The 55,646-nt window shown below is 61.4% G+C and carries 45 protein-coding genes and 1 pseudogene; 22 read left to right on the forward strand and 24 right to left on the reverse strand.

All coding sequences use genetic code 11. The features are described from left to right. Positions 1-331 precede the first annotated feature (331 nt). From HW554_RS14895 to HW554_RS14925, 7 genes are all read left to right on the forward strand, one after another. On the forward strand, positions 332-1,669 hold the full coding sequence (locus tag HW554_RS14895; protein ID WP_176909370.1) for a TolC family protein: 1,338 nt from the start codon (positions 332-334) through the stop codon (positions 1,667-1,669). Positions 1,670-1,887: 218 nt separating this feature from the next. After that, complete coding sequence (locus tag HW554_RS14900; protein ID WP_176909371.1) at positions 1,888-3,063, forward strand: efflux RND transporter periplasmic adaptor subunit; 1,176 nt, start codon at positions 1,888-1,890, stop codon at positions 3,061-3,063. Between the two features lie 168 nt (positions 3,064-3,231). Next, the gene (locus tag HW554_RS14905) at positions 3,232-6,336 is read left to right on the forward strand and encodes an efflux RND transporter permease subunit (RefSeq protein ID WP_176909372.1); all 3,105 of its coding nucleotides are present in this window, start codon (positions 3,232-3,234) and stop codon (positions 6,334-6,336) included. A gap of 295 nt (positions 6,337-6,631) precedes the next feature. Further along, the gene (locus HW554_RS14910) at positions 6,632-7,225 is read left to right on the forward strand and encodes an RNA polymerase sigma factor (protein WP_176909373.1); all 594 of its coding nucleotides are present in this window, start codon (positions 6,632-6,634) and stop codon (positions 7,223-7,225) included. Continuing rightward, a complete protein-coding gene (locus HW554_RS14915) occupies positions 7,206-8,075 on the forward strand; it encodes a hypothetical protein (protein WP_176909374.1) in 870 nt (289 codons plus the stop codon). The genes HW554_RS14910 and HW554_RS14915 overlap by 20 nt, the downstream gene beginning before the upstream one ends. A gap of 107 nt (positions 8,076-8,182) precedes the next feature. Further along, positions 8,183-9,340, forward strand: a complete 1,158-nt coding sequence (locus HW554_RS14920) for an outer membrane beta-barrel protein (protein ID WP_176909375.1) — start codon at positions 8,183-8,185, stop codon at positions 9,338-9,340. Positions 9,341-9,528: 188 nt separating this feature from the next. Beyond that, positions 9,529-10,404, forward strand: coding sequence for a WG repeat-containing protein (locus tag HW554_RS14925; protein WP_176909376.1), 876 nt, complete (start codon positions 9,529-9,531; stop codon positions 10,402-10,404). Between the two features lie 73 nt (positions 10,405-10,477). On the opposite strand, the gene HW554_RS14930 is transcribed toward HW554_RS14925, so the two are convergent. Beyond that, the gene (locus tag HW554_RS14930; RefSeq protein ID WP_176909377.1) at positions 10,478-11,224 is read right to left on the reverse strand and encodes a TrmH family RNA methyltransferase; all 747 of its coding nucleotides are present in this window, start codon (positions 11,222-11,224) and stop codon (positions 10,478-10,480) included. A gap of 20 nt (positions 11,225-11,244) precedes the next feature. Between HW554_RS14930 and tamL the strand changes: the two genes are divergently transcribed. Further along, positions 11,245-13,860: a translocation and assembly module lipoprotein TamL gene (gene tamL, locus HW554_RS14935; protein WP_176909378.1), complete on the forward strand. Its 2,616-nt coding sequence runs from the start codon at positions 11,245-11,247 to the stop codon at positions 13,858-13,860. 369 nt (positions 13,861-14,229) lie between these two features. Further along, complete coding sequence (locus tag HW554_RS14940) at positions 14,230-17,550, forward strand: T9SS type A sorting domain-containing protein (RefSeq protein ID WP_176909379.1); 3,321 nt, start codon at positions 14,230-14,232, stop codon at positions 17,548-17,550. A 142-nt stretch (positions 17,551-17,692) separates the two neighbouring features. Here the strand turns inward: HW554_RS14940 and HW554_RS14945 are convergent, their stop codons facing one another. Next, positions 17,693-19,870 carry an alpha-ketoacid dehydrogenase subunit alpha/beta gene (locus HW554_RS14945; protein WP_176909380.1) on the reverse strand — a complete coding sequence of 726 codons (2,178 nt, stop codon included), beginning with the start codon at positions 19,868-19,870 and terminating at the stop codon, positions 17,693-17,695. Between the two features lie 178 nt (positions 19,871-20,048). Here HW554_RS14945 and HW554_RS14950 point away from each other — a divergent pair, with 178 nt between their 5' ends. Then, complete coding sequence (locus tag HW554_RS14950) at positions 20,049-20,573, forward strand: GNAT family N-acetyltransferase (RefSeq protein ID WP_176909381.1); 525 nt, start codon at positions 20,049-20,051, stop codon at positions 20,571-20,573. 49 nt (positions 20,574-20,622) lie between these two features. On the opposite strand, the gene HW554_RS14955 is transcribed toward HW554_RS14950, so the two are convergent. The 3 genes from HW554_RS14955 to HW554_RS14965 all read right to left on the reverse strand — a co-directional run bounded on the left by HW554_RS14955 (position 20,623) and on the right by HW554_RS14965 (position 23,204). Beyond that, positions 20,623-21,219 carry a hypothetical protein gene (locus tag HW554_RS14955; RefSeq protein WP_176909382.1) on the reverse strand — a complete coding sequence of 199 codons (597 nt, stop codon included), beginning with the start codon at positions 21,217-21,219 and terminating at the stop codon, positions 20,623-20,625. Between the two features lie 91 nt (positions 21,220-21,310). Continuing rightward, positions 21,311-22,435 (reverse strand): MBL fold metallo-hydrolase, encoded by a 1,125-nt coding sequence (locus HW554_RS14960; RefSeq protein WP_218134737.1) that lies wholly within the window; start codon positions 22,433-22,435, stop codon positions 21,311-21,313. A 247-nt stretch (positions 22,436-22,682) separates the two neighbouring features. Further along, positions 22,683-23,204: a CIA30 family protein gene (locus tag HW554_RS14965; RefSeq protein ID WP_176909383.1), complete on the reverse strand. Its 522-nt coding sequence runs from the start codon at positions 23,202-23,204 to the stop codon at positions 22,683-22,685. A 784-nt stretch (positions 23,205-23,988) separates the two neighbouring features. Here HW554_RS14965 and katG point away from each other — a divergent pair. Next, entirely contained in the window at positions 23,989-26,289 is a 2,301-nt protein-coding gene (katG, locus tag HW554_RS14970) for a catalase/peroxidase HPI (protein WP_176909384.1), read from the forward strand. Positions 26,290-26,559: 270 nt separating this feature from the next. Here katG and HW554_RS14975 read toward each other — a convergent pair whose 3' ends face one another. Further along, positions 26,560-26,703, reverse strand: coding sequence for a hypothetical protein (locus HW554_RS14975; protein ID WP_176909385.1), 144 nt, complete (start codon positions 26,701-26,703; stop codon positions 26,560-26,562). Positions 26,704-26,736: 33 nt separating this feature from the next. Beyond that, positions 26,737-27,219 carry a class I SAM-dependent methyltransferase gene (locus HW554_RS14980; RefSeq protein WP_176909386.1) on the reverse strand — a complete coding sequence of 161 codons (483 nt, stop codon included), beginning with the start codon at positions 27,217-27,219 and terminating at the stop codon, positions 26,737-26,739. Positions 27,220-27,426: 207 nt separating this feature from the next. Here HW554_RS14980 and hemF point away from each other — a divergent pair, with 207 nt between their 5' ends. Then, positions 27,427-28,440 (forward strand): oxygen-dependent coproporphyrinogen oxidase, encoded by a 1,014-nt coding sequence (hemF, locus tag HW554_RS14985; protein ID WP_176909387.1) that lies wholly within the window; start codon positions 27,427-27,429, stop codon positions 28,438-28,440. Next, positions 28,434-29,024, forward strand: coding sequence for a phosphatase PAP2 family protein (locus HW554_RS14990; RefSeq protein ID WP_176909388.1), 591 nt, complete (start codon positions 28,434-28,436; stop codon positions 29,022-29,024). The genes hemF and HW554_RS14990 overlap by 7 nt, the downstream gene beginning before the upstream one ends. Before the next feature lie 165 nt (positions 29,025-29,189). On the opposite strand, the gene HW554_RS14995 is transcribed toward HW554_RS14990, so the two are convergent. Further along, positions 29,190-29,909, reverse strand: coding sequence for a hypothetical protein (locus HW554_RS14995; protein ID WP_176909389.1), 720 nt, complete (start codon positions 29,907-29,909; stop codon positions 29,190-29,192). Positions 29,910-29,949: 40 nt separating this feature from the next. On the opposite strand from HW554_RS14995, the gene HW554_RS15000 reads away from it, so the two are divergent. Further along, the gene (locus tag HW554_RS15000; RefSeq protein WP_176909390.1) at positions 29,950-30,513 is read left to right on the forward strand and encodes a flavodoxin family protein; all 564 of its coding nucleotides are present in this window, start codon (positions 29,950-29,952) and stop codon (positions 30,511-30,513) included. A 10-nt stretch (positions 30,514-30,523) separates the two neighbouring features. Here HW554_RS15000 and HW554_RS15005 read toward each other — a convergent pair whose 3' ends face one another. The 4 genes and pseudogenes from HW554_RS15005 to HW554_RS15020 all read right to left on the reverse strand — a co-directional run bounded on the left by HW554_RS15005 (position 30,524) and on the right by HW554_RS15020 (position 34,303). After that, positions 30,524-31,579, reverse strand: coding sequence for a serine hydrolase domain-containing protein (locus HW554_RS15005; protein WP_176909391.1), 1,056 nt, complete (start codon positions 31,577-31,579; stop codon positions 30,524-30,526). An 84-nt stretch (positions 31,580-31,663) separates the two neighbouring features. Further along, complete coding sequence (locus tag HW554_RS15010) at positions 31,664-32,254, reverse strand: riboflavin synthase (RefSeq protein WP_176909392.1); 591 nt, start codon at positions 32,252-32,254, stop codon at positions 31,664-31,666. Positions 32,255-32,364: 110 nt separating this feature from the next. Then, a pseudogene (locus tag HW554_RS15015) lies at positions 32,365-32,751 on the reverse strand (GxxExxY protein). A gap of 118 nt (positions 32,752-32,869) precedes the next feature. Next, positions 32,870-34,303, reverse strand: coding sequence for a sugar transferase (locus tag HW554_RS15020; RefSeq protein ID WP_246285303.1), 1,434 nt, complete (start codon positions 34,301-34,303; stop codon positions 32,870-32,872). Between the two features lie 187 nt (positions 34,304-34,490). Between HW554_RS15020 and HW554_RS15025 the strand changes: the two genes are divergently transcribed. The 3 genes from HW554_RS15025 (at position 34,491) to HW554_RS15035 (ending at position 37,154) form a co-directional block, all read left to right on the forward strand. Then, positions 34,491-35,147, forward strand: coding sequence for a protein-L-isoaspartate(D-aspartate) O-methyltransferase (locus HW554_RS15025; protein WP_176909393.1), 657 nt, complete (start codon positions 34,491-34,493; stop codon positions 35,145-35,147). 383 nt (positions 35,148-35,530) lie between these two features. Continuing rightward, entirely contained in the window at positions 35,531-36,082 is a 552-nt protein-coding gene (locus HW554_RS15030; protein ID WP_176909394.1) for an acyl-CoA thioesterase, read from the forward strand. 268 nt (positions 36,083-36,350) lie between these two features. Next, entirely contained in the window at positions 36,351-37,154 is an 804-nt protein-coding gene (locus HW554_RS15035) for a hypothetical protein (protein ID WP_176909395.1), read from the forward strand. A gap of 221 nt (positions 37,155-37,375) precedes the next feature. Here the strand turns inward: HW554_RS15035 and HW554_RS15040 are convergent, their stop codons facing one another. The 5 genes from HW554_RS15040 to alaS form a co-directional block, all read right to left on the reverse strand. Next, complete coding sequence (locus HW554_RS15040) at positions 37,376-38,530, reverse strand: TlpA disulfide reductase family protein (RefSeq protein ID WP_176909396.1); 1,155 nt, start codon at positions 38,528-38,530, stop codon at positions 37,376-37,378. 192 nt (positions 38,531-38,722) lie between these two features. Beyond that, positions 38,723-39,223: a peroxiredoxin family protein gene (locus tag HW554_RS15045; RefSeq protein WP_176909397.1), complete on the reverse strand. Its 501-nt coding sequence runs from the start codon at positions 39,221-39,223 to the stop codon at positions 38,723-38,725. Between the two features lie 201 nt (positions 39,224-39,424). Beyond that, on the reverse strand, positions 39,425-40,885 hold the full coding sequence (gene gatB, locus HW554_RS15050; protein ID WP_176909398.1) for an Asp-tRNA(Asn)/Glu-tRNA(Gln) amidotransferase subunit GatB: 1,461 nt from the start codon (positions 40,883-40,885) through the stop codon (positions 39,425-39,427). Between the two features lie 116 nt (positions 40,886-41,001). Next, positions 41,002-41,790: an energy transducer TonB gene (locus HW554_RS15055; RefSeq protein WP_176909399.1), complete on the reverse strand. Its 789-nt coding sequence runs from the start codon at positions 41,788-41,790 to the stop codon at positions 41,002-41,004. 233 nt (positions 41,791-42,023) lie between these two features. After that, a complete protein-coding gene (alaS, locus tag HW554_RS15060; protein ID WP_176909400.1) occupies positions 42,024-44,708 on the reverse strand; it encodes an alanine--tRNA ligase in 2,685 nt (894 codons plus the stop codon). 271 nt (positions 44,709-44,979) lie between these two features. Here alaS and HW554_RS15065 point away from each other — a divergent pair, with 271 nt between their 5' ends. From HW554_RS15065 to HW554_RS15075, 3 genes are all read left to right on the forward strand, one after another. Beyond that, positions 44,980-45,342 (forward strand): MerR family transcriptional regulator, encoded by a 363-nt coding sequence (locus HW554_RS15065; RefSeq protein WP_176909401.1) that lies wholly within the window; start codon positions 44,980-44,982, stop codon positions 45,340-45,342. Between the two features lie 379 nt (positions 45,343-45,721). Beyond that, positions 45,722-46,855 (forward strand): DNA-processing protein DprA, encoded by a 1,134-nt coding sequence (gene dprA / locus HW554_RS15070; RefSeq protein WP_176909402.1) that lies wholly within the window; start codon positions 45,722-45,724, stop codon positions 46,853-46,855. 54 nt (positions 46,856-46,909) lie between these two features. Then, the gene (locus HW554_RS15075; RefSeq protein WP_176909403.1) at positions 46,910-47,749 is read left to right on the forward strand and encodes an aminotransferase class IV; all 840 of its coding nucleotides are present in this window, start codon (positions 46,910-46,912) and stop codon (positions 47,747-47,749) included. 44 nt (positions 47,750-47,793) lie between these two features. Here HW554_RS15075 and HW554_RS15080 read toward each other — a convergent pair whose 3' ends face one another. From HW554_RS15080 to HW554_RS15110, 7 genes are all read right to left on the reverse strand, one after another. Then, positions 47,794-48,006, reverse strand: a complete 213-nt coding sequence (locus HW554_RS15080; protein ID WP_176909404.1) for a hypothetical protein — start codon at positions 48,004-48,006, stop codon at positions 47,794-47,796. Positions 48,007-48,071: 65 nt separating this feature from the next. Beyond that, positions 48,072-48,866, reverse strand: a complete 795-nt coding sequence (locus HW554_RS15085; protein ID WP_176909405.1) for a thymidylate synthase — start codon at positions 48,864-48,866, stop codon at positions 48,072-48,074. Positions 48,867-48,982: 116 nt separating this feature from the next. Then, positions 48,983-50,161, reverse strand: a complete 1,179-nt coding sequence (locus HW554_RS15090) for an FAD-binding domain-containing protein (RefSeq protein WP_176909406.1) — start codon at positions 50,159-50,161, stop codon at positions 48,983-48,985. A 26-nt stretch (positions 50,162-50,187) separates the two neighbouring features. Further along, on the reverse strand, positions 50,188-50,481 hold the full coding sequence (locus tag HW554_RS15095) for a TIGR03643 family protein (RefSeq protein ID WP_176909407.1): 294 nt from the start codon (positions 50,479-50,481) through the stop codon (positions 50,188-50,190). Between the two features lie 102 nt (positions 50,482-50,583). Continuing rightward, positions 50,584-51,069, reverse strand: coding sequence for an SRPBCC family protein (locus tag HW554_RS15100; RefSeq protein WP_176909408.1), 486 nt, complete (start codon positions 51,067-51,069; stop codon positions 50,584-50,586). Positions 51,070-51,071: 2 nt separating this feature from the next. Beyond that, positions 51,072-51,614 (reverse strand): energy transducer TonB, encoded by a 543-nt coding sequence (locus tag HW554_RS15105; RefSeq protein WP_176909409.1) that lies wholly within the window; start codon positions 51,612-51,614, stop codon positions 51,072-51,074. 72 nt (positions 51,615-51,686) lie between these two features. Continuing rightward, positions 51,687-51,911 (reverse strand): hypothetical protein, encoded by a 225-nt coding sequence (locus tag HW554_RS15110; protein WP_176909410.1) that lies wholly within the window; start codon positions 51,909-51,911, stop codon positions 51,687-51,689. Positions 51,912-52,118: 207 nt separating this feature from the next. On the opposite strand from HW554_RS15110, the gene HW554_RS15115 reads away from it, so the two are divergent. Further along, complete coding sequence (locus tag HW554_RS15115; protein WP_176909412.1) at positions 52,119-54,413, forward strand: efflux RND transporter permease subunit; 2,295 nt, start codon at positions 52,119-52,121, stop codon at positions 54,411-54,413. A 224-nt stretch (positions 54,414-54,637) separates the two neighbouring features. Next, positions 54,638-54,931 carry a NifU family protein gene (locus HW554_RS15120; protein WP_176909413.1) on the forward strand — a complete coding sequence of 98 codons (294 nt, stop codon included), beginning with the start codon at positions 54,638-54,640 and terminating at the stop codon, positions 54,929-54,931. The last annotated feature ends 715 nt before the right edge of the window (positions 54,932-55,646 follow it).

Genomic DNA, 55,646 nt, shown 5'->3' on the forward strand with positions numbered 1-55,646 from the left:
AAGCTGCTTGGACTAGGCAGGAACGATGTAGGGGCGGGGCTTGCCCCCGCCCGCCGTTAGCACGACGCATTGAACGGCTGTCTGAGGCCCCACAAAGCCCGTTGCAACGGCGGGCGGGGAAAAGCCCCGCCCCTACACCGTTCTCCGCGACTTGGGCAACTACAGTATAACTTCAGAATTGGGCCGGAGCTTTGGCGGATGACACCCGCCAGTCAGGGGCCGCAGTGGCTCCCAGTAGCGCGGGTGGCTCCCGCTTCCTTAATGTGGCAGCGCACCGTTAGCGCCGTTGCTGTGCCTTATTTGCCCTACTGTGCCGGAAACTCCCGTCTGTTTGCTTACTTCTTTGCTCCGCGCCCGGCGGGCCGTTGTGTGGCTGCTGGCTTTGCCGCTGCTGCTTGCCGGCTGCGTGAGCACCCAATCAACCTACACCCGCGAGCAGGTAAGCCAGCGCCTGCGGGCCCGCAGCGGCTACGAGTTGAGCGCCGCCCGCACCGCCAGCGCCCCGGCCCCCGCGCTGCCCAACCTGCAGGACGGCCTGAGCGAGGATGAAACCGTGACCCTGGCCCTCACCCGCAACCCCGCCTTCCAGGCCGACCTGAGCACCCTCGCCCTGGCCCAGGCCGATTTGCAGGACGCCGGCCTGCTCGCCAACCCCGTCCTCTCCGGCGTGACGGCCTTCGGTACTTCGCCGGTTTCTCTGGCCCTCAGCTTCGCATCCGACCTGCTCTGGCAGCGCCCCGGCCGGGTGGGCGCCGCCCAGCTCGAAACCCAGCGCGTGGCCGAAAGCCTGGTGAGCCGCGGCCTGCTGGTGAGCCGCGACGCCCAGGTTTCCTACACCGATATAGTTCTGGCCGATGAGCGGCTGCGCATCGCCCGCGAAGGCATCACGATGCGGGCCGAAGTGGCGCGCATCGTGCGGGCCCGCTACCGGGTAGGTGAAGCCAGCGAACTGGAAACCGTGGCCCCCAGCGCCGACTCGCTCCGCGCCGTCGACGACTTCTACCGCGCCCGCCGCGACGCCCAGGTGGCCCGCCTGCGCCTGCTGGCCACCCTGGGCCTGGACTCGGTGAATGCCGATTCGCTACGCTTTACGGCCCCGCCCGCTGCGGCTACGGCCGTACCACCGCTGCGCACACTGCTTGATTCGGCCTACGCCGCCCGGCCCGATTTGTGGGCCGCCCGCATCGGGATTGAGGGCATCGGCAAGCGGCTGAAGTGGGAACGGAGCCGGGTATTTTCGTTTGTGCTTTCGCTGAATGCCCGCCTCAACGACCCCAAGCCGGTGAGCCTGGCCCCCGGCGCGGCCATCGGGCTGCCCATCTTCAACCGCAACCAGGGCCGCATCTCGCGGGTGAAAGCCGAGCTGGAACAGGCCTCGTGGCAATACCTGGCGTTGCGCCAAACCGTGAACCTCGACGTGCGCGAAGCCTACGCCCAGTTCGAGCAGGCTACCCAGAGCGTGGCGCTGTGGGAAAACAGCTACCTGCCCACCCTCACCGACGCCCTGCGCCGCTCCACCAACGCCTTCATCAACGGCGACTTCCCCTACGTGCAAGTGGCCGAAACCACCCGCCAACTCCTCGACGCCCAACAGCGCGCCGCCGACGCCCGCGCCGACCAGCGCCGCGCCGTGGCCCGGCTGCGCTACGCCGTGGGCGGCCGCTTCTAATTGAAGACTTAACAATCCAGCACAAAACAGCCCGTCATGCTGAGCGAAGGCGCAGCCGCAGTCGAAGCATCTCTACCGCTTCGGCTGGCACCCCTCTCTTTTGGAGAGGGGTCGGGGGTGAGGCGCTCACGGCCCCAACGAAGCGGTAGAGATGCTTCGGCAAGCTCAGCATGACAGTCTAATACTTCGCAACTATGTCCATTCCTAGTCTCATACCATTGTCTCGCCTCCTCCCGCTGGTCGGCATACTCAGTTTGGCCGCCTGCGGCAAAGACGAGAAGCCCAAGGCCATCGTCGCTTCCGAAGTGGCCAACCCGGTTAAGGAATCGGAGTTGACCACCGTGACCATCACCGCCGACGCGGAAAAGCGCCTGGGCATTAAAACCGTGGCCATCAAAACCGACAACGTGCAGGCCACGCGGGAAGTGGGCGGCGAGATTCAGGCCGTGCCGGGCCGGGCCGTGACCGTTGTGGCACCCGTGCAGGGCACCTTACGCGGCGGGGCCAGCATCACGGCCGGCCAGCGCGTGCGCGAGGGCCAGACGCTGTATAGCCTCGTGCCGCTGCCCGCCGAGCGCGACCTGCTCACCCTCAACCAGGGCACGGCCCAGGCCCGCACCCAGCTCCAGGTAGCCCAGGCCCGCCTGAGCCGCGCCGAGGAGCTGCTGGCTGACCGCGCCGGCAGCGTGCGGGCCCGCGACGACGCCCGCGCCGACGTGGCCCTGGCCCAACGCGGCTTGGCCGACGCCCGCGCCCGCCAAGCCTCGGCCAACGGCAACGCCGGCGTGGGGCAGGCCCTGCCCATCAAGGCTCCCCTCAGCGGTGTAGTGCAACGCGTCACCGTCACCGATGGCTCGGTGGTGACGCCCAACATGGTGCTGGTGGAGCTGGCCGCGCTCAACAAAGTGTGGGTGCGGGTGCCCCTGTTCGTGGGCGATTTGCGCCGCTTGGGCAAGGGCCAGACGGTAACCGTGCGCCCCCTCGATGGCGGGGCCCCGCGCCAGGGACGGCCAGTGGAAGCGCCCCTGCTCGGGGCCACCGCCGGCACGGGCACGGCCGATGTGTTCTACGAAATTGATAACGCCGACGAAGCTTTCCGCCCCGGCGAGCGGGTGGCCGTGGACGTGACGCTGGGCGGCAACAACCTGGCAACCGCCGGCGCCGCCACAACGGAAGCCCTCACCATTCCGGCCGCCGCGTTGCTCTACGACGCCACGGGCGGGCAGTGGGTGTACGTGCGCACCGCACCCCGGCAATACACCCGCCAGCGCGTGGAAGTGCAGCGGGCCGTGGGCGACCAAATCGTCATCTCGCGGGGCGTAAAAGCCGGCGCGGAAGTCGTGACTGACGGTGCGGCGGAGCTATTCGGCACCGAGTTCGGCGGCAGCCATTAAAGGAGAGTAGACACTCAAAAACCAGAAAAGAACGTCATGCTGAGCTTGTCTAAGCATCTCTACCGCTTCGTTGCAATCAACAGAATTTACCACTGCGGTAGAGATGCTTCGGCTGCGCCTCCGCTCAGCATGACGTGCTACTAGAAACTAGACTTTAAACACTATCGAATGAAGTGGATAATTGAATCAGCATTGCGGCTGCGGCTGGTGGTCGTCATCCTGTTTGGGGTGATGCTGGTAGCGGGCCTGCAGGTGGTGCGCAACACGCCCCTCGACGTATTTCCGGAGTTTGCGCCGCCTTACGTGGAGGTGCAGACCGAAGCGCCCGGCCTGAGCACGGCCGAGGTGGAAGCCCTTATCAGCGTGCCCCTGGAAAACGCGCTGAACGGCACACCCGACGTGAAGAAAATCCGTTCCAAATCGGTGCTGGGCCTCTCGTCGGTGGTGCTGTACTTTCCGCAGGGCATTGACATTAATAACGCCCGGCAGGCGGTGCAGGAGCGGCTGGCGCGGGTGGCGCCCACGCTGCCCGGCGTGGCCCGGCCGCCAGTGATGCTCTCGCCGCTGTCCTCCACGAGCCGGGTGCTGAAAATCGGCATCACCTCCGATAGCCTCACGCAGGTGGAAATGACCACGCTGGCCCGCTGGAGCATCCGGCCGCGCCTGATGGCCGTGCCCGGCGTGGCCAACGTGGCCATCTGGGGCCAGCGCGACCGGCAGCTGCAGGTGCTGGTGAATCCCGAGCAGCTGCGCACGCTGGGCCTCACGCTGGCCGAGGTGGAAAAGGCCGCGGCCGACGCCACCACGCTGGCCGGCGGCGGCTTCATCGACTCGCCCAACCAGCGCCTGGCCGTGTCGCAGAGCGCCGCCATCCAAAGTGCCGCCGATTTGGCGCAGATGCCCGTGACCTTCCGCAACGGCGTGAGCCTGAAGCTGGGCGAGGTGGCGCAGGTGGTGGAGGGCTTCCCCGCCCCCATCGGCGACGCCGTTATCAACGACGTGCCCGGCCTGCTGCTCATCGTGGAAAAGCAGCCGGGCGCCAACACCCTGGAGGTAACCCGCCAAGTAGAAGCGGCCCTGGAGGCCATGCGGCCGGGTTTGAAAGGGCTGGAAATCGACTCGACCATCTTCCGCCCCGCGACGTTTATTGAAATGTCGCTGAGCAACCTGAACAAGTCGCTGCTCATTGGCTGTGTGCTGGTGGTGCTGGTGCTGCTATTCTTTATGTATGAGTGGCGCACGGCCCTCATTAGTGCCCTGGCGCTGCCCACGTCGCTGATTGCGGCGGCGCTGGCGCTGCGCTACTCCGGCAAAACCATTGATACGATGGTGCTGGCCGGCCTCATTATCGCGCTGGGCGAAGTGGTGGACGACGCCATTATCGACGTGGAAAACATCATGCGGCGGCTGCGGCTGAACAAGGTCGCGGGCTCGCCCAAAACGGCGTTTGCGGTGGTGTACGAGGCTAGCATGGAGGTGCGCTCGGCCGTGATTTACGGCTCGGTTATCGTGGCGCTGGTGCTGCTACCCATCTTTTTGCTGCCGGGCTTGTCGGGGGCTTTTTTCCAGCCGCTGGCCTTTGCCTACGTGCTGGCCATTCTGGCCTCGCTGTTTGTGGCCCTTACCCTTACGCCCGCACTGGCTTTGATTCTGCTGCCTAAAGCGGCTGAAAAGGAATTCAAAGACGCGCCGGTAGTGGCCTGGCTGAAGCGGCACTACGCCCGCCTGCTGCCCAGCCTGCTGGCCCGCCCCAAGCGCGTGGCCTGGTCGCTGACCGGCATAGCGGTGGTTTCCATGCTCACGCTGCCATTTTTTGGCCAGGAATTCCTGCCCAACTTCAAGGAATACGACTTTCTGATGCACTGGGTGGAGAAGCCCGGCACATCCTTGCAGGCCATGTCGCGCATCACCATCCGGGCCAGCAAGGAGCTGCGCGCCATTCCGGGCGTGCGCAACTTCGGGGCGCACATTGGCCGGGCCGAGGTGGCCGACGAAGTGGTGGGCCCGAACTTCACGGAGCTTTGGATTTCTGTGGACCCCAAAGTGGATTACGAGGCCACAGTAGCCAAAATCCAGACCGTGGTGGACGGCTACCCCGGCCTCTACCGCGACCTGCTGACCTACCTGCGCGAGCGAATCAAGGAGGTGCTCACCGGCACCTCGGCCACTATCGTGGTGCGCATTTTCGGCCCCGACCTTGACCAGCTTTACACCAAAGCCAAGGAAGTGGGCAGTAAGCTGGAAGGCGTGGAGGGCGTGGTGGACCTGAAAGTGCAGCAGCAAACCCTGGTGCCCCAGATTCAGGTGAAGATTAAGCCCGAGGCAGCGGCGCGTTTCGGCCTGAGTCCGGGCACCGTGCTGCAGGCCATCAGCACGCTGGTGAAGGGCCGCAAGGTGGGCGAAATCTACCAGGAGCAGAAGATTTTCGACGTGGCCGTATGGGGCCAGCCGGCCGTACGCTCCGACTTTGGGGCCGTACGCGAGCTGCTCATCGGCCTGCCCGGCGGCGGGGCCGTGCCGCTCAAGGAAGTGGCCGACGTGCGCATTGTGCCCACGCCCAACGAAATCACCCGCGAAGCCTCCTCCCGCCGCATCGACGTGACGCTGAACGTGCGCGGCCGCGACCTGGGCTCGGTGGCCCGCGACGTGCAGGCGCAGGTCGACGGCGTGGCTTTTAGTGCCGGCTACCACCCCGAAATTCTGGGCGAGTACGCCGAGCGGCAGGCTTCGCAGAACCGCATGGCGCTGCTGGTGCTGCTCTCGCTGGTGGGTATCTTTCTGGTGCTCTACACCGATTTCGGCACCGTGCGGCTGGCCACGCTGGGCATCCTGAGCTTGTTTTTTGCCGTGTCGGGCTGTTTGCTGGCGGCGTTTCTCACGGGCGGGGTGCTGTCGCTGGGCTCCATCGTGGGCTTTATTACGGTGCTGGGCGTGGCGGCCCGCAACAGCATCATGCTGGTTAGCCACTACCAGCACCTGGAGCGCGAGGAGGGCATGCCCTTCAGCAAGGAACTCATCATTCGCGGCTCGCTGGAGCGGGTTTCACCCATCATTATGACGGCCCTGACCTCGGTGCTGGCGCTGCTGCCCATCATCCTGGCTGGCAACGAGCCGGGCTCGGAAATCGAGCACCCCATGTCGGTGGTGATTCTGGGCGGCGTGGTCACGTCCACGGTGCTCAACCTGCTGGGTATGCCGGCGTTGTACTGGGCTTTTGGGCGCAGGAAGGGTGCTGAGGCCGATTCGGTGAACCTATCGGAAAGCGTGGCCTAACGCCGGATATACTCGGGAGAAGAAAGGTGAAGCCGTTGAACGGGCCCGGTGCCGATGTTCAGCGGCTTTTGCTTTTAGAACAGCCGTAGCGTAAAGCTCCAGCTTCGCGTGTCGTTGCTGACTGTCGTAATACACGGTTTCGTTCAGCGGTACGCGAAGCTGGAGCCTCGCGCTACGGCCGTTCTGCAGCTTTAATTTTTTACTTCCCGTCAGGCAACCCTTGCGTGCTACCTTGCATCTGCCGCTCCAAACGAACTGCTTCTGACCTGAAATTTACGCCGCTGCCGCTGTCATCATGACGGAAACCGAACTCATTACCGCCTGCCGCCAAGGCAGTAGCCGGGCTCAGAAACAGCTCTACGAGCAGTTTTCGGGCCTGATGCTGTCGGTGTGCCTGCGTTACCTGCGCAGGCGCGAGGATGCCGAGGAGGCCCTGATTGTGGGGTTTACCAAGGTGTTCCGGGCTCTCGACCAGTACCGGCACGAGGGCTCGTTCGAGGGCTGGATTCGGCGCATCGTCGTCAACGAGGCCCTCGGGATGCTGCGCCGCAAGGAGCCGCTGCACATGGCTATCGACGATCTGACCTACGACGTGCCAGCCGTGGCCGCCACGGCCGAAAGCCAGCTCAGCGCCGACGACATGCTGGCGCTGCTGGCGGGGTTGCCGGCCGGCTACCGCACCGTTTTCAACCTGTATGCCCTGGAGGGCTACTCCCACCCCGAAATCGGCGAGCTGCTCGGTATTTCGGAAGGCACCAGCAAGTCGCAGCTCAGTAAGGCCCGGGGTATGCTTCAGCGCCGCCTCGCGGTGGCCAACATGCAGGCCCGCCCCGCCGCCCCTACTACCACCTCCTCACCGAAAGAACTGTATGCAACCGGAAGATATTGATAAGCTGTTTCGCGAGCGGCTGGCGGGCCACACTCCCACCCCGCCCGCCTTCGTATGGACCAAAATTGAGGCCGAAATTCAGCCCGCCAAGCGCCGCCGCCCCGCCATGTGGCTGGCGGCGGCTTCGGTGGCGTTGCTTATGTTGCTGGGCGCTGCCGGCTGGCTGCTCACTGGTGGCTCGGGCCCCGCAGCCCGGCCCGAGCTGGCTGCTACCACGCCCGCCCGCGTACAGGCCGCCAGCACAGATGCCGCTGCAGGCCCTGGCGCGAAAAATAATTCGGCTGACGAACAGGCACTTCTGGCTGCCGCTGAAATAAATAATGCGGCCCGGGCAACGGCTGAAGCCACGTCCCCATCTGGCCCCTCAGAAGCAACCGCCACCGTTATGGTCTCCGGGCCGGCCGCCTTAGTGGCCACTACGGTTCGCGCTGCGGCAAGCCGGCCCGGGGGTGTACAACCCGGCCTGGCCGCCGACCGCCGGCCCCCGACCAGTTCGGCGACGGTTGCTTCGGGACTGCCGGCAAACGAGCCGGCCCCGGCAACGGCCCTGGCCGCCACCGCGCCCAACCTGCCCGAACCTACGTTGGCCCCGGCGCTGAAACGGCCCGCCGCCCTATCCACTGCCACGGTAGCCCTCACCGTCCCGATTGAAGTGGAAGTCCGGCCCGCTTATGAAGCTCCGGAGCCACCGCAACCCGCCCGCCGCCGTGGCGTGCTGGCCGTGCTCCGGCAGGTGCGCAACGTGGTGAAAGGGGAACCGGTGAGCCTGACCGCCGCCGGCCTGCCCGAAACAGTAACCGTGCAGGCCCGCCTGGGCAGCCGCACCCTTACTAAAACCATTCAATTGTAGTGCTTAGAGCTTAGTCGGCAGTGCTTAGAGGACGTCGTCCCAAGCGTTCCGACAACCAATAACTAAGCACTACCGACTAAGCTCCAAGCTCTAAAATCAACTCTCTCATGAAACGCCTCTTCCTGCTTCCGCTCCTGACGATGTTGCTGGCCCTGGTTTCGACCACCGGTACGGCCCGCGCCCTGCCTGCTTTGAACGACGACACCATTGTGGTGCGCCTGCCCAACCAGGCCACGATGACACTGTACGTAAAAGACCGGGCCCAGCTGCGCGAGTTGCGCAACTACAAGCTCGATTCGTTGATGCTGCTGCTCGATACTTACATTGCCCAAGCCGAGAAGGCCAGCAAAAGCGCTACCTCCGAGCAGGTGACAATGGAGTTCTACCCCGCCAAAGACCAGCCTGGCAAGCGGGTGCCCGAACAGATCCGCATCACGATGCACAACGACCAAAACCCTGGCCAGCCTGCCAGAAAGGGCGAGCGGGTAGACGTGAGCGTGGGCCGGGTGTTCGGCGTGACGGTGGAGGAAAACAGCGCCGGCGGCGACGACCGGGTATCGGTACGGGTAGGCTCGTCGGCCAAATCCGACTCGATCCGGACGGCCGAGCGCAAGGCCAAGGCCGAGGAACGGGCCAACCGCGCCGTGAGCTCCAGCTTCACTATCGACCTGGGCCTGAATGCACTGACAGACAAGCAGCAGGATATGAGCGGCACCTCCCTGGACCTGCGTCCCTGGGGCTCGCGCTACATCAGCTTCAACTGGCTCTACGATATTAGAATAGGTGCCAAGGGCTCGCCGCTGTACCTGCGCACCGGCCCCGAGCTGGCTTTCAACAACTACATGCTCGATAACAACCGGCGTTTTGTAAACCAGAACGGCGCAACGACCCTGGAGCTGCCCACCGAAGCCGGGCGCAACTATGAGAAGAGCAAGCTGGCCGTTTCCACCATCAATCTGCCACTGATGGTAGCCCTTAGCTTCCGCGACGACAAGGGCCGCGACTCATTCCGCATGGGAGCCGGCGGTTTCGTGGGCTACCGCCTGGGCTCGCACACCAAGCTCAAGTACGAGGAAGACGGCAACACCAAAAAGGATAAGGACCGCGGCAGCTACAACCTCGAAGACTTCCAGTATGGTCTGCAGGGCACTATCGGCGTCCGCGGTATCGACTTGTTCGCCAAATATAACCTCAACAACCTCTTCCAGAACAACCGCGGCCCCCAGGCCCAGACGATCAGCTTCGGATTTACGCTGTTGAACTAACTGTTTACAACACAGATACGCTAACTAGAACAAGTAGCCCGGCGGCAGAGAAGCTGAAATGCTCTTTTGCCGCCGGGCTACTTGTTTCGCTGAACTGTCGTGTGGAAAACCCGCGGGCTTGACTCTGACTTTCCCATCAACTTGCGCGGGCGATGCGTTTTGAAAACACTTTATACCGATGCAAAATCATGAAATACAGCCTCGTTATTTTTCTCGTATTCCTCACCGCTGTCGGCGGCTACGCTCAGCGCCTAGTACCTTTTAAGAGCGACTCAACCTGGGGGTACAAGGATGAGGCGGACACCATACGGATTGCGCCTCAGTTTCAATACGCCGCACGATTCATTGGCGGTAGCGCGGTAGTGGCCAAAGGCGGGAAACTAGGTGCTATAGGCACAGATGGCCGCCTGCTTGTACCTTGTAAATATGAGTATTTACAGCCCTTGGACACCACGGAATACCTATTTGGTTTCAGAGCCAAATACTACGGCGAACACTTTATGGGAGTGTTATCTAACGCCAATAATATTAAAATACCTGCTGAGTATAACGGCATAAATAAACAGAACAATTCTTACATAGTGTCAATAAATAAAGATAGCATCATTGGCGAATCATCAATTGGTGATATTCGCTCAATGAAGAGTCTCTACGGACTGTTTAATATAAACGGAAAATTATTATTGCCCTGTAAATATAACTACATCCGGTGGCATAATGACAGTTTACTGGTGTTAACTAAGGGTGATAAAAATGCTCTTTTCGATAAGAACGGAGAACAGTTATCGGGTTTTGACTATATGGTATTCGGTAACTTTATTGAGGGAGTAGCAAAAGCCAGAATTGGCAATAAATATGGCTTCATCTACCCAAACGGTAAGCTGGTTGTTCCGGTTATCTTTGATTCCTGCGCAAACTTTGCTAACGGCTATGCCCTAGTTGGAAATAATAAAAAATGGGGAGCAATCAACAAGCAAGGCAGTATTGTAGTCAAGCTCCAGTATACCTATGAAATGGCAAATGCCAAAGTGAAAAAGCTACCAAAAGTCAGGCAGCTCAAGTAACTATATCAGGCTTTTGCACCTCAAATATGTTTATCAAGATGCAAAAGAGCACACCGTTCACGAAACTCCTGCACTAAGCATTCCGGTAAAAATTATCCAGCAGTATAGCGGCTGATACGGCCACGTTGAGGCTTTCGGCCTGGCCACGGCCGGGGATGTGCAGGCGCTGGGTGAGGCAGGCTTCAACGGGCGGTGTGAGGCCGTGGCTTTCGGAGCCCATGATGAGCACGCCGCTGGGTTGCAGCGTAAGGCGGTGGACGTTGTCGCCGTGCAGGTCGGCGCCATACACGGGCAGGCCGGCGGGCAGCGTGGCCAGCCAGGTGGGCAGGTCGCGCTGCCAGATGGGCACGCGGGCGAACGAGCCCATGGTGGCGACTACCGTTTTAGGAGCCCAGGGGTCGGCGCAGGTTTCGGAGCACACTACCCCGGCCAGCCCGTACCAGTCGGCCAGCCGGATGAGCGTGCCCACGTTGCCGGGGTCGCGCACGTCGTCGAGGGCCAGCAGCAGCTGGTTGGGGGCCGGCTGCAGGGGTGTTTCGGCGGGCAGGCGGGCCACTGCCAGGGCCGTGTTGTTGGTGCTCAGGGAGCTAAGGCGGGTCAGCTCGTCGGCCGAAACCAGGTCGAGCGGAACCCCGGCGGGTAGCTCGGCAGCAATTTTATCAGCAAATTCGGGCGTCGTTATCAGCCGTTCGATCAGAATCCCGGAACTTAGCAGCTCGCGCACGCTCTTGCCGCCTTCTACCAGGAAAGCATCGTGGCGGGTGCGGTACTTCTTCAGGTGCAGCGCGTGCACGTATTTCGCTACTGCTTTTGAAACCATTGGCACTTTCTGAGGCCCTGTTGGGGCGAAATTTAAAACGATTTGAACTGCCCCGGCTGCGGCGGCTGGCCCTAGCGGGCCTGCTGCTGGCTGGCGGCGGGCTGGTGGGCTGTTCGCCGCTGCGGCTGCTGGAGCCCGGCCAGCGGCTGCTGAGCGACGTCAACATCCGGGGGACCGATAAGGCCGACGCCGAACGGCTGGCGGCCCTGGTGCAGCAGCAGCCCAACAGCAGCTTTCCGCTGCCAAAGGTAACCATCTACCAGTTTGGCCGCTCGTTTTATAACCCCGAGCGCATTGCCGGGAAGCTGGCCGATACCCGGGCCGACTACGCCCGCCAGATTGCTGAAGCTGCCACCGACTCGGCCCAGGTGGGCAAGCTGCTGCGCCGGCGCGAGCAGAAGGAGCGCCGCTACCGGCTGGCCCTCGACAAGGGCAACGCCGTTATGCGCCTGGGCGAGCCGCCGGTAGTTTACGATTCGTCGCTCACGGCGGCCTCGGTGCAGCAGCTGGGCATCTACCTGAAGTCGAAAGGCTTTTTCCGCAGCTCCGTTACGGTTTCCGACACCGTGCCCTCGCGCCGGTTTACGCCGCTGCGGCTGCTGGCGCTGCAGCCGCCCTACTCCACCGACTCGCAGCGCGTAACGGTTACCTACACCATTAACGAAGGGCCCGTTTTTCATTATTCGCGGCTCGATGATGAGGTGGCCGACTCGGCCGTGGCCCAGCGGGTGCGCACGGCCCGGCCCCAGAGCCTGCTACGCGAGGGCGACCAGTACGACGAGGAGGTGATTGGGGCTGAGCGCGCCCGGCTGGAAACGCTGCTCAAAAACCAGGGCTACTACGATTTCCGGCAGCAGTACATCACCTTCGAGGCCGACACCAGCTTCCGGCCTACCACCGTGCGCCTGCGCACGCTCGTAGATGCCCCACCCCGCGGGCAGCATCGGCGCTACACGCTGCGCCACGTCGATTTCATCAGCGACGCGGGTCTCGTGCGCTTTGGCCAGAACCGCGATACGCTCGTGCGCGACTCGGTTAACTACCTGGCCTATCGCCACCGCATCAGTCCGCGGGCCCTCGACCGTAAGCTGGCGCTGCGGCCCAACGAGCCGTACAGCCTTACCAAAACCCAGCGTACCCAGCGTCAGCTTGGCAGCCTGGATATGTTCCGCTTCACGACCATTACCTACCGGCGAGTGCGAGGTGCGGAAGCTCCGGCCGACTCGACCCAAGGCCTGCTCGATGCCACCATTAGTGCAGCGCCGGCCAAGCGTTTTCAGGAAACCGTGGAGTTTGGCGGCACCTACGTGGCCCGGGAAGTGGGGCCATTCGGTAATGTGCGCCTGAAAATCCGTAATGTATTTGGCGGGGCCGAAATCCTGGAATTCGGGGTGCGGGCCGGCTTCGAAGGGCAGTACGACATAACAGGCACCCAAAGCAGCGACACTCAGGAAAAGCTGCGCTCCGAGCTGACGACCCAGCTGGGGGGCAACGTGAACCTGGTGCTGCCGCGGTTTCTGGTGCCCTGGCGGGTGGGGCCGCGGCTGGGCGAGTTCAACCCGCGCACCCGCATCAATGCCTCCTATACCTACGTCGACCGGCCCGACTACACGCGCACCAATGCCGAGGCAACCTTCGACTACATCTGGCAGCGCTCGGCCTTCCACCAATACGTGCTCACGCCCATCGACCTGAGCATTATCCGCACGGCCAGCATCAGCGACACGTTCCAGACGACTTTGCAGAACCTGCTTATCCGGCAGGGCTCCCCCCTGTTCCGCAGTTTCGATAACCTGCTCATTCCCAGCCTCAACGTTACCTCCCTCTACAACTCCAACGATTTCAACGAGACCCGCGACGCGCGCTACCTGCGCCTGTTTGCCGAGGTAGGCGGCCTCGGGCGGGGGTTGTTTCAGCAGCAGCCGCTGCTTACCGATACGCGCAACCTGCGCCAGAGCGACCTCAAAATCTACGATTTCACCAAGTTTACGGCCGACTACCGCCGCTACTACAAGCTCACCTCCGACTCGTATCTGGTGTACCGGCTGGCCGGTGGAGCGGTGGCAGCCCTGAGCAAGACTCAGCTGACGACTATTGACCGCGACGGCAGCCAGAATACCAGCACCTCGTTTCTGATACCCTACGACAAGTACCTGTTTGCGGGCGGCAGCTCCAGTGTGCGGGCCTGGAAGCCGCGCCGGTTGGGCGCGGGCTCGTTCACGCAATATAAGTTCGACCCTGATGACCCGACCCAACCGCTGATTGTGGATGGCCAGCGGGTGCGCGACTTCAACCTAGAGCAACCCGGCGAGTTGCTGCTCGAAGGCAATATTGAGTACCGCTTTCCGCTCTATAACTTCATAAAAGGCGCCGTATTTACCGATTTTGGCAACGTCTGGACCCTGCGCCCCGACCCGAGGCCGGGGGCGCAGTTCCGCTTCAACAAGTTCTATCAGCAGTTCGCAGTGGGCTCGGGCTTCGGTTTCCGCTTCGATCTGAGCTTCCTGATTATGCGCCTCGACATTGCCACCAAGGTGTACGACCCCAGTGCCCCCGGTAATAAGTGGGCTATCCGCAACTTCAGCTTCCGCGAAGACCAGACCGCCTTCAACCTGGGCATCGGGTATCCATTTTAATTTTCTGCCCCATCTGACATCCGCTTTGCAGAAAAGCCCCGCTTGGCGGGGCTTTTTCTATTTATATTATTTTTTTAATACTTATTAAATACAAAAATATTTATAATTCAGTCTGTTTTCCCAGCCCACTATTCCATACGCCAACGAGCAAAAAATAACTTACACCCGGCACTTATTAGTTTTTATCGACTGAATCAGTACATTTGGCGGTCATACTTTGCCTTTCGTCGAGTTTAGCTACACGGGTTTAGTACTATTTATAGCCCGCCTGCAGCCTGCTCGTTGCCCCGGCTTCGGCCTGTTGTTCCAGAACTGCCCATTTAGGCAGCATTCCGGAATATCCCCCTGCCTCCTTTCCATTTCTTGCTGATGAAACAACCATTACTCCGCTTGGCGGCTGGCTTACTGCTGTGCCTGCCTACCAGCCTGGTGCGGGCCGAGGGCTCGAAGCAGCTGACGCCCAACTCCAACCCAACAGTGGCCCTGACCAATGTGGCCAATACCCGGGCCGGCTACCTGACCCACGATTTCAACAATATCGTATCCGGCCAGTACCAGTCGCAGGGTTTTTTGAAGCCCGCCACCTGGAGCGGCGGTACCGGCCGCCCCTTCAGCACCGACTACCGGCTGCAGGTGCGCCTAAAGCCCGGCGAAACCCTGTTTTATGGGGTACACCGGATTGCGAGCGAGAATGGCAGTGGCAACCAGAACAACCTAATTCTGACCCTCAAATACGACGATAACGGAACCGAAGCGCAGGCTGCCACCAACACTTTGCCCTTTAGCACGGCCACCGGCAACACCCGCCGCTCGTTGCTAGCCCCCGGGGCAGGCGTGATTAACGACGCGGCCCAGGCCCAGGCGGGGCCGGCCGTGGCGGGCACAGCGTCGGCCACTACGGGCTACACACCCCTTACCTACACTAATAACACGACTGTGGCGCGGGATTTCTGGGTGGAGTTCACACAAACCGGCGAGGAATCCATGAGCCAGACCCAGAAAATCTCGCAGTATGACTTCTGGGATTTCACGGTACGCTCCAACGATGGCGCTTCGGGCCAGGAAATACCGGGCCGGCTGCACAGCAAGTTCTGGTCCTTTACCACGGCGGGCTTCAATAACCGCCTGTCGGCCACCTTTAGCTTGTATCCGCTGGTGCCCAGCGTGCGCCAGCCGGGCCGCTACTACGTGAAAGAGGTGGAGCTGGCTGGCATGAACCCCTATGCCTTCTATTTCGTGAGCAACGCTAACGGGACCAGCCGCACCGGCACTTTCGCCGACGCACGCAAAAGCCAGACCAGCGAGCAGACCTACCCCGAGTACGACAATTTCGTCAACGACCCCGACCCGCTCATTTGGCCTAGTGCTCCGCTGCCTGTATTCAGCCGCACGGTGCAGCCCTTTTGCAACCCCATTTCCGGCCGGGGGTCGGCTGCTTTCACTACTCTCAGCGAAGAAGCCGGATCTACGTCAGTACTCATCGACATCAACAACAACGGCGTACAGGATGGTAGCGACGTAATCATTGAGCAGACCGTTGCGGCCAATGTACCAGCCACCGTGTTCTGGAACGGCCTCAACAGCGCGGGCAATCCTGTGCCCGCCGGCACCACCCTGCGCCTGACTTTCGTCAGCAACGGGGCCCCAGTTAACTTTCCGCTCTTTGATGTGGAGGGCAATACCGACGGCCTGCGGGTGCAGAACGTGCGGCCTTCGCAGGGTGATAACCGCTTCTTCGACCGCCTGTACTGGGACGACCGTAACCTGCCTACGACTCGGTTCTCTGCTACCCCCAACACCATCGACGGCAGCAATTTTCGCGCCGATGGCGTTATCTCGACGCCGGGTGTACACCGCTGGACGGGCACGAATACAGGCCAGGGCGGCGACAACTACACAGTGAACACGTGGACTTACGGCTTTATTTCGGCCGCTGCCGAGCAGGTATACACCTTCGATTTCAACTGTGACTTCGACGGTGACGGCATTGCCGATAATATCGACATTGATGACGACAACGACGGGATTCTGGACGTAGTTGAAACGTTCGGCCTCAACCCCCAGACCCAGACGGCCAATGGGGTGGCCGTAACGAACGGCGGCGACGGCGTACTCATATATCTAGATGCCGCTTATCAGCACCCGGTACTAGGTGCTTTCCGCGACGTGAATGCCGATGGCATCAACGATATTTTCGATATCGACCGAGACGGGCTGCCCAACCACCTCGACCTGGATGCCGATGGCGACGGGCTACCCGATGCCTTTGAGGCCGGCGGCAACCGCAATCCTTCCGAAACTTTCGCCCAGAACGGGAAAACCAGCGCCTACAACCCGGCGCAAGCCCGGTTTATGGTCGCCGCCAACTCCACTACCGCTTCCAGCGTGGGCACCAACGGCCTGCCCGATGCCATCAAAGCTGTTATCACGTACAACTCCAACGGCAGCGTGGCTACAGAAAACGGCGTGAGCAAGTACACGCTCGGCGACAACGACGCCGACTCCCGGACTGCCAACTCCCAAACGGTCAGCAACTACAACTTCCTCGACCTCGACTCGGACAACGACGGCATCAGCGACGAAATTGAGGCGCAGACGACCAGCACCTACTACGCCCGTAAGGAGCAGGCAAATTTCACCGCCGATGCCAACCGCAATGGCCTCCGCGACGCTTACGAAGGGGCCGGAGCCATTACAACGGTGGTAAACACCGATAATGTAGGGGCGGCGGATATGTTCGACCGCGACTCGGACGGCGACAACGCGGGTAAAAGCGGCCGGCCAATTGCCGAGCAAACCGCCGATTGGACCGAGGGCTTCGATACGAACGGCAACGGCTTTGCCGGCGACGAGCTGGTGGCCAAGGCCAGGGCTTTTGCGCTGGCCAACCCCGCCAAAGCCAGCTACTATGTCCTGGGCAGCCCCAACGCAGTGCTCAACTCGGTTTTTCTGCAGGACCGTGATGGTAACGGCACCCCCAATTTCCTGCAAATCGGCGACGCTACCTACCACGACGACAACTTCAACGGCCTCGTCGACCTCTACGATCCGGCCTATGGCGGCGCGCCCTCCACGGTCCCGCTCGTGGGCGCGGCTGGCAGCGAAGCCATCTTCCGCACCACAACCAAAGCCGTTCCGCTGCCTGTTACGCTGATCGAGTTTGCGGCGCAGGCTGTGGGCCGCGACGCGCTGGTGAGTTGGACGACGGCCCAGGAGGTGAACAGCGCCAGCTTCGTGGTGGAGCGCTCGAGTGATGGCAGCAGTTTCGTGCCGGTGGCCACCCTGCCGGCCCGCGGCACCAGCACCCAGCACATCGACTACCGCATCACCGACAAGAATGCCGGTGCGCAAGCCGGTCTACGCTACTACCGCCTGCTTCAGGTTGACCTCGACGGTACGGTAGCCCGCTCGGACGTGAAAACGGTGCGCTTCGATAGCCAGGGCAGTACCACGGCAGTACGCCTGTTCCCCAATCCCACCAGTGCCCATGTCACCCTCGACCTGGAGGCGCTGCCTACCGGCCCTTACCGCGTAGAGGTACTGAGCGCGGAAGGCCGTAAAGTGGCCGAATGGTCGGCCAACGGCGGCCAGCAGCAGGTACTGCCGACCCAGCAACTGGCGAAAGGCGTGTATCTGCTCCGCATTGGTGGCCACAACACCACGCAGGTGCTGAAGCTGGTGAAAAACTAAGCTTAGCACTTGGCCATCAGTGCTTCGTGTTTAGAAAAAGGCCCGTCATCCTGTTGCAGGATGACGGGCCTTTTCGTTGGCTGATGATGCCAGAAGTTAGAAACTGATGCCGTTGGGCTTCATGAACCGGCCCCTCTCCGACCTAGTACCCCAGCAGCTCGGCCAGGGCAGTGGCTACTTTGTCGGGGTTGGGCAGCATCTGCTTTTCCAGCTCCACGTTGAGGGCAATGGCGGGTAGATTGGCGGCTCCGAGGGTGAACACGGGTGCGTCGAGCTGGCGGAAGCAGTGGCGCTGGATGCGGCCGGCCAGGCTCTCGGCAAAGGAGTTCATCAGCGGCTCCTCGGTAAGCACCAAGGCTTTGCCGTGGCGGCGCACGGCCGCCTGCACGGCGTCCCAGTCGAGGGGGTTGAGCGTGCGCAGGTCCAGGATTTCGACCTGGCCAGGGAACTGCCGGCTGGCCGTGCGGGCCCAGTGCACGCCCATGCCGTAGGTGATGACCACGCAAGTTTCACCGTTTTCGAGCTTCTGCGCGTCGGCGGCCTGGAAGATGTTGGCCTTGCCCAGGGGAATAACGTAGCCGGCGGCGGGCTCCACGGTTTTGGCTTCCTCGGTGCCGGGCACCTTGCTCCAATACAAGCCCTTGTGCTCCAGCAGCACCACGGGATTGGGGTCGAGGAAGGCGGCGCGGAGCAGGCCCTTCATGTCGGCGGCATTGCTGGGGTACACCACCTTAATGCCCCGGATGGTGAGCAGCGTGCTTTCGATGGAGCCCGAATGGTAGGGCCCGCCCCCGCCGTAGGCCCCAATGGGCACCCGAATCAGGCTTTGCACCGGAAACTGCCCGTTGCTCAGGTAGCACGACTTGCTGAGCTCTTCCACCAGCTGGTTGAGGCCGGGCCAGATGTAGTCGGCAAACTGGATTTCGACGATGGGTTTGGCCCCCACGGCGCTCATGCCGGCCGTGCTGCCAATAATGTAGGCCTCCTGAATAGGCGTGTTGAACACCCGGGCGTCGCCGTACTTTTTGGCCAGCAGGGCCGCCTCGCGGAATACGCCACCCAGCTCGCCGCCCACATCCTGGCCGTAGAACAGGGCCTCGGGAAACTCGCGCAGAATGTCATCCACGGCGTGCAGGGCGGCATCTACCATCAGGGCCTTTTCGGCGCCGACGGGGGCCCGCTCGCCGGTTTCCTCGGTTACGGCCGGCGGGGCAAACTCGTGGTCGGCAAAGGTGGCCGGGTCGGGGTTGGGGGCGGCCAGGGCGCGCTCGTAGTCGGCCTGTACGGTGGCGCGGGCTTCGTCGGCCAGCTGCTGCAGCTCGGTTTCGGCAAAGCTCAGGGCCAGCATTTGCTCGTGGAAGCGCGGCAGCGGGTCGTTCAGGGTGTGTTGGGCAAGGTCGTCGCCGCGGTACCACTCGCGGCGCACACCGCTGGTGTGGTGGCCCAGCAGCGGGCATTTGGCGTGCACCAGCACCGGGCCGCGGCGCTGCCGCACGTAGTCGGCCGCTTCCTGCATGGTGGTGTAGCTGGCCAGGAAATCGGCCCCGTCGGTCTGCAAACGGTGCAGGCCTTTAAAGCCGGCGGCAAACTCGTAGGCGGTCATCGTGCGCATCTCGCGGCCGGTAGCCGAAATGCCCCAGTCATTATCCTGCACCAGAAAAATGATGGGCAGCTGGTGCAGCACGGCCATCTGCAGGGCCTCGCTCACCTCGCCTTCGGTCATGGCCCCGTCGCCAATCGAGCAAATCACCAGGGGTTTATCACTATGCTCACCAGCCGGCACCGAGCTATACAAACCGGGCGCGGGCTGGCCGCTTTCGGAGGAGTCGCGGGGATCAGCCTGCAGCAGGCCCACGTTCTGGCTTTCCAGGTACTTGATGCCCTGAGCCACGCCGGTGGCCGGAATAGCCTGCATGCCGGTGGCCGAACTCTGGTGCGGAATAGTGGGGAAGCCAGCCCGGCGCAGCGAAGGGTGCGAGTAGTACGTGCGGCCACCCGAAAACGGGTCGTCGCGCTTGGCCATGAGCTGGAGCATGAGCTCGTAGGGCTGCAGGCCGATGCCGAGCAGCATCGAATCGTCGCGGTAGTAGGGCGCGGTGTAGTCGTGGGGGCCGAGGCAGGCGGCGGCGGCCAGCTGAATGGCCTCGTGGCCGCGGGCCGTGGCGTGCACGTATTTGGCCGTTACGGCCTTGTTTTCCTCGTAGAGGCGGGCCAGCTCGTCGCCGGTGCGCATGAGACGGTAGGCGCGGCGCAGCAGTTCGGGCGAGGCCTGGTGGGCAGTCAAATCGATTTCCGGGGCGGGAACGGTTTCGAAGGTCATGGGCGGGGGTTGGGTATTGGGGCAAAGTTACGAAAGGCGCGGTGGAGCAGGCGGCGGTGGAAGCCGGCCGATGGTGGTGCTGTGGGCTTCATCTGGTCTGCTTGTTCCGCCGGCCTGTTTACTTTCGTACCTGCGCCCTCCCCGCCACATCAGCTACTCCGTCCTCTGCCCGCCGCTCATGCTCCGCTTCTCCCCCGCCACTGCCGCCGACCTGCCGGCCCTCAACCGCCTCGTCAACCGCGCCTACCGGGGCGAAACCTCGGCGCAGGGCTGGACCACCGAAGCCGCCCTGCTCGCCGGCCAGCGCACCGACGAAGCCGACCTGCGCGACCAGCTCGAAAAACCCAACGCGCAGTTTCTGTTGGCCCGGCGCGCTACCGACGATGAGCTGGTGGGCAGCGTGTTTCTAGAGCAGCAGGGCGCCGAGCTGTACCTGGGCATGCTTTCCGTCGAGCCCACGCTGCAGGCCGGCGGCATCGGCCGGCAGCTGGTGCAGGCCGCCGAAAGCCACGCCCGCACCCTGGGCTGCACCGCCGTACGCATGACCGTTATTTCCGTCCGCCACGAGCTGCTGGCCTGGTACGAGCGCCTGGGCTACCGGCGCACCCCCGAAACCGTCGCCTTCCCTACTGATACCCGCTTCGGCGTGCCGCTACAAGCCGCGCCGCTGGTGCTGCAAGTGCTGCGGAAGAAGTTGGGGTAGGCTTGTCGGAGCGCAAGCGCAGGGTAGCGCGCGCCCCAAACAGCCAGGGCTATTGTTTCTGAAGCTCGATTTTCACTATGCCCCGGTTGAGCCCACGCCAAATCATGGCCTGCTCGCCGGCCAGCATTTCCAACGTGAAACTGTCGCTGGTAAGCCCAATATTTTGCAGGTACTCTCGGTCTGTATCGGGCGGGTAAGACCCTGGGGCCAAATTGAGCTGGAGCGCAAAAAAAGCCTGGGGCCCCTGGCCATTCACCACGCGGGTGGGCGAAGCCAGCGCCGTAAACCGAACCGGGTATTGCCTTCCCCGAAACAGCAAGTCGCCCTCGAAATCCGGGTACTGCGGGTTTGGCAGGCTGGAGGATGGGACTGCGGCGGGCCGGATGGTGAGCATCGCGAAATTCTGCAGTACGGTGTCGCGCCGGATACCTGCGCCCACCTGAAATATTCTGTTTTCGGACGATGCCTGTACCCGAAGCTGGCGCAGCTGCCAAGTACCCAGCAACTGCGGACTCAGCCGGATCATCAGCTCCCGGCTAACCTGGTCGTAATCAGGTTTAGGGTCTACACCATTCCTGTCGTTGCTGCATTGGCCGAACAGCAATCCGGCGGCTAGTAGTACAAGGCTTACGCCGAAATTTCTCATAGGAGTTGATAATTAAGCCACCCGAAAAGCAGCACCCGCAGTGGCCCTGCACCTTTTGCGGCTCAAATATCCACTAAAAACGCTATTGCCCTTACTCCCACCAGCGCGCCTGGGGCAGCGGGCGGCCGTCGAACGTAACGGGCTGGCCCAGTTTGGGTGTGGTAATGGGCTGGCCCAGGCGAGTGGCTTCCGCCGTAGCCCGCTTTACCGGCTCGTCCCAGGGGTGGTTGGCCTCGGTGAAAGCGCCCCAATGCACGGGCAGCATCACGGCGGCGCGTACGTCGCGGGCGGCCTGCACGCTCTGCTCGGGCAGCATATGAATGTCGGCCCAGTGCGGGTCGTACTGCCCGCATTCCAGCAGGCCCACATCGAAGGGGCCGTGACGGCGGCCAACGGCGGCGAAGTGCGGGCCGTAGCCCCCGTCGCCACTGTAAAAGGCGCGGCGGCTGGCCGATTTCACTACCCAGCTACTCCAGGAAGTAGCGTTCCGGTTAGTGAGCCCGCGGCCCGAAAAGTGCCGTGCCGGGGTGCTGATGATGGTCAGGCCCGCCACCTGCACCGAGTCGTTCCAGTCCAGCTCGCGGATGCGGGCCGTATCGACGCCCCAGGCCCGCAGGTGGGCGGCAATGCCCAGCGGCACCACAAACAGCCGGGTTTTGAGCCGCAGCTGCCGAATGGTTTCGTAGTCGAGGTGGTCGTAGTGGTCGTGGGAGATAAGCACAGCCGTGATGGGCGGTAGCTGCGCGGCGAAAATGGGCACCCGGGGGTTGTAGCGCTTGGGCGTAACCCAGCTCAGCGGCCCCATATCCTGGCCCAGCATGGGGTCGAGCAGGATGTTCTGCCCTCCTATTTCGAGCAAGCTGGCCGAGTGACCGAACCACGTTACGCGCAGCAGTTCAGGGGTTTTGCGCGCTATGCTCAGCGAATCGAGCAGCTGCATGGGCAGCGGGCCGGTCGGATTTTTGCCGGGCGTTTTCCTGAACACGAACTCCCACATCACCTCGGCCATGCTGCTGCCGGTCATCAGCTCCGTCGGAATCTGGTTCTGGAATTCGCCCTTTACATAGTGGCCGCTATGGCAGTAGCGCACCTTTTCGGCCTTGGTGGGCGTGCCGCCGAACTGCGGACTCAGGCCGGCAAAGGCGGCCCCGGCCAGCAGCAACAACCCCATAAAACCGACGACCAGCCAGCCAAGGTGTTTCGTTTTTTTACGCATACGGGGTCGCACCACAGATAGGTAAGCTGTTTAGAAAGTCGAAAGAACGTCCTGCTTCATCTGGCGTCCGCTTGCCGAAGATGGCGTTCTGATTACTTACAGGCACTTTCTAGTAGCTTCAGAAACGAAAAACAACGTCAGAGACAACTGACCGGCCGCGGGGGCCTCGCGCTGACCATACGCGTGTGCTCCTGGCTTTGCCTGGGCGGTTTTGCGAATGACGTACCGCTACAGAGCGCGCCACGCTTTACTGTAATTCTATCTTATCTATTTCCAGCCTGAAACGCTCTGCTTTCCCATTCCCTACCAAAAACCGGACTTCCTGAATTTCACTGGCGTTGAAGTTGGGCAGATCCAGTTTGTTGCCCCGGTAGGTAGGCTCCATTTGGTTGAGTGGAATCTCGACAACCTGCCATTCTCCGCTGGTTTGGAAGGTATGGATGTAAGACGCCTTTTCCTTCAGGCTGGCTTTTATTCTGAACTGGTATTCTTTTCCATCTCCTTTCAGGCGAATGCAGGCCTTGTTGTAGCCGCTTACATCTCGGGGGGCAAAATGGTATTGCATAGAAGCGAATCCGCCATTATTCTCCAGGGAAACAGTGCCGGTAAAAACCGCATTTCCCGCCTCGCTTCGCGAGAGCTGGCTGGAAGACCTCCCCCCCATTACCACATCATTCTCTATCTCCCACACCGACCAGTCTGCCGAGGAGCTGAAATCAAAAATAAGCAAGCTGCTCATGACTAATGCTGTTAAAAATGAACTGTTCATTACGGTAATCTTTACGAAGAACGAGTGTGCTTTTTATGAAACTGTTTAGGAAGTACCTGGAATCAATCAGACCGTCATGCTGAGCTTGCCGAAGCATCTCTGCCGCTTCGTTTAACGACTGCTACGAAGCGGTAGAGATGCTTCGGCTCCGCGGACACCAGATGAAGCATGACGGTCCTTTGACTTCCTAAACAGCTTCTATATTTCTGTAGACAAGTTCTTCGGCTTCAAATAGTTTCCTGTCGCCGGCCTTGTTGTACCTGCGCGGCCGAAACCCAGTAGCCGTCATTATGAACCTGTTTAGGAAGTGTCTGCTATTTAAATGAACGCCATGCTGAGCTTGTCGAAGCATCTCTACTGCTTCGTTGAACGCCCCACTACAAAGCAGTAGAGATGCTTCGACAAGCTCAGCATGACGTTCTAGTTGACTTCCTAAACAGCTTCTATATACGTTTCCTGGTACACCAACATCGTGTTCAGGCCTTCAAGGATGAGCCGTTCATTGTTGGCGTGGTTGAGCGGCTATACTTTGATGGAGAGGTACGGAAAGTATAGCCCCAGCGTCGACCGGCCACCGTTAATGTCGGCTTGTGCCCGCCGGCAAGAACCGATGCAAACAGCCGCTGGCAGCCCCTGCCCGAAACTCCCCCCTTCCTTCAGACACCACAACGCCGGCTCCGTCCTCATCGGCGAAGCACAACCTTACGCTGCATACTGCTGTTTAAAAGCTTCAGCATCCCTATCAGCGGCAGCCTGTATTCCATCTTCCAACAACAAACTCCATATGCTTCACATAGCTAACGACAAAACCAACACCGACACCTTTGAAATGGGCGGTAAATGCCCCTTCGGCGGCGACAGCATCGGCGGGGCAACAGGTACGCCACCTATGCTGTCCGACTGGTACCCCAACCGGCTGAAGGTGGAGCAGCTGCAGCAGAACGGCCCACAGGCCAATCCGCTCGGCGAGGATTTCAACTACGCCGAAGCGTTCAATACCATCGACCTGGAGGCACTGAAGCAGGAAATCAAGGGCTTCCTGACCACTTCGGTGGCCTGGTGGCCGTCGGACTACAATAACTACGGGCCGCAGATGGTGCGTATGGCCTGGCATTCGGCCGGTACCTACCGCATTGCCGACGGCCGCGGGGGCGCCGGCGAGGGGATGATGCGCTTTGCGCCCGTCGACAGCTGGTGGGACAATGGCAACACCGACAAGTCGCGCCGGCTTATCTGGCCTATCAAGCAGAAGTACGGCAGCGCCCTTTCCTGGGCCGACCTCATCGTGCTGACCGGCAACTGTGCGCTGGAAATCATGGGCTTCCCCACCTACGGTTTTGCTGGCGGCCGCCAGGATGCCTGGGAGGTGGACAACAGCACGTACTGGGGCCCCGAAGTGTGGGACGGCACGAAAGTGAACACGCCCGACAGCATGGTGACGCGCGACAAGCGCTGGCGTGGCCAAAACGGAGATGCCGACTACGACCTGGAAAACCCGCTGGCAGCTTCCTATCAATCCCTTATTTACGTGAATCCCGAAGGCCCCTACGGCAAGGGAGACCCGTTGGGCTCGGCCCGTGATATCCGGATTACGTTCAGCCGCATGGCCATGAACGACGAGGAAACCGTGGCCCTGATTGCCGGCGGCCACGCCTTCGGCAAGAGCCACGGCATGGTGCCGGCGGCCGAAATCGGGGCCCAGCCCGAAATTGCGCCCATGGAGCAGATGGGCTTTGGCTGGAACAATCCCCGGGGCAAGGGCCACTCCGAAGACACGATGACCAACGGCATTGAAGGCAGCTGGACGCCGAACCCCACCCAGTGGGACAACGACTACCTCATCAACCTGTTCAAATTTGACTGGGAGGTAACCAAGAGTCCGGCCGGCGCCCTGCAATGGACCCCGGTGGACAAGAACGCCCCCAAAACGCCCGACGCGCACATCCCCGGCCAGATGAACGCGCTGATGATGATGACCACCGACATTGCCCTGAAGGAAGACCCCGAATACCGCAAGGTCTGCGAGAAATTCCTCGGCGACTTCGACGCCTTCACCCAAGCATTTTCCAAGGCCTGGTACAAACTGACCCACCGCGACATGGGTCCGCGCGAGCGGTACCTCGGCCCCGAGAAGCGCAACGAAAACGACCTGCTCTGGCAGGACCCCATCCCGCTGGCCGACTACAAGCTGGTGGACGCTGCGGACATCACGGCGCTTAAGGAGTCGATTCTGAAGTCGGGCATTTCCGGGTCTGATTTGGTATACACCGCCTTTTCGGCGGCATCTACCCACCGCAGCAGCGACAAGCGCGGCGGTGCCAATGGCGGCCGGCTTGCGCTGGCCCCACAGAAAGACTGGGCTATCAACCAGCGTACGGTGCCAGTAGTGGCAGCTTTGCGCTCGGTGATGGAAGAGTTCAACGGTCAGCAAACGGGCGGCAAGCAAGTGTCGCTGGCCGACCTGCTAGTGCTGGGCGGTTGCGCCGCGCTCGAGAAAGCGGCGGCCGATGCAGGCCTCACCACAACGGTTCCCTTCACGCCGGGCCGCCGCGACACCACGCAGGAACTCACCGACATTGAGATGTTTACGTGGCTGAAGCCGGTGGCCGATGGCTTCCGCAACTACCTCGACCCCGAGTTTGAAGCCATTTCGCAGGACGTGGCCCCGGAAGTGATGTTCCTCGACAAAGCCCAGCTACTCTCGCTCACTACCCCGGAATGGGTGGCGCTGATGGGCGGCTTGAAGGCCATGAACGCCAACCACGACAACTCGGCGCACGGCATCTTCACCGACCGCGTGGGCGTGCTCACCAACGACTTCTTCACGGTGCTCACCAGCATGGACTTCGAGTGGAAGAAAACGGACGCCAAAGGCATGGCCTTCTCGCTCGATGACCGCGAAACCGGCAAGCAGCGCTTCACCGCCACCCGCGCCGACCTCGTGTTCGGCGCCAACAGCCAACTGCGGGCCGTAGCAGAAGTGTACGCCGGCAACGACGGCCACAAGCGCTTCGTGAAAGCCTTCGTAAAGGCGTGGGACAAGGTGATGATGCTCGACCGCTACGACGTAAAAGTGTTAGCTTAATAGCTCACATGCAGCTGCCTAAAAACCGTTCCGCACAACGGAGGCAAGGTTTTGGGAGCATGCTATCAAACAAGAAGAGCGCGCCAATCGGCGCGCTCTTCTTGTTTGATAGCATGCTCTTGATTAGTAGCTCAAAAGTAAGCGCAGCAATGAAGGCAGTCATGCTGAGCCTGTCGAAGCATCTCTACTGCAATAGTAAATGAATTACCGGCGCGGTAGAGATGCTTCGACAAGCTCAGCATGACGTTCTGAATACTTCTGCACGAGTACTTAACAATTGATAACGGGTTGATTTTGCGGCGCGGCTACACGGGCCACCACGGCATACAGCGGGTCGGAGCGGCCGGGAGCGGGGCTGCGGTCCAGCAGGGTGATGGGCTGCCAGCCACCCGCTTCTTCCAGGAAACGCTGCACCAGCGCCAGGTGCCCGCGGTCGTCGAGGGCGTGCTAGGCGGCAATGGCTTTGCTGGGAAAGCAGCGGTTGGAAAACGTGATGACCAGCGGCGCGCCGGGCCGCAACACGCGGGCCAATTCGCGCAGCACCGCCACCGGCTGCGTGAGGTAGTCGATAGATACGCAGATGGCCGCACCGTCGAATTCCTGGTTTTGAAAGGGCAAGGTGGGCTGCTCGTTCAGGTCCTGCACCAGGTGGGCGCTGAGGCGTGGGTTGGCGCGCAGCTCGGCCGCGTTCATGCCCAGGCCCACCACGCGGGGGTAGGCAATTTCGGCGGGCAGGTGGCTTATCCAACTGCTCATCAGGTCGAGCAGGGCACTGTTGGGCGGGAAATATTCGCGGTAGAGTTGCGTGACGGCGGCAATGGCGGCATCGTCGATGTGCGCGACAAAGCGCGGGTGATGGTAGAATTCCGCGTCGGGCGTTTCGTCCTGGCGGCGGAACAGGTCGGCGGAAAATGGCGAAGTGGGGTCCATGAGAAGGTCCTGCGGGATTGGGGGAGTTGGCAATGGGGCTGAGTGCAAAATGGCTAACCGGGCGCTTGGGCCAATTCAAAATACTGGCGTGCCGCACCCTCATTCCACGTCCTAACAACCAATGATAGCGACAATGGGTTGAGGTTTATCCGGCACCTGAAGTAGCACCCGGCCCGGCGGCCGGCGGTTTTATTTACCTTTGCCTTGATGCCCGATTTGCCCGCCTTCGACCTCGCCCCCTTCCCTGTTCCGCCCACCGGCCTGCCCCGCTTCCGCGACACCGTAGAAGCCTGGATGCGCCTGTTTCAGGACTGGCTCTGCCAGCAGCTCGAAGCCACCGACGGCACTGGGCGCTTCCAGGAAGATGCCTGGCAGCACCACAGCGGCGGCGGCGGCCGCTCGCGGGTGCTCACCGAAGGCACCCTCATCGAGAAAGGCGGCGTGAACTTCTCGGCTGTGGAGGGCCGCATGAGCGACGCAGCGGCCCGGCAGCTGCTCATGCCCTCACCCGACTACTTTGCCACCGGCGTGAGCGTAGTGCAGCACCCGCGCAGCCCGCTGGCCCCCATCTCGCATATGAACGTGCGCTACTTCGAGGCCGGCAACGGCGAGGCCTGGTTCGGCGGGGGGCTCGACCTGACGCCGATTTACGTGGATGTGGCGCAGGCCCGCTGGTTTCACGAGCAGATTGCCCTGGCCTGCCAGCAGCATCAACCTTGCTACTATGCCCGGTTTAAAAAGTGGGCCGATGAGTATTTTTACCTGCCCCACCGCCAGGAAACCCGCGGCGTGGGCGGCATCTTCTTCGACCGCCTCATCGTGGGTCAGGAGGCCGATGCCGAGAGTCTGTTTGCTTTTGTACGGGCCGTGGGCGAAGTGTATGGCCGCACCTACTGCGCGTTACTGCGCCGCAATGCCGGCCAGCCCCACACCGCAGCCCAGAAGCAGTGGCAGCTGGTGCGCCGCGGCCGCTACGCCGAGTTCAACCTGGCCATCGACCGGGGCACCCGCTTCGGCCTCGAAACCGGCGGCCGCACCGAAAGCATTCTGATGAGCCTGCCGCCCCAGGCCGAGTGGCACTACAACCTGCAGCCTGCCCCCGGCTCGGCCGAAGCCACCACCCAGCAATGGCTGCGCCCCGGCCTCGACTGGCTGAACGCCCAGGCCGAAACAGGTCCGACTACCGACCTTCCTGCCACTGAAACCGCCGGCCAGTGCTAGAGCAGCTGCAGGCCCTAGACCGCTGGCTGCTGGTGGCGGCCAACGCCAACCGCTCGCCCGCCCTGGATAAGTGGATGGTGTTTTTCACTGAGCGCTTTGTGTGGTTTCCGGCGTATTTCGTGCTGCTGGTGGTGCTTATCTACTTCTATGGCCGCCGTGCCCGGCTGCTGCTGCCGCTGCTGGGCGCCAGCATTGCCCTGGCCGACGTTGTTTCCAGCCGCCTGTTCAAGCCCTACTTCGCCCGCCTGCGCCCCTGCCACGACCCCGACCTGTCGGCCACGCTTAACCTGGTAAACGGCTGCGGCGGGCAGTTCGGCTTTCTGTCGTCGCACGCGGCCAATGCCTTCGCGCTGGCCGTATTCATGACCATAGTACTGCCTCGCCGCTTCCGGGTGGCCAAGTGGCTGCTGTTTGCCTGGGCTGTGGTAGTTAGCTACAGCCGCATGTACCTGGCCGCCCACTACCTCACCGATGTACTGGCCGGAGCCCTGCTGGGCTCGCTCACAGCCTGGGCCTGCGCCGTGGCCTACCGACGACTAGCGGCTCGCTGGTGGCCTCGCGAAACCGCTGCCGAGGCGGCTTGAAGTAGCCTGATTGGCTGAGAGTGGCGATTGTGCTTCGCCCTTAGCATTGTGAGGGGCATCCTGGGAAAGTGAGCGGGTGCTAGCAAACCGACCAAGTAGAACTGCTTTATTCGAACAGCCGCGGATAACTGAATATTTCGGCAGCTAGGCCCCAGCGTCCCCCCATCAGCACGGAAACCAATTTTCAACCTTAATCAATTTCCCCTGGTCGAAAATGAGCCACAGCTCTCCATCCGCTGTTTGCCCGTTATCAAGCAAGTAGGTAAAGCTCACCTGCTGGAAAGCCGCCGATTCAGCGGCGGGGCCAACGGTTTGCGCCGCTTTTGGAAATACCCGGGCCATATCCTGCAAGGTGGTGCGCTGGTTCAGCAGCAGCTTCCCCAACTTACCGTGAAAACGCCCGCTACGGACGTCCATGGTGGCTAACACGGCCTGCTTATCGGCTACCTCGTATTGCGTGCCATCATAGTACCACATGTCGCCGGGCAGCGTGGGGTTGCCGTCCAATGTGCTGCCGCACTCTACCACGCCCCGCGCCACGCTATCGGGCTGGCCCAACTGCCGAACAAGCTGCGCCACGGAGAGTTGCTCAGACGGCAGCCCTTCGACAACCAGCATTCCGGACCTTATTTGCTCCGTCTGAATGCCTGCCGGTACTGGGCGGGCAGCAGAATCGTTCGTTTCGACCAGGCTGACCGGGCTGGGCTCGCTTGGCTGAGGACCTTCCATAGACATATACACCTTGGGTGCCTCCATTGCGGCGGCCGGGGAGGTAGTATCTGACTGACAGGCGGTCAGGCCAGTTGCCATACCCAGGACCATCACGAGCAACTGCTTTTGCATAACGACGGTAGATAGAGGGTTTTGTTGAATTGAATAGAACATTGCGCCCTAAATATCAGCGTAAAACCACTACCAAACCAACATGCCACCACGCCGTTTTCTTTTCCTGCTGGGCAGCACCCGCCGCGCTGGCAACAGCGAGCTGCTGGCCCGCCGCGCCGCCAGATTTCTGCCGGCCGCGACGGAGCAGCAGTGGCTGTTTCTGCCTGATTACACGCTGCCCCCGTTCATTGACCGCCGCCACGACGAGAGCTACCCCGCTCCTACTGCCGGCCCCGAAAAAACGCTACTCAACGCTACGCTGGCCGCTACCGACCTCGTGCTGGTATCGCCGCTCTACTGGTACGCCCTCTCCACCCCCGCCAAGCATTACCTGGACTATTGGAGCGCCTGGCTGCGGGCACCGCAAATCGATTTTCGGCTGCAGATGCAGGGGAAAACCTGTTGGGCTGTGGTAGCCGGAAGTGGGCCCGCCCCCGAAGCCCGACCCCTGCAAGAGGCGCTGCAACTCACGGCCAGCTACATGCACATGCCCTGGGGCGGCTACCTCTACGGCAACGGCTCGCGCCCCGGCGACGTGTGCCAGGACGCAGTGGCTTGGCAGGCCGCGGAAGCACTGTTCGCTTCCCCACCAAATCAGAAGTGAAGCCCACCTTTTACTTTATCAGCCGATACAGCGCGTCGCCGATTGTTTCCAGGTCGCCGGTATCGGTGTTGCAGAGGATGATAAGGGCGGTACTGAAATCGGGACTCGTGAGCAGCACCGAGTTGAAGCCCTCAATGCTGCCGCGGCGCTCCAGCACAGGTTGGCCGAAGGTGCGGTTGTTGTAGAAGAAGCCAATAGTAGGCTGGCCCCGGGCGTAATCGACGTAGGCGGATTGCTGGGGCCTGATGAGCAATTGGGCGGTGGTTTGGGACCGGAGCAGACGGTTGGTACGCAGGGCTTCTACAAGTTTACCCAGGTCTTCCACCGTCGAGTACACGGCCCCCGCGCCGGCGTAATTCGACAGCTCCCGTGCGTCATTTTGCAGCGGCTTAGCCTGGCTATCCTCCCCGAAAGTGTAGTTATGGTAGCCAGAAGCCAGGTTGGCAACAACGCGCTGGTCGGTTAGCACGCCGGTATTACGCATGCCCAGCGGAGCCAAAACGGCCTCCCGCAGCAGCTCGGGGTACGGCCGCCCCCCGACTACTTCCAGCACCCGGGTCAGCAGCACGTAATCGACGTTGTTGTAGTTGAATCCGGGTTTTGGTCTGGCTTCGTTACGCCGCACGTGGGTCCGCACGAAATCTGCCGGACTCAGGCGGCTGGCGTAGGCGGTTGCCGGCTCGTTTTTCAGGCCCGAATAATGCGTCAAGAGGTCCAGCAGCGTTATGTCGTGGCAGTCCGATGGCAGATCGGGCAGGTAAGCGGCGGCTTTGTCGGTTAGCTTTAGCCGGCCCTGCTGCTGGAGTTGCAGCGTCAGCAGAGCCGTAAACGTTTTGGTCATCGACGCAATCGGAAACCGGGTGCTGTCGGTAATCGGTACGGCAAACGGCAGGTTGGCGTAGCCTTTATGGATGCGGGCTACCACCCGGCCGTTCTTCACTGCCAGCACCGTTCCGTTGAAACGGCCGGCCCGGTGTTCCGCCGTCAGCACCGAATCGAGCAGGCGGTTTTGGGCCCCGGCGGGCCGGGCCAGCAGCAACGGCAGCAGTAATAACAGGTAGCGCATAGAGCCGGGAAGATACAATGGTCGCGCCTACACTGCCGCAGACCTGAACCCCTGCGCTATGCTCTGACAGCGGTGCATAAGCCCCTACTTCCCCAGCAGTTTGGCCACGTACTTGCCCACGATGTCGAACTCCAGGTTTACCTGGTCGCCGGGGCGCAGGTCCTGGAACGTGGTGTGCTCGTAGGTGTAGGGAATGATGGCCACCGAAAAGCCGTCGTCGGTGCTGTTGAAGCAGGTGAGGCTGGTGCCGTTGATGCAGATGGAGCCTTTCTCGACCGTGACGCGGCCCGGGCCGGATTCGTGGCGGAAGCGGTAGAGCCAGGAGCCGTTCTGGTCTTCCACCGAATCACAAGTGGCCGTCAGGTCGACGTGGCCCTGCACGATGTGGCCGTCGAAGCGGCCGTTGGCGGCCAGGCAGCGCTCCAGGTTCATGCGGCGGCCGGGGGCCCAGGTACTCAGGTTGGTCTTTTGCAGCGTTTCGTCGATGGCCGTGACGACGTGGGTGCCGGCGGCGGCATCCACGGCAACCACCGTCAGGCACACACCATCGTGGGCCACGCTCTGGTCGATTTTCAACTCCTCAGCAAAGCCGGAAGCTACGGTGAAGTGAATATTGGTGCCCTCGCGCCGAACGGCCGAGATAGTACCCAGGGTTTCAATGATGCCGGTAAACATAAATCACAGATGGTGCAGATGAAGCCGCGGATAGCGCAGATTCGTGCTGGTTTGAGATGAAAAGGATTCGTTTTGATGAGAAATACGTCCGGAGAAAGACGGCCTGCTGTTCAGGTAGCGTGCCGGGTATTGACGAAGCGTTTGTAGGTGAGGCAATGCTCACCGAAGTTTAGGAGCAGCGCTATTTCAAGTTGATAGGCATGCAGGTAGTTCAACACCTGCGCGTGGTGCAGGCTGGTAATTTCGGTTAGCGCTTTAAGCTCGACCAATATCATTTTCTCCACCAGAAAATCAACCCGGCGGCTCCCAACATGTTCGCCGCGGTAAAGCAACGGCAGTTCCAACTCCTAATCAAAGGCTAAACCAATTTCCCGCAGCTCAATGGCCAGACAACGCTGGTACACTACCTCCGGAAACCCCAGGCCTAGTTGCGTATGCACCCGCATAGCTGCCCCAATAATCTTTCCGGTCAGTTCCTTATGCTTATAATCGTCCATATCAGAAGTGCATTGCCAATACAGAAGAACGAATCTGTGCTACCTGAACGAATCCAATTTATCCAGAATCCAGCACGAATCTGCGTTATCCGCGGCTTCATCTGCACCATCTGTGATTCTATTTACCGCGGCCCTCGATGATGATTTTGAGCGTGTAGAGCAGCACCCGGAAGTCCATCGCCAGGCTCATGTTTTCGATGTAGAGAATATCGAACTTGAGGCGCTCCACCATCTGGGCCACGGTTTCGGCGTAGCCGTACTTCACCTGGCCGAGGCTGGTGAGGCCGGGGCGCACGCGGTGCAGGTGACGGTAGTGGGGCGCAATCTGCACGATCTGGTCGATGAAGAAGCGGCGCTCTGGGCGGGGCCCCACAATGCTCATATCTCCCTTAACTACGTTCCAGAACTGGGGCAGCTCATCCAGCCGCACCTTGCGCATGAAGCGGCCCCACTTGGTGATGCGCGGGTCGTGGTCGGATGATAGGGCCGGGCCCTGCCGCTCGGCATCAACATACATCGAGCGGAACTTATAGATGCGAAACGGCACGGCATTTCGCCCGATGCGTTCCTGCGAGTAGAACACGGGCCCCGGCGAGGAAAGCCGCACCATCAGGGCCGTGAAGGCGTACACCGGCCAGGCCAGCAGCAGAAACAGCAACGAGCCCACCACGTCGATCAGGCGCTTAGCCACCTGTTGCCACAGCGGCAGCAGATCCTGCTTGATGTCGATGAGCGGGGTGCCGAAAACGTGGCTAACCTTCACCGAGCCCAGCAAAATCTGGTAGAGGTCGGGCAGGATGCTGATACGGGCGGGCGTGCCATTGAGCAGCGTCAGAATTTCCTCGATGATGCGGTGCTCGCCGGGTTCAATAGCAATTACAATCTGCTCCACGTTCAGCTCGCGCACCAGGTCGGGCAGCCGGCGGTACGAGCCCACATCGGGCAGCTCGTCGGCCAGCTCGGCGCAAACACTGGGCCCCAGCGGCGCGAAACCCACCAGCCGCAGCCCCAGGTGGCGACCGGTGCGGCCCAGGTCGCGGCCGGTGTCGCGAGCCAGAGCGCCCGAGCCCACCAGCAGCGTATTGAAGCTGATAACGCCGCCACGCACCAGCTGCTGCACGCTGTACACGGCCCACAGCCGCAGCACCGCCGTGATAACGAAATGCAGCAGGAAGTAGGCCGAAATGGTTTTGTAGTAGCTGCGGTAGTTCTGCACGCCCTGGTCGTCGAGCAACAGTACGAAGAAAATGAGCACTGCCCCCAGCACCGACACACGGACCAGCCGGATAAGCTCACTCAGCCGCGACTTGCGAAAAATATCGTTATACTCACCCAGCAGCGCGTACAGGCCCGTCCAGAAAGTAGCAATCAGCAGCGCGGCCCCCACCAGAAAAGCCGGATCGGGAACGGCATCGGCGGCGAAATGGTAGTCGGCGTCGGGGCTGATTTCGCGCAGCAGGTACTTGCGCACCAGAAAAAAGCACATCCAAGCCAGCAGCGCCGCCAGAAAGTCGGCGCTTATCAGCTTCATTTTTTGGAGAGTACGAATCAAGAGCGAAGCAGGTAAGCGGTTCAACCGGCAACAAAGCTGAGTATTCTGGCCCGGAAGGCCTAATTTTACGCTTCCGCCTGTCCCAGCCCCGCTGCCGGGCCGGTTTTTTCGGAGCGGCATAAAGGTAACCAATACCCGTTAGCCCGCTCCGGTGCCACCCGCGCCCGTCGCCTCTACCCCGCCACCTATGCACGCTGCCGCCGACACCTACCGCCACCGAGGCATGCGCCGCACGCTGGTGGAGGAGTTGCGCCGCAAGGGCATCCGCGACGAGCAGGTGCTGGCGGCCATCGGGGCGGTGCCGCGCCACCAGTTCTTCGCCGCCGGCTTCCAGTCGCACGCCTACCACGACAAAGCGTTTCCCATCGGCGAGGGCCAGACCATCTCGCAGCCCTACACCGTGGCCTACCAAACGGAGTTGCTGCGCATCGGCCCGCAGGATAAAGTGCTGGAAATCGGGACTGGCTCGGGCTACCAGTGCAGCGTGCTGCTGCAGCTCACGCCCCACGTGTTCAGCATCGAGTACAACGCCGTGCTGTTCGAGCGCACCGCCCGCCGCCTGGCCGGGCTGCCTCAGCCGCCCCAGCTATTCTGCGGCGACGGTTCGCTGGGCCTGCCCCAGCACGCACCGTTCGATAAGATACTGGTAACCGCCGGTTCGCCCACGCTACCCCGGCCGCTGCTGCAGCAGCTGCGCGTGGGCGGGGCGCTGGTTATTCCGGTGGGCGATGCTACCCGCCAGCGCATGGTGCGTGTGGTGCGCGAGAGTGAGGATGAATTCTCGCGCCAGGAGCTGGAAGAATTCCGCTTCGTGCCGCTGCTGGGCAAAGCCGGCTGGGGCTAGTGGTGAGTGAGTGAACGTTATTCAGAGCATCCTGCGCCTGGAGCAGGGACGAAGAACCTAGCGTGCCTGAGTACCCCTGCTTTCGAATCTGCTATTGAAGCTATTTGGGAAGTGCCGGGAATGAATTAGACCGTCATGCTGAGCGCAGCCGAAGCATCTCTACCGCTTCGTTGAACAGTCGTCGTGAAGCCTACGAGGCAATAGAGATGCTTCGGCAAGCTCAGCACGACGGTCCTTTCACTTCCTAAACCGGTTCATTACGACGTCAGCACGCGAGGTACTTCGTCCCTGCTCTAGGCGCAGCATGCGCTGAATGACGGTTACCCACTCCCCGAGTCACCGCTTACCTTTGCTCCTTCTTAAGTAGAACTCAACTCTTCCCGATGACCCGCAAACCCAAGCCCGTTAAAGACTCGTTCGTTAGCATGACCGAGCTGGTGCTCCCCAACGATACTAACACGCTCAACAACCTGATGGGCGGCCGCATGATGCACCTGATGGACGTAGCGGCGGCTATTTCGGCCCAGCGCCATTCCAACCGCATCGTCGTTACGGCCTCGGTTGATAACGTTTCCTTCCGCGAAGGCATCAAGCTGGGCAGCGTCATTACGCTCGAAGCGCAGGTCACGCGCGCCTTCAGCTCCAGCATGGAAGTACATATTGATGTGTGGTCGGAAGACATTCCAAGCGGCACCAAGGTAAAATCCAACGAGGCCTTCTTCACCTTCGTCGCCGTCGACCAGTCGGGCCGCCCGATTGACGTGCCCGATGCCGTGCCCGAAACGGCCACCGAACAAGCTCTCTTCGATGGGGCACTGCGCCGCCGCCAGCTGCGCCTGGTGCTGGGCGGCCGCATGGCCCCGCAGGAGGCCACCGAACTCAAAGCCCTCTTCGACCTCGTAGCCCAGGCCGCCGAAGACGATACGGCTAGCTGAATGGGTAGCTGGTAGCTGAAGTAACGTCATGCTGAGCTTGCCGAAGCATCTCTACCGCTTCGTTGGATGTTACAGAGAAGCGGTAGAGATGCTTCGGCAAGCTCCGCATGACGTTCTTATCGGTTTCACCGAGTTTCTGAACAGTTTCTCCGTTGCCGGAGTGTTTTACCCACAGCCCGCGAAATACTTTGGTTTCGCGGGCTGTGGTCTTTTTATCGCCGTTCGGGAATACGTAAATTGCCCCTACGCCCCCACTCTGCTCTTTCGCATGGACAACGCCGCCACGCTCGCCTTTTTCCAGAACTTCTACACGGAGGCTTCTCTCTATGTAGTGTCGGAGCCTACTGCCGCGCTACCGCCAGCAGCTGCACCGGCCGCCGCTCCGACCCCGTCGGTTTCGGCTACTGCGCCCCAACCGGCCGTGGCCAGGCCCGAACCGGCCCCGCTCCCGCCAATGCCGCCGGCCGTAGCGCCCGTAATTCCACCCACTCCGGTTGCGCCGGTTCCACCCACTCCGGTTGCGCCGGCTGTTGCGCCGGCTGTTGCGCCGGAGTCGGCAGCGGCGGGCCACGCGGCCGTAACGCTCACGTTGGCCCCGCTGCCGGCGGCCCCGGCGGCTCCGCCTTCGCAGCCGGGCCGGGTGCAGCCTACGCCCACCCAGTCACCGGTAGCGCATATCCCGTTTTCTACACTGGGCAGCAACTTCGGTGGCCTGGTTATTCTGGTGCGGCTGCCCGAGGCCCAGTTCCGCAAGCTCCCGCGCAACGTGTTTCTCAATAACCTGCTCAAGGCGCTGCGCCTGATTATGGAAGACGTGGTGCTGGTGAACGTGGAGCACGACTCGTACCCCGTAGCCCTATGCAGCCTCCGCCAGCACCTGGCGGCGCGGCAGTTTCTGGCGTTCGGCAAAAATCTGCTCGATGTGGCCGTGTACACCACCCAGCCCTACGAGCCGGTCCTGCTCTACGGCGACACGGCCTTCCTCGGAGCCAGCGAAATTGAGATGCTCGAGTACGACGCCGGCCGCAAAAAGAAGCTCTGGCAGTCGGTGCAGCGCATGTTTGGGGTGTGACACCAAAGCTGTTCAGGAAGTTGCTGAAACCAACCCGCCCGCGATGCTGAGCCAAGCCGCAGCATCTCTACCGTATAAGTAACCAAGGTTAGCGCTGCGGTAGAGATGCTTCGACTGCGCTCAGCATGACGGACTATTTGACTTCCTCCCAGCCTCGTTACAACAGCAACGGCCAGCCGCTTATGCGACTGGCCGTTGCTGTTGATTCATGCTTGCTTTTTCTACTTCAGCACCGAAGCCAGCTTGGCATCCAGCTCGGCGCCGCGCAGGTTTTTGCCCACGATGCGGCCCTGGGGGTCGAGCAGAATGGAGAACGGGATGGACTTGATGCCGTAGGTCTGGCCGGCGGCCGACTCCCAGCCTTTCAGGTCCGACACTTGCTTCCAGACCAAGCCGTCGGCCTGAATGGCTTTCAGCCACTTGGCCCGGTCCTGATCGAAGGAGACGCCGTAGATTTCGAAGCCCGGACCCGCGTTTTTGTACTTGTTGTAGGCCCGCACAATGTTGGGGTTTTCCTGGCGGCAGGGGCCGCACCAGCTGGCCCAGAAATCGATGAGCACGTACTTGCCGCGCAGGCTGGTGAGGGCCAGCGGCGGCCCCTGGGGAGTGGGCAGGCTGATTTCGGGGGCCGTAGCGCCCGAAGCGGTAGTACGCAGACCGTCGAGGCGGGTGGCCAGGGCCTTGGTGTAGCGCGAGTTGGGGGCCGAAGTTTTCAGCACGGTGGCTACCGAGTCGGCCAGGGCAAAGTTCTCGTCGGGGTTGAGCACGTTGGCCATCACGAAGCCCGACACAATGGAGCCTGGGTTCTGGCGCACCAGCTGCAGCATCTGCTGCTGGCCCCGGCGCTGCAGGCTTTCAGCCCGGGCCTGAATGGCCTGCATGGAGTCGGTGCGGCCGGCCTGGGCGGCGGCAGCGTAGCGTTGCTCCAGAAGCGGCATAACCTGCTGCAGCTGCTGCTGATTGGCTTCGGCCGCTTTGTTTATCTGGCGCAGCAGCTCCGAATCGGGCGAGCCCTGCACGGTGTAGGTAGTGGGTAGCTTCTGGGCGTCGCCGGCGAGCTGTATGCGCTGGCCGGGGCCAAGTACTATCAGCGCCTGGTTCTGGTCAGTGGTTTTCACCTGATACAGGCCAGCTTCGGTCATCGGCCCCTTGAAAGTAAACTCGCCTTTCTCGTTTACAGTAGCCGTATCGCGCGACACGAACTGAGTTTCGCCCAACTCGGCCAGGTATACTTTGGTCCCGGCCGGGGCATTCTGGAACTGGCCACTCAGCTCATAGCTGGCCGCATCGGCCGCGCCGGCGGTAGTGGGCGTAGCGTTCTTGTTGCAGGCATTGGTCATGCCCAACAGGGCACCAAAATAAAGCAGACTCTTCATGTTCATTGATTAAGCTAAAATGCAACCTCCCCGGATGGGGGACATCGTATGGAGCGTTGCGCCGGAAACAGGGCGCAAGTTGCCGATTTTACCCCGAACCGAAAGGGGACCAGGCAGGCGTGCAACTAACGACGGATACGACAGGTTCCCAAGTCCGGCTACGGCCGCTGCCCGGCTCCTGGCCCGGCCTGGTTAGTCAAGCGGAATAAATTCTGAGATTTTCTGGCCCAGGTTGCGGCCCCGCAGGTTGCGCGCTAGCTCGTGGCCCCGTGGATCGAGCAGTACGGCCACGGGCGGCGGCTGCACCTCGTAGGCCCGGGCAGTCTCGCCCGATAGGTCTAGCGCCTGCGCCCAGGGCAGCTCTTCGGCGGTCAGCGCCGTGCGCCACTCGGCCTGGTCGGAGGCCTGCCACACACTCACGATAACTAGGCCCCGGTGACTGAACTGGTCGTAGAGCTTGCGCAGGTTGGCGTTTTCGGCCGCGCACTCGGTGCAGCCAACAGCTCGAAAATCGAGCAGCACGTAACTACCGCGCAGGCTCATTAGTGTCAGCTGCTTACCAGCAGCAGTCGGCAGGTCGAAATCAGGCGAGGCCGGGCGGTTGTCGCGCCGGTTCTGGGTGGCCGCGCCGGGTGTGGCCGGAGCGCCCAGCCGCTGGCAGCTACCCAGCAGCAGCAGCGCGGAAGCAGCCAAAATACCCGTTATCCTGCGTAGTGCGAAAGACCTTATACTGCAAATCTGAGCCATTGCCACAAATTTTCTGGTGGAATAAGGTCCTTCGCGCTGCAGAGGGCGGCGTAGGGGCGGGGCTTGTCCCCGCCCGCTGTTGAACGGACTCGTTGAGACGGGCGAACGGCGGGCGGGGACAAGCCCCGCCCCTACGGCACTTCCATTTTATCCGTCCAAGTGCTGGCGCAGCAGCTGGTTGGCTAGTTTGGGGTCGGCTTTACCGCCGGTCAGCTTCATCAGCTCGCCCATAAACATGCCGGTCAGGCTCTTTTTACCGGCGCGGTACTCGGCCACTTTGGCCGGGTTGGCGGCCAGCACCTGGGCAATCATGGCCTCCAGCGCCCCGGCATCCGACTGCTGCATGAGCCCTTGGGCTTCGGCGGCGGCGGCGGCGGTTTGGGCGGGGTTTTCGAGCAGATATGGGAACAGCTGCTTGCTGGCTACCGACTGACCCACCTTGTTCTCATCGATAAGCCCGATGATGTCGGCCAGATGCTGCGTGGTGAGCGGGAACTGGGCCAGGGTGAGGGCGCGCTCGTTGAGGTAGGCCTTCACCGGGCCGGTTACCCAGTTGGCGGCGGCTTTGGCGTTGGGGCTCAGGCGGGTCAGCTCATCAAAATATAAGGCCAAATCCTTCTCGGCGGTCAGCACCGAGGCGTCGTAGTCCGATAGGCCCAACTCGCCGGTGAAGCGGGCGTAGAGTTGCTGGGGTAGCGCCGGCATCTGCTGCTGCATACGGTGCAGCCAGGCGTCGTCGATGATAACGGCCGGCAGGTCGGGCTCGGGGAAGTAGCGGTAGTCGTTGAGCGTTTCCTTGCTGCGCTGGCCGACGGTGGTGCCGGTGGGGGCATCGAAGCCGCGGGTCTGGCTGTCGATAACCTCGCCGGCTTCGAGCAGCAGAATCTGGCGCTCAATCTCGTACTCGATGGCCCGCTGCACGTTGCGGAAAGAGTTCATGTTCTTCACCTCCACTTTCACGCCGAACTCGGTGGCGCCGTGCAGCATCACGCTCACGTTGGCGTCGCAACGCAACGAGCCTTCTTCCATGTTGCCGTCGCAGATGCCGAGGTACTCTACCAGCTTCTTAATTTCGGCCAGGTAGGCGTAGGCTTCCTCCGAGTTGCGGATGTCGGGCTCGCTCACGATTTCGATGAGCGGCACGCCGGCCCGGTTCAGGTCTACGAGCGTTTCTGTTTCGCCGGCCAGGTGCATGCTCTTGCCCGCGTCCTCCTCCATGTGGATGCGCGTCACGCCGATTTGCTTGGTTGCGCCGTCGGCCAGGCGGATTTCCACGTGGCCGTCGGTGCAGATCGGGGTTTTGTCCTGGGTTATCTGGTAGCCCTTGGGCAGATCGGGGTAGAAGTAGTTTTTGCGCGCAAACAGGTTGTCGCGCCGGATGTGGCAGTTGGTGGCCAGGCCCATTTTCATGGCAAACTCGATGGCCGAGTGGTTGACCTTGGGCAGCGTGCCGGGGTGGCCGAGCGTAATCACGCTCAGGTTATGGTTGGGCAGAGCGCCGTACTCGTTTTCGTCCGAAGAGTACATCTTGCTGCGGGTCAGCAGCTGGGCGTGTACTTCGAGGCCGATGACGGGCTGGTATTTGGCTTTGAGGCTGTCGTCTATCACAGATGTACGCTGATTTTACGGCTGATTCAACTGATTACAGGCGTGAAGATACTTAGCCGCCGGTGGAGTTAACCTGATGCGCGGACTAGTTTTAGTAAGCACAATAGGTTTTTGCTCTATTGAATTTTGAATGTAGCTGGCACACTGAAACGCACCGCTACCGGTTCGCCCTCCCGCTGACCCGGCGTGAAAGGTTTCAATTGGCGAACTGCCCGCACGGCGGCACCCTGCAGAGACGAATATGTGCGGCGTAATCCAGCCGATGCCCCCGCCGGTAGCTCGTGCGCCCGCACATCCTCCAGCTTACCATCTGCCCCGATAGTAAAGTTTACGATGACTACCCCTTGCACTCCGGCCCGCAGTGCATCAGGGGGGTAAATAGTGTTTCGGCCAATCGCGCGCAGGAGCGCCTCCTGCCCGCCTGGATAAACCGGCATCTCCGAGAAGGGGAAATATGCTATCGGCTGCCCATCAGGTCCGAAACATTCGCCCGTAGTAGGTTGCCCAGGCGTTAGTTGCTCTCGCCGCCGTAATACCCCGGTATCATAGTAAGTTTGACGAATTCCCCGTAACTCACCCAGCACAAAGGCTTCCTGCAGGCGGGGTTTGCCGTTTTCGTAAAATTCCAGGTGAGCCCCGTGCCATACCCGAGAGTCCTGTTTAAGGAAAGCCTGGTACGAATAAAGCTTGCCGCTGGGGAGCAAATAAAGCCTTTCTACACCCCGCGTGCTGTCAATCAGCGTCGTCTCTACCCGATACTTGGCCCCTTCGGGTGAGGATAAGCGGCGAGAGTATTGGTCCTGATACTCTGTAGTGCGTGTAATGCGCGCACTATCGGGCAAAGGGGCCGCCGCCAGTGAGCCAGCAGCCACAAGAAGTAGTATCAACAGTAGTTTGTATTTCATAACAACGAATGTAGTAGGCCTCTACAAATATTACCCGGTTCAGATGTACCAAACTATGCTGGCCGCACGCTTAAACCGGACAACGAATGCTCAAGATATTTTAGAAAGTCAAAAGCCCGTCATGCTGAGCGGAGCCGAAGCATCTCTACTGCTTTGTAGCCTAATTCCAGAGTAGCGGTAGAGATGCTTCGGCTCCGCTCAGCATGACGGGCCTATTAATTTAACTAAGGATGCTATCCGGCCAGTGCCTTTTCCACCAGCTCCTTAGCCTTGCTAATAGCGGCGGACAGCCCGGCCGCGTTCTTGCCGCCGGCCGTGGCGAAGAACGGCTGGCCGCCGCCGCCGCCCTGGATTTCCTTGCCCAGCTCGCGCACCAAGGTGCTGGCATTGAGCTTACCGGCTGCCACCAACTCGTCGGCCAGCATCACGGCCAGCTGGGGCTTGCCGTCAATCTCGGCGCCGAGCACGGCTACGAGGTTGGGCACGGCCTGCCGGAGCTGGAAGGCCAGCGTTTTGAGGCCCTCGGCCGATGTGGCCTGCACTTGGGCGGCCAGGAAGTTCACCTCGCCGAGCGGCTGCACCTGCCCCGCCAACTGCTCACGCTGCTGGTTGATGCTCTGCTGGGCGAACTGCTCGATCTGCTTGCGCAGGGTGGCAATTTCCTCGGTCTGCTTCTCGATGCCGGGCAGCAGGTGCTGGGGGTTGCCCAGCGCCTCGCGCACCTGGCCCAGCAAGTCCAGCTGCTGGTTCACGAAGGCTTCGGCAGCCTCGGCCGTTACGGCCTCGATGCGGCGCACGCCCGCGCCCACCGCGCTTTCGCTCGTGATGCGGAAGTAGCCGATGTCGCCGGTGGTGCGCACGTGGCAGCCGCCGCAGAGCTCCACCGAAAAGTCGCGGTCGAAGGTGATAACGCGCACGAACTCGCCGTACTTCTCGCCGAACAGGGCCGTGGCGCCCAGGTTCTTGGCCTCATCAATCGGCACGTTGCGGCGCTCGTCCAGCGGAATCTGCTGGCGGATGCGGGCGTTCACCAGCGTTTCCACCTGCCGGAGCTGGTCGTCGGTTACTTTGGTAAAGTGCGAGAAGTCGAAGCGCAGCAGCTTTTCGTTCACCAGCGAGCCTTTCTGGGCCACGTGGGCGCCTACCACCTCGCGCAGGGCGGCCTGCAGCAGGTGGGTGGCGGTGTGATTGCGCTGGATCTGGGCGCGGCGGGCGGGCTCGTAGCGGGCCAGAAACTCGCCTTCCAGATCCTGGGGCAGCTCCAGCACGGTGTGTACAATCAGGTCGTTCTCCTTCTTGGTGTCCACCACCCGCACCTTGCTCAGCGGGCTTTCCAGGTAGCCCGTGTCGCCTACCTGCCCGCCCGACTCAGCGTAGAATGGCGTCTGGTCGAGCACTACCTGGTACTCGGTTTTGCCCTTGCGGGCGGTGCGGCGGTAGCGCAGGATGCGGGCCGGCGCCTCGGCCTGGTCGTAGCCCACGAAAGCGGGTACGTCTTCCGATTCGAGCACTACGGTCCAGTCGCTCTGCTCAGTTTCCTGGGCGTTGCGGGAGCGGTTTTTCTGGGCCGCCAGCGCCTGCTGGAAGCCGTCCTCGTCCACCGTAAGGCCCTTTTCGCGGGCAATCAGGGCCGTCAGGTCGAGCGGGAAGCCGAACGTATCCGACAGCTCGAAAGCCGTGGGCCCATCGATGCGGTTGCCCTGCTGGCGGAAGCCTTCTTCGAGCGAATCGAGGCGGCGCAGGCCGTTTTCAAGGGTTTTGAGGAAGCTAATTTCCTCCTCCTCGATTACCCGCTGCACAAACTGCTGCTGGGCTTTGAGCTCGGGGAAGATATTGCGCATCTGGTCGGCCAGCACGGGCACGATTTTGTACAAGAACGGCTGCTTCTGGTTGAGGCTCGAAAACGCGTAGCGCACGGCCCGCCGCAGGATGCGCCGGATAACGTAGCCGGCCTTCACGTTGCTCGGCAGCTGGCCGTCGGCGATGGTAAAGGCAATGGTACGGATGTGGTCGGCAATGACCCGGATGGCAATGTCGGTCTTCTCGTTCTCGGTGGCCGGCTGGTCGGTTACGGTGGCCGGGGAAGTGCCGTGGTAGGCCACGTTCACCTCCTTGGCGATGAACTGAATCAGGGGCTGAAAAACGTCGGTGTCGTAGTTGGACTTCACGCCCGACACGGCCATCATCAAGCGCTCGAATCCCATGCCCGTATCTACGTTCTGCTGAGGCAGTTTCAGCAGTGACTTATCGGCCCGTCGCTCAAATTCCATGAACACGTTGTTCCACACTTCCACCACTTGTGGGTGGTCGGCATTTACCAGCTCGGAGCCGGCTTTGGCGGCCCGCTCCTCGTCGGAGCGCAGGTCGATGTGAATTTCGGTGCAGGGTCCGCAAGGGCCGGTGTCGCCCATTTCCCAGAAGTTATCCTTCTTGTTACCGGGCAGAATCCGCTCGTCGGTGGTGTACTTGCGCCACAGCTCCTGGGTCTCGGTATCGGGGCCGAGGTTGTCGCCGGCGTCGCCCTCGAAGTAGGTTACGTAGAGGCGGTCGGGGTCGAGGCCGTACACATCCACGAGCAATTCCCAGGCCCAGGCAATGGCGTCGGTCTTGAAATAATCCCCGAACGACCAGTTGCCGAGCATCTCGAACATGGTGTGGTGGTAGGTGTCGTAGCCTACCTCTTCGAGGTCGTTGTGCTTGCCCGACACGCGCAGGCATTTCTGGGTGTCGGCGATGCGCTTGAACGGGGCGGGCTTGTTGCCGAGGAAGTAGTCCTTGAACGGGGCCATGCCCGAGTTGATGAACAGCAGCGTGGGGTCGTTTTTAACCACAATCGGGGCCGAAGGCACGATGTGGTGGCCCTTGGAGGCGAAGAAATCGAGGAACTGCTGGCGGACGTGCGAGGCGGTTGGGAGCATATGGCAGGGGCGCGCTGCGGGCGCCCAATCAAGAGGCAGTAAGCCGAAGGTGAAACCAGAAATTGGTGGCAACCGGGTTTTTGCCTACTTTTCGCAAACAAGGAATCCGGCGCTACCGGCAAAGGTAGCCCATCTTGCAGAAGTGAGAAACGCCGAGCGAACCGAACGACTGTAGCGCGAGGCTTCAGCTTCGCGGGCCGTTGCTGGCTGCTAAACGATTCCGTCCAAACGATACGCGAAGCAGGAGCTTCGCGCTACAGCCTGCCCCCGCATGACCTACCAAGACCGCGAAATAGAGAAGCAGTACTTTACCATCGGCGAAGTGGCCCAGCAGTTCAACGTGGCCCCCTCGCTGATTCGGTTCTGGGAAACGGAGTTCGACGAGCTACGCCCGCGCAAGAGCAAAAAGGGCAACCGCCTCTACACGCCCCAGGACATCGATATTTTCCGCACCATCTACCACCTAGTAAAAGAGCGCGGCTACACGATACCTGGCGCCCGCGACCTGCTCAAGCAGAAAGGCCCCCAACTCAAGGAGAAAATCGACGTGATTCAAAGCCTGGAAAAAGTCCGCAAGTTCATGATGACCATGAAAAAGGATTTGGACGCTATTGGGAAGCAGCCAAATAATTGATGATGGAGCCCTTTGATCAACCTGAAAAACGCCCCTCTGAATCGTGGTCATTAGCGGTTCTTACCTTCTTAGCAACACTAGCAACAGCCTTTATGGCATTGGTAGGTGGGTTTGTTCTTGGATGGATATTCGGTAATGGGATGACCAGAAATGATTGGGGGAGCCGAGGCGACTTTACGTTTCATGCAACGCTGCTACTCTGGCTGCTTGGCTGTGCGACACTTGCTATCTACTTGTTTAATAAGCATAAGTACTTTAGCATCACAGGCATACTCTTAGGTATGCTATTAGCAGTGTATATCTACTTTTGGTTTCCTGGGTATTGAGTAGACAAGTATGAGCGACATAGTAGCAGCAAGCATATATTTTTCAGGGTTTCATGTTACCTGATCATTCTGACCTCCTCCACGAAGTTGCCCTGACGCTGTTCCCGAATGTGGGGCCGCAGCTGACGCGGCAGCTGATGAGCTACGCCGGCTCGGCCCGCAACGCGCTGCACCTGCCGGCGGGTAAGCTGCTGAAGATTCCGGGCGTGGGGCCGAAAACAGTGGGGTTGCTCGTGGGCAAGCCCCGCACGGAGGCCCTCAATCAGGCCGAGGAGGCATTGCGACGGGCTGAGAAAGAGGGCGTACAGCTGCTGTTATACACCAGCAAGGCGTTTCCGGCGCGGCTCAAGCTGCTGCCCGATGCCCCGGCCCTGCTCTACTACCAGGGCACGGCCGACCTTAACCACCCCAAAACACTGGCTCTGGTGGGCACCCGCCAGGCCACCGACTACGGCCGCGAGCAAACCGAGCGGATAATTAAAGGTATTGCCGCCCACCGTCCGCTTATTGTGAGTGGCCTGGCCTACGGCATTGACATTGCCGCCCACCGCGCCGCGCTGCAGGAAGGGCTGGAAACGGTGGGCGTGATGGCCACCGGCCTCGACGTGCTATACCCGGCCGTACACCGCAAAACGGCCGAGAAAATGCTGACCCAGGGCGGCCTGCTCACCGAATTTGCCTTCGGCACCCCGCCCGACAAGTACAACTTTCCGCAGCGCAACCGCATCATTGCGGGCCTCGCAGATGGCACGGTAGTCGTGGAAGCGGCCAAAAAGGGCGGGGCATTGATAACGGCCGACCTGGCCCAGGGCTACGACCGGGACGTGCTGGCCGTACCCGGTCCGCTGGGCTCGGCCGCGTCGGAAGGCTGCCACGAGCTCATCAAGAGCAACAAAGCCGCACTCTACTCCGAGCCCCGCGACATCGAGCAACTGCTGAACTGGGACCTGGCCCTGCACCTGCACGGCCGCCCCAAAGCCCCTAAAACCTTCGACCCGCTCGATTTCACGGCCGACGAATTCGGCCTGCTGACCGTGCTGCAGGCTACTCCCAATCGCGAGGAGCACCTCGATACGCTGGCCTGGAAAGCGCAGCTGCCAGTACATCTGGTGGCCGGACTGCTGCTGAGCCTGGAGTTCGGGGGCGTGATAAAGGCCCTACCCGGTAAGCGGTTCGCACTGGTTTAAGCGGTTGGGACTTCGCTCAGAATGACGTTCTTCTTGACAGCCATCAACTAACCCATGCTGCTTTACAACGGCCAGCTACACCCCGAATCCGCGTTTGCGCTGCCGCTGCCCAACCGGGGGCTGCAGTTCAACGACGGGTTCTTCGAGACGCTGGTGTGGGCCGACGGGGCGGTGCGCTACAGTCCGCAGCACTTGGCGCGCATGCAACGGGCCGCTGCTGCCCTGGCCCTGCCGCTGCCCCCGGCCCTGGTCACCCTCGGGGCCCTGACGGCCACACTGGCCCGGCTGGTGGCGGCCCAGCTGCAGCCAACCCAACCGCAGCGGCTCCGGCTGCAGCTCTGGCGGCCGGGCGGCGGCCTGTATGCGCCTCCCGAACCAGCTGCGCCGGCCGAGTGGCTGGCCACGGCCCGGCCGTTTGAGGCCCGCACTGCGCCGGTGGTGCGAGCCGGCTTCGGCACCACGGTGCGCACCCAGCTTAGCCCGGTATCGTTCTGCAAAGGCCCCAATGCCCTGCTTTATGTGCTGGCCGCCCGCGAGCGGGAGCAGCGCGGGCTTGATGAGCTACTACTGCTCTCAGCGGCCGGGCACGTAGCGGAAGCCGGCGCGGCGGCCGTGGGCTGGGTGCGAAACGGAGCAGTATATGTGCCGGCAGAGGCCGCGGGCGGGGTGAGCAGCGTGCGGCTGGCGCATCTGCGCGATGCGGCGGTCCAGCTGGGCGTGGCCTGGCACGAAGGGCTCTATGAACCGGACGCGCTGCTGGCCGCCGAAGCCGTGTTTACGGCTAATGTGGCCGGTTTACGGCCCGTGTTGGCGGTGCAAGGCCAGTCTTTTGAATCGGCGAAGCACCCGCTGCTGCAACAGTTGTTGGCGGCCGACGCCGGATTGATGGGGTAAGCTGGATGAATGACGTTGTCGCTTAAAATAATGAACTCTTAGCGCTATTTCTGGCGATGCTGGAGCTGCATCCAGCTTTCCATGTGGCGTACCAAGTCGGCCTCGGTCACGTCGTTCTCGCGCAGAATTTGGCGGCGGTCGAAGGCGGGGTTTTCCAGCGAATACAGGGCAACCCAGGTCCGGTGCTTACGCGACAGGCCCGGCAATCCGTCGTCATCGGCGGGGTTTTGGTCGGGAACAAACGGAAAATTCAACATCGCCCAGTTACGAAACTGGTGGCCGTTTGGATTGCGGTACCCGCATAGGGCCCTGTAGCGCTGAGCTACACCGCTACCGGGGCCTTAATGGCGGGCCAGGGGTCGTAGTTTTCCAGCGTAAAATCTTCGTAGCTGAAATCGAAAATATCGGTTACGGCCGGGTTGAGGCGCATGGCAGGCAGCGGCCGCGGTTCGCGGGTGAGCTGCAGGGCGGCCTGCTCCAGGTGGTTGCTGTAGAGGTGGGTGTCGCCGCCGGTCCAGATGAATTCGCCGGGCTCCAGGCCCGTTACCTGGGCCATCATCAGCGTGAGCAGCGCGTAGGAGGCGATGTTGAACGGCACGCCCAGGAATACATCGGCTGAGCGCTGGTAGAGCTGGCAGCTCAGACGGCCATCGGCCACGTAGAACTGGAACAGGGCGTGGCAGGGCGTGAGGCGCATAAGAGGCAGTTCGGCCACGTTCCAGGCACTCACCACCATGCGGCGCGAGTCGGGCTGGGTGCGCAGCAGGTGTACCATCTGGGCAATCTGGTCGATGCTCTGGCCGTTGGGGGCCTGCCAGCTGCGCCACTGCTGCCCGTAAATGGGGCCCAGCTCGCCGTTTTCATCCGCCCACTCGCGCCAGATGCTCACGCCCACCTCTTCGAGCGACTTGTTGCTGGTGTCGCCGCGCAGAAACCACAGCAGCTCGTGGATGATGCTTTTGAGGTGGACCTTTTTGGTGGTCACCAGTGGGAAACCGGCCCGCAAGTCAAACCGCATCTGGTGGCCGAACACCGACAGCGTGCCGGTGCCAGTGCGGTCGGTTTTGCGGGTACCACTGTCGAGGATATGCTGAAGAAGCGCGTGGTATTGCTGCATGGCAAGGTAGCGGAAACGTGGACTGAACCAGCCTCCAAGCAGCTTGTAAAACTACCCCAGAAACGGCCGGAAGGCAAAACAGGAGCCCAAAAGTAGACAATCTGTCCAAGATGCTGCTACGAACCCGCCTGCTGCCGGCGCAGTACTTTCTCGCACTTTTTCCAGTAGTTGAAGAACCCGGGGAAGTAGCCGGCCACTTCCGGCACCAGCCAGGCGCGGGCGTCGTGGGTGCCGGGGTAGTGCCCCGACGAGGGGTGCTGGCGGGTGTAGATGGCGGGCACCCGCGCCAGTTGCGCCAACTCGGCGGCCTCGCCCACAAACACTTGCACGCCGGCAATATTGTCGAGGGCCAGCTGCTGGATAAAGGCCAGCACAGTTTCGCTCACCGGGAAGCGCCGGAAGTGCGAGGGTTCGAGTAGCAGCACGCGGTTGGCCGGCTCGTCGGCGCGCCATTGCGGGTCGAGGTGGTAGCTGTTGTAGAGCAGCAGCGGCAGCGCGGGGTCGATAACCGGGGCGGACGTAACGGGCAGCGGCGTGGTGAAATCGGGCGCGGTGGTAGCCCGGAGCGGAGCCGGCACGGGCAGGTCGGGCAGGGCGCTGTAGGCTACATCGAGGTAGGTGTGGCGCTGCTGGCTGCCGGTGTAGTGGTTGATATTTTCCTGGTTGCAGTAGTAGGGCTTGCTGGAAAAAGCGCCCGCCACCCACTGCCAGCTGCAGGTGTTGCTGGCCAGGTCGCCATCGAGCAGGTGGTAGTAGAGCCACGCGGCCGGGGCCGCCCAGTGCGCCCGCCCGATGTTGCAGGCCAGGCTGGCCACGTACATGCGCAGGTGGTTGTGCAGGTAGCCAGTCGCGTAAAGGCGGCCGATGTGCGCATCGACGGCCGCAATGCCGGTGCTGGCGGCGGGCAGGGCCACCGGCAACTCCCGGTGCGCCACGCCAGACTGGGGCTGGCGCAAATCCGTGAACAGGTCCTCCCCTTTCGCCTCCCACACCCGCTGGAAAAAGTCGCGCCAGCCCAGCTCGCTGGCCAGTTTCTGCATGTCGTCGAAGACGAAACCGCGGGCCAGCAGGGCCTCATATACCTGCCGGGTACTGATGACGCCCCGGCTCAGGTAAGGCGAAAGGTAAGTGATGGCCCCGTTGAGGAAATTGCGCGAGCGGCCATAACGAGCCGGGTCGATGGCCGCCACGCGGGCCATAATATCCTCGTAGCGGGTCGGGAAGCTAATTTCAGGGGCGGCGGCGGCTTCGGATTGGGCCTGGCCGGCGTGCAGCTTATGCAGGTGCGTACTCATAACGGATGGCGGGCGTGGCAGCCGCGTTAGCGCTTGCTGATTTTGTTGTGCGTGATGCTGCGCTGCTGGTCGCTTTTGAAGCCGGTTACATCGTCGGCGCGGAGGGCGCGGTGCTTGGTGGCCCGGCCGCTCATACGCGCCCGCCACATCCGGAACGAGGATGCCTTCATCTCGCGGCGCATGAGGGCAACAACATCTTTCTCGGCCAGGCCAAACTGCGCCTCAATGGCTTCAAAGGGCGTCCGGTCTTCCCAGCCCATTTCAATAATTCGGTCGATATCGGCGGCAGACAGGATCGGGAGAGTGGGCTTTTCGGACATAGCGGAGCGGCGGCGGTTGAGGTATCAGTGCTGAAAACCGCTGCGCTTTAGGAGATGTTTCGGGTGACGCCGTGCGATGAGTGTCAGAAGCCGCACCGGCCCTTACTGCTGCTTTTCCAGCACTTCGCGCCACTGGTCGCTTTCGGCGTACTCCTTCACCACCCGCCCGCGCTCGGCCAGAAACCGCCGTAAATACCGTTTCAGCACCAGCGCATCCACCAGCCAGCCCAGGAAACCCAGCGGCGAGGCAAATTCGAACACGTCGCGCATCAGCGTGGCGCCCGAATCCTGCGCCTCAAAATGATGCTTGTGCCGCATATACCGGAACGCGCCACGCTGCATTTCATCGCAAAAGTAGCGGGGCGCATCCAGCGCGGTTACCTGGCTCGTCAGCGTCTGCCACACGCCGAAGTGCCGGGCCCGAAACGTTACCGAGTCGCCGAGCTGCAGCACCCCGCTGCGGACACCGGCTACAATGGTTTCGCCGGTTTGGCGGGTGGAAATGGTGTGCAGGTCCACGCTCAGGGCCAGCCGAAAGCAGCGTTCGGGCGGGGCGTTGATGTGCGTCAGGACTTTAAGGATAGGCATCTTTACATAATCACAAATAGCAAGCTCATTTCTTCCTCCGTGGCTTCGGCAGCTGGCTCAAAGCGCAATTGTTGGAGTACCCTATGTGCTTCCTGAATCAGCGCATCTCTGCCCCCTTGACCATTAATTGTTGTGCTATCAAGGAGCTGGGTTTCTGTAACTTCTCCAGCGGCATTTATAAAAACCTTAATTCTTACGGTTCCCTCTGTCTGAGTTTTCAATGCTTTGACAGGAAACTTGATAGTTCGCTGGTAAAAATCGAAATAGCTTTTGTCCTCGGGCAGAGTCTGTTTATCGCGTAGTCGCTGCCCAATACCGCGCCTGATTAATGGTGCATTATTCCAATAGGCATTCTTGCGCTTAGCATTGAGTTGGCCTTGGGTTGCTACCGATTGTGGGGCTGCCACTGGCAAGGCTTCCCACCGGTTGTAGCTGCTCTGCGCCACGGCCGGTAGGCCCAGTAACAGCAGCAGCAAGCCTGGCAGCCGGCCGTACTTGGGGATGAAGGAGTGCGCCAGCCAGTTGAGTAGTTTCCAGTCCATCATTGTCGGGTAAGCCCAATGCCCCATGTGCTTTCCGCGCATGGGGCATTTTCGTTCTTATGGTTCCGAGAATCTTTACAACGACTTCACGGCCGGCTTGGCGGCCGGCGTAGCGGCGGCGGTGCTGGTTTTGGCGTCCTTTTTCATGCAGCACGAGGGCGTGCTGGCCATGGGGCAGGAGGCTTTGGTTTCGGTGGTGGCGGTGGCTTTCTTGGCCTTCTTGCCTTTGTCGCCTTCCGAGGCGGTGGCGGCCGAAGCGGTGAAAGCGAACAGGGCGAGGGCGAGCAGGGCGTTTTTCATGACGACGAATGTGATGGTGAAGGAAACAAATGCCCGAAAACGGCGGTTGGACTTCGGTTGCTCCTAAAGTACGCAATGCCTACCGGATTTCCTGCCGGGCTCTGCCTGGTTTTCCGGCGCTTTTAGCGGGCCGCCCGCACACTTCGTTCATCGACCCGCGAAGCCGGAGCGTATCTTTGCTGTCCTCCGCTTCGCGCTACCTGCTTTATGCCCCTTCGCCGCTACGCGCACCTGACTTTGTGGGCCCTTGGGCTGCTAACGGCCCTGGCCGTGTTTTTCGTGGCCCAGCTGCGGTTCAACTACAATTTCAACGACTTCTACCCCGCCGGCGACCCCGACCTCGACTACTACGAGGCGTACGCCGCCCGCTTCGGCAACGACAACGACTACGTGCTGCTGGGCCTTGAAGCCCCCACGGGCCAGACCGTATTCGACCCGCGCTTTCTGGTGCGGCTCGATTCGCTGACCCGGTTTCTGGACGGCCGCCGCCACGTGCTGCGGGTGTCGTCGCCGACCAACGCCAGCAACCCGGTGGTGGAGGGACCGGGCGTGTTCAACCTGCCCTACCTGCACCCCTACGAGCCCGAGCGCCGCGCCCTCGACTCGGCGCTGATATACCGGACGCCGGGCCTCGTGGGCAACCTGATTTCCCGGGATGCCCGTGCCGCTACGATTCTCTTCCAGACCTCGCCCAACCTGAGCAAGCCGCCCGGCGACTCGCTGCTGAGCGCCCTGCGGCGCGAGCTGGTTCGCCAGAACTTCGCCGAAGACCAGTACCACCTGGCCGGCAAGCAGGTGGCCCAGTCGGTGTTCGTAGACCGGCTGCAGAACGAGCTGGCGCTGTTTATGAGCCTGTCGGTGGTACTCGTGACGGGGCTGCTGTGGCTTACGTTCCGGACCTGGTGGGGCGTGGTGCTGCCGCTGGTGGTGGTGCTGGGGTCCATTCTGTGGGGGCTGGCCGTGATGTCGGCCTTCGGGGTGAGCATCGATTTGATGACGGCCCTGCTGCCGGTGATGCTGTTCGTGGTGGGCATGTCGGACACCATTCACCTCATTACCCGCTACGTAACGGAGCTGGGCTACGGAGCCGAAAAGCGGCCGGCGCTGCTGGTGGCCATGCGCGAGTCGGCCTTCGGCTCGGGGCTTTCGGCCCTCACCACCAGCATCGGCTTTTTCTCACTGATGACCAGCTCCATCAGGCCCATCTACAACTTCGGGCTGTTCACGGGCGTTGCCGTGCTGCTCACGTTTGTGCTGAGCTTCACGCTGCTGCCGGCTTTGCTGGTGCTGCTCAAAAAGCCCCAGCTGCGCGTACCACGCGAGCAGGGCCACAGTTGGGACGGCGTGCTGGGCCGCCTGTTCCGGCAGGTGCTGGCCCGGCGGCACTGGGTGGTGGGCATTAGCGCCGTAGTACTGATTCTGTCAATCGGCTCGGCTTCCACCATCCGCATCAACTCGGCGCTGCTCGACGACCTGTCCAAAAACGACCCGGTGAAGCTGGATTTTCGATTTTTCGAAGACAACTTCGCCGGCGTGCGGCCCTTCGAAATGGCCCTGGACCCCGGCCCCAACCGCACGGTGTTCGATTTGGAAGTGCTGCGCGAAACCGAGCAGATTGAGAACTACCTGCAGCAGAGCTACGGCCTCAATTTCGTGGCCTCGCCCGTCACCATCATCAAATCGGTACGCAAGGCCCTGAATGGCGGCCTGGTGGAAGAATACCGCCTGCCCGCCGATGAGGCCGAGCTGGCGCGGCTGCTGCGCAAGGTGAAGCTGCTGAGCCGCAAACCCGAGTTCCGGGCCCTGGCCCTGCCCGATGCCTCGCAGGGCCGCCTCACCGGCCGCATGGCCGATGTAGGGAGCATCAAGGTACACGCCCTCAACGGGGGCCTGCGCCAGTTTCTGCGCACGTCCATCGACTCGACGGTGGTGCAAACCCGACTCACCGGCTCGGCCAACCTTATCGATAAGAACAACGAAAACCTGAGCCGCGACATGATTATCGGCATGACGCTCGACATCGTGATGGTCACGCTTATCATCCTGGCCCTGTTCCGGAGCCTGCGCATGACGCTGGTGGTGCTCATTCCCAACCTGTTCCCGATTCTGCTGGTAGCCGGCGTAATGGGCCTGGCCGGGGTGAGCATGAAGGTGAGCACGAGCATCATCTTCACCATTGCCTTTGGTATTGCCGTCGATGATACCATCCACTTCATGAGCAAGCTCAAGCTCATGTTGCTCAAGGAAGACAACCTGTTCCGGGCGGTACGCAAAACCTACCTGATGGCCGGCAAAGCCGTCGTCGTCACCTCCCTGATTCTGGTCGGCGGCTTCTCGACGCTGATTTTCTCCTCCTTCGACGGCACCTTCTACGTGGGCCTGCTCATTGGCCTGACGCTGCTGTTCGGCGTCGTGGCCGAGCTCACGCTGCTGCCGATTCTGATTCTGTGGCTGTATAAGCACGAACCTAAAGCTATTATCGAGGAAGTAGTGGTGCCGTAGGGGATAATGGTTAGTGAAAAGAACGTCATTCAGAGCGCAGCGAAGAATCTCGCTCGCAGTTGATAAACGGCCCGGCAACAATTCGAGCGAGATTCTTCGCTGCGCTCTGAATGACGTTCATCCACCGGCCACCTACCCCGAACTTCCCGCCCGCTTCGCTGGTTGACACTTGTACCCCCGCTAGAAAGCTTATCTTTGCTCTAGCACTACCAAAACCGCAATTCATGGAAGTATCCGTCGACTCTCACCCCCTACTGCCGCGCATCGAGCAGGCCCTCGACGGCATCCGGCCCTACCTGGCCGCCGACGGTGGCAACGTGCGGGTAATCGAAATCACCGACGACATGGTGCTGCGCTTGGAACTGCTCGGCGCCTGTGGCACCTGCCCCATGTCGGCCATGACGCTGAAAGCCGGCGTGGAGGAATCGGTAAAGAAAGCCGTACCCGAAATCAGGTCCGTAGAAGCCATTAACCTAACGCCCATGAGCGAGCAGCCCGCCGGCCAGGTGCGTTCTTAAGCCACTAGCTGACAGCCACTAGCTGTTAGGTTTTCTGTCGAGCGAATCCCTACTACTTCAGCCGCGCCCCGTTCCTGCCGTTTCATCGGTGGCGGCGGGGCGCGGTGGGTTTATTCGGACTTGCATGAAAAGGGCCGTATGCTTGTAGCGCGAAGCTTCTGCTTCGCGTATCGTTGAACGACTCCACGCGACGCGGCATTCAGCAACGATACGCGAAGCAGAAGCTTCGCGCTACAAGCATACGGCCCTCATTTACAGCACATATTCTGCGACGATACAAAGTATGGTGAACCCATTCGCAATAGGGTCGACTATCAGGCGGCCCTGATCCGCATAGAAAGCATCTTCAGCGCCACACCTGGCACGGCGGAGTTCAATAAATTGGATGTGCTTACTACAGCGGTGCAGGCCTACGATGCTATTCACCATCCCATTCCGGAGCCCGAACCCATTGATTAATTTAGTACCCAGGCTATGGCCATGCGACTACTCCTGATTTGCCTCCTGACGATAATACCCCTGCTGGGTTGCGGCCAGTCGCCATCGGCTCCTGAAAAAGCCTACGAAGCGGCCTTCAACCATATCAAGCGGGACCGTAAACTTCGCCGGATGGGGTATAGACTTAAAGACGTAGCTGTATTCGATAGTATCGTTCATAAGAATTTGACGTGGTTCAGTCAAGACCTCGGAGTATTATGGGGTTATACAGGCTATC

This window comes from Hymenobacter lapidiphilus (genome assembly GCF_013377885.1).
Classification (GTDB): Bacteria; Bacteroidota; Bacteroidia; order Cytophagales; family Hymenobacteraceae; genus Hymenobacter; species Hymenobacter lapidiphilus.

Coding starts and splice junctions, on each gene's coding strand:
- HW554_RS15095 (WP_176909407.1), bottom strand. CDS start 50,481: ATGTCCGAAAAGCCCACTCTCCCGATCCTGTCTGCCGCCGATATCGAC.
- HW554_RS14930 (WP_176909377.1), bottom strand. CDS start 11,224: ATGGTTTCAAAAGCAGTAGCGAAATACGTGCACGCGCTGCACCTGAAG.
- HW554_RS15100 (WP_176909408.1), bottom strand. CDS start 51,069: ATGCCTATCCTTAAAGTCCTGACGCACATCAACGCCCCGCCCGAACGC.
- HW554_RS14995 (WP_176909389.1), bottom strand. CDS start 29,909: ATGTTCTATTCAATTCAACAAAACCCTCTATCTACCGTCGTTATGCAA.
- HW554_RS14965 (WP_176909383.1), bottom strand. CDS start 23,204: ATGAACAGTTCATTTTTAACAGCATTAGTCATGAGCAGCTTGCTTATT.
- HW554_RS14920 (WP_176909375.1), top strand. CDS start 8,183: ATGAAACGCCTCTTCCTGCTTCCGCTCCTGACGATGTTGCTGGCCCTG.
- HW554_RS15075 (WP_176909403.1), top strand. CDS start 46,910: ATGCTGCTTTACAACGGCCAGCTACACCCCGAATCCGCGTTTGCGCTG.
- HW554_RS14940 (WP_176909379.1), top strand. CDS start 14,230: ATGAAACAACCATTACTCCGCTTGGCGGCTGGCTTACTGCTGTGCCTG.
- HW554_RS14960 (WP_218134737.1), bottom strand. CDS start 22,435: ATGCGTAAAAAAACGAAACACCTTGGCTGGCTGGTCGTCGGTTTTATG.
- HW554_RS15090 (WP_176909406.1), bottom strand. CDS start 50,161: ATGAGTACGCACCTGCATAAGCTGCACGCCGGCCAGGCCCAATCCGAA.
- HW554_RS15040 (WP_176909396.1), bottom strand. CDS start 38,530: ATGAAGAGTCTGCTTTATTTTGGTGCCCTGTTGGGCATGACCAATGCC.
- alaS (WP_176909400.1), bottom strand. CDS start 44,708: ATGCTCCCAACCGCCTCGCACGTCCGCCAGCAGTTCCTCGATTTCTTC.
- HW554_RS15035 (WP_176909395.1), top strand. CDS start 36,351: ATGGACAACGCCGCCACGCTCGCCTTTTTCCAGAACTTCTACACGGAG.
- HW554_RS15000 (WP_176909390.1), top strand. CDS start 29,950: ATGCCACCACGCCGTTTTCTTTTCCTGCTGGGCAGCACCCGCCGCGCT.
- HW554_RS14905 (WP_176909372.1), top strand. CDS start 3,232: ATGAAGTGGATAATTGAATCAGCATTGCGGCTGCGGCTGGTGGTCGTC.
- HW554_RS15055 (WP_176909399.1), bottom strand. CDS start 41,790: ATGAAATACAAACTACTGTTGATACTACTTCTTGTGGCTGCTGGCTCA.
- HW554_RS14925 (WP_176909376.1), top strand. CDS start 9,529: ATGAAATACAGCCTCGTTATTTTTCTCGTATTCCTCACCGCTGTCGGC.
- HW554_RS15110 (WP_176909410.1), bottom strand. CDS start 51,911: ATGAAAAACGCCCTGCTCGCCCTCGCCCTGTTCGCTTTCACCGCTTCG.
- HW554_RS15010 (WP_176909392.1), bottom strand. CDS start 32,254: ATGTTTACCGGCATCATTGAAACCCTGGGTACTATCTCGGCCGTTCGG.
- HW554_RS14950 (WP_176909381.1), top strand. CDS start 20,049: ATGCTCCGCTTCTCCCCCGCCACTGCCGCCGACCTGCCGGCCCTCAAC.
- HW554_RS14955 (WP_176909382.1), bottom strand. CDS start 21,219: ATGAGAAATTTCGGCGTAAGCCTTGTACTACTAGCCGCCGGATTGCTG.
- katG (WP_176909384.1), top strand. CDS start 23,989: ATGCTTCACATAGCTAACGACAAAACCAACACCGACACCTTTGAAATG.
- HW554_RS14980 (WP_176909386.1), bottom strand. CDS start 27,219: ATGGACCCCACTTCGCCATTTTCCGCCGACCTGTTCCGCCGCCAGGAC.
- HW554_RS15105 (WP_176909409.1), bottom strand. CDS start 51,614: ATGATGGACTGGAAACTACTCAACTGGCTGGCGCACTCCTTCATCCCC.
- HW554_RS15030 (WP_176909394.1), top strand. CDS start 35,531: ATGACCCGCAAACCCAAGCCCGTTAAAGACTCGTTCGTTAGCATGACC.
- HW554_RS14945 (WP_176909380.1), bottom strand. CDS start 19,870: ATGACCTTCGAAACCGTTCCCGCCCCGGAAATCGATTTGACTGCCCAC.
- HW554_RS15080 (WP_176909404.1), bottom strand. CDS start 48,006: ATGTTGAATTTTCCGTTTGTTCCCGACCAAAACCCCGCCGATGACGAC.
- HW554_RS15065 (WP_176909401.1), top strand. CDS start 44,980: ATGACCTACCAAGACCGCGAAATAGAGAAGCAGTACTTTACCATCGGC.
- HW554_RS15115 (WP_176909412.1), top strand. CDS start 52,119: ATGCCCCTTCGCCGCTACGCGCACCTGACTTTGTGGGCCCTTGGGCTG.
- HW554_RS15120 (WP_176909413.1), top strand. CDS start 54,638: ATGGAAGTATCCGTCGACTCTCACCCCCTACTGCCGCGCATCGAGCAG.
- HW554_RS15005 (WP_176909391.1), bottom strand. CDS start 31,579: ATGCGCTACCTGTTATTACTGCTGCCGTTGCTGCTGGCCCGGCCCGCC.
- HW554_RS14910 (WP_176909373.1), top strand. CDS start 6,632: ATGACGGAAACCGAACTCATTACCGCCTGCCGCCAAGGCAGTAGCCGG.
- HW554_RS15085 (WP_176909405.1), bottom strand. CDS start 48,866: ATGCAGCAATACCACGCGCTTCTTCAGCATATCCTCGACAGTGGTACC.
- hemF (WP_176909387.1), top strand. CDS start 27,427: ATGCCCGATTTGCCCGCCTTCGACCTCGCCCCCTTCCCTGTTCCGCCC.
- dprA (WP_176909402.1), top strand. CDS start 45,722: ATGTTACCTGATCATTCTGACCTCCTCCACGAAGTTGCCCTGACGCTG.
- HW554_RS14915 (WP_176909374.1), top strand. CDS start 7,206: ATGCAACCGGAAGATATTGATAAGCTGTTTCGCGAGCGGCTGGCGGGC.
- HW554_RS15025 (WP_176909393.1), top strand. CDS start 34,491: ATGCACGCTGCCGCCGACACCTACCGCCACCGAGGCATGCGCCGCACG.